The organism is Parafrigoribacterium humi (assembly GCF_040227205.1).
GTDB lineage: Bacteria > Actinomycetota > Actinomycetes > Actinomycetales > Microbacteriaceae > Parafrigoribacterium_A > Parafrigoribacterium_A humi.
The window spans coordinates 57,070-113,164 of the sequence record NZ_JBELOA010000007.1 but is presented as its reverse complement, the minus strand read 5'-3'; the positions used below and the strand labels follow the sequence as shown (position 1 = coordinate 113,164).

Sequence of the window (56,095 nt, the reverse complement as noted above, 5' to 3'; positions counted from 1 at the left end):
CTGTGCGCATGAGATCGCTCGGAATGAAGTCGCCGTTCTGGCGGGCGGTCATGTTCGCTGCTCGTGACGCCCTGCTCGACGCCAGTGCCGTGCTGCTGCCGATCGACTGTGCGGGTTGTGGCGCCGCCGACCGTGCCCTCTGCGCGACCTGTCGCAGCGGGCTCATCGCCCGCATCGAGACCCGCGTGCTCGGAGACGGCACTCGCGTCGTCACCGCACTGGCCTACGACGGGGTCGTGCGCGAGAGCATCCTCGCCTTTAAACATCGCGGTAGAACGGATGTCGCCCGCGCGCTCGCCGTGCCCCTCGCCGCCGCGGTGGAGGCCGCCGTGGCCACCACGGACCGCGACGGCATCGAACTCGCGGCCGTGCCATCCACCCGTGCGGCCTTTCGGCGCCGAGGGTATGCCCCCGTCGCCGTGCTGCTCGGCGCGGCCGGACTGGGTCGTGCATCCGGGCATGGAGTGCTCTCCTTCGCTCGAGACCACGCGCAGCAGAAGCTTCTCGATCGCGGCGCCAGGCAGCGAAACCTGGTCGGAGCCATGCTGGCCGCACCCTCCCTTCACGGTCGAGTCTTCATCCTCGTCGACGACGTCGTCACGACGGGAGCGACGCTCGAGGAGGCCGCGAGGGCGATCCGAGCTGCAGGCGGAGAGGTGCTCTGCGCCGTCGCGTTGGCCGATACGAAGGAACTCGCTGGCGGTTCCGAGAGTTCGCGGCACAAACTCGTGACTTCCCCAGACGACGGGACTACGGTGAGCAAAAGAGGTGCACAGGTCAGCCCTGGTTCCGCTGGGGGTGACGCGCCACGGTAGCTGGGAGGACGCCATGGACATTTCCATCAACGGTCGCAACCTGGGGATCACGGATCGATTCCGCGACTACGCCACCGAAAAAGCGGACAAGATAGCCCACCTCGCAGACAAGGCGCAGGCCTTTGAAGTCAAGGTCTCGCGCCACGCAGAGAAGAACGGCTCAAACGGTGACGACCGCGTCGAACTGACCGTGATCGGGCCGGGACCGCTCGTGCGCGCGGAGTCCACCGGATCAGACAAGTACGTGGCATTCGATCTGGCCCTCGACAAGCTCGTCGAGCGCGTGCGTCGCATGAAGGATCGGCAGAAGGTGCATCGCGGCAAGCGCCGCCCGACCTCGCTCAGGGAGGCGAGCGCCGACGGATTCAGCGTCGTCGACATCCGCCCGGCCACGGCCGAGACGATGGAGAAGGTGCGTACCGGATCCATCGCGGTGATCGATGGCGAGGCCGCGGAACCCGAGGAAGACGACTGGAGTCCTGTCGTCATCCGCAAGAAGGTGTTCGCGGCCACGCCGATGACCGTGGATGACGCGCTCTACCACATGGAGCTCGTCGGCCACGATTTCTACCTGTTCATCGATGCGGAGACCGACCGCCCGAGCGTCGTCTACCGCCGCAAGGGCTGGGACTACGGCGTCATCGGGCTCGACGTCGAGGTCGACGAAGCACCCGGGGTTGCACGCGCGCGCAAGCGGTGACGTGACTCGGGCCGGGCGCATCCGCGTGGCGGGTGCGCCCGGTGCTTCGCCGACTCCGAGAGAGGGCTGGCCCCAGCATTCAGCCGACTAGGCTTGCTAGCATTACGGACTGCTAACGGTCGTGCTCGTGTGGCGTGCCGATTCGGCGATTCGTGCGGGGTCTCCCGTGCCCGGCACGAGGCAGCGCGAGCAGCGGTGCAACCTTGACACAGAGCAAACTTAGACACAGCGCAAACTTAGACACAGTGCAAATTGGAGTAATCGGTGGCCAACGTTCTCGAACGAGTGCTTCGCGTCGGCGAAGGGCGAACCCTGCGCAGGCTGCAGCGCTACGCGGCGGCAGTGAATCATCTCGAAGAAGACTTCAAGGAGCTCAGTGACGAGCAGTTGAAGAGCGAGACCACGGAACTGCGCGAGCGTTATGCCAACGGAGAGTCGCTGGATGACTTGCTTCCTGAGGCGTTCGCCGCTGTACGCGAAGCATCCGTTCGCACCCTGGGCCTGCGGCACTTCGACGTGCAGCTCATGGGCGGCGCGGCACTGCACCTCGGCAACATCGCGGAGATGAAGACCGGTGAGGGCAAGACCCTCGTGGCGACCCTCGCGGCCTACCTCAACGCGATCCCGTCGCGCGGCGTGCACATCATCACCGTCAACGACTATCTCGCGAGCTACCAGTCAGAGCTCATGGGCCGCATCTTCCGTGCCCTCGGGATGTCCGTCGGCTGTATCGTCTCCGGCCAGGACCCGGCAGAGCGCCGCGAGCAGTACGCCGCAGACATCACCTACGGAACGAACAACGAGTTCGGCTTCGACTACCTGCGCGACAACATGGCCTGGCAGGCGAGCGACATGGTGCAGCGCGGCCACAACTACGCGATCGTCGACGAGGTCGACTCGATCCTCATCGACGAGGCCCGCACCCCGCTCATCATCTCCGGCCCGTCCTCAGGTGAGGCCAACCGCTGGTTCAACGAGTTCGCGGCCCTCGCGAAGCGCCTCACGCCGGAGGTCGACTTCGAGGTCGACGAGAAGAAGCGCACCGTCGGTGTGCTCGAGCCCGGCATCGAGAAGGTCGAGGACTACCTCGGCATCGACAACCTCTATGAGTCGGCCAACACCCCTCTCATCTCCTTCCTCAACAACGCCATCAAGGCGACCGCGCTGTTCAAGAAAGACAAGGACTACGTCGTGATGAACGGCGAGGTTCTCATCGTCGATGAGCACACCGGCCGCATCCTCATGGGCCGCCGCTACAACGAGGGCATCCACCAGGCGATCGAGGCGAAGGAGGGGGTGGCGGTCAAGGCCGAGAACCAGACCCTCGCCACGGTCACCCTGCAAAACTACTTCCGCCTCTACAAGAAGCTCTCTGGGATGACCGGAACGGCCGAGACCGAGGCCTCGGAGTTCATGAGCACCTATAAGCTCGGTGTCGTTCCGATCCCCACGAACAAGCCGATGCGTCGCATGGACAAACCGGATCTCGTCTACAAGAACGAGGAGGCCAAGTTCAACCAGGTGGTCGAAGACATCGTGCGTCGCCACGAGAAGGGCCAGCCGGTGCTGGTCGGCACGACGAGCGTCGAGAAGAGCGAATACCTCTCCAAGCTGCTCGCCAAGCGCGGTGTCAAGCACGAGGTGCTGAACGCGAAGAACCACGCTCGCGAGGCCGCAATCGTGGCCCAAGCCGGCCGTCTCGGATCCGTCACGGTCGCCACCAACATGGCCGGTCGTGGAACGGACGTCATGCTCGGCGGCAACGCGGAGTTCCTCGCCGTTGCGGAGCTCAACGCGAAGGGACTCAGCCCGGTCGAGACTCCTGAGGAATACGAGGCCGAGTGGGATCCGGTGTTCGAGCGAGTCAAGGCGACGGTCGCAGAAGAGGCCGCCAAGGTCGTTGAGGTCGGTGGCCTCTACGTGCTCGGCACGGAGCGCCACGAGTCCCGGCGCATCGACAACCAGCTGCGCGGTCGTTCGGGTCGTCAGGGTGACCCCGGCGAGAGTCGGTTCTACCTCTCGCTCGCGGACGACCTCATGCGCCTGTTCAACTCGGCCGCGGCCGAGTCGCTCATGGGCCGAGGCAACGTCCCCGAGGATCTCGCAATCGAGTCGCGTGTCGTGAGCCGCGCCATCCGCAGCGCACAATCCCAGGTCGAGGCGCGCAACGCGGAGATCCGCAAGAACGTGCTCAAGTACGACGACGTGCTCAACCGCCAGCGCGAGGCGATCTACGGAGATCGTCGCCACATCCTCGAGGGCGACGACCTGCAGGATCGCACAGCTAAGTTCCTCGAAGACGTCATCACCGAGGTCATCGACCTGCACAGCGCGGAGGGCCACTCCGACGACTGGGACCTCGAAGGCCTGTGGAACGAGCTCAAGACCCTCTACCCGGTGTCGATCACGATCGACGAGCTCTACACCGAGGCCGGATCGCCCCACAACATCACGCGGGACTTCCTCTTCGATGAGGTGCTGTCGGATGCCAAGCTGCAGTACGAGCGCCGCACCGAGCAACTGGGCGAGCCCGCGATGCGCGAGCTCGAGCGTCGCGTCGTGCTGTCGGTCATCGACCGTCGCTGGCGCGATCATCTCTATGAGATGGACTACCTGAAAGATGGCATCGGCCTGCGGGCGATGGCCCAGCGCGACCCGCTGGTCGAGTACCAGCGCGAGGGTTTTGCGCTGTACCAGTCGATGATGGGCCAGATTCGCGAGGAGTCCGTCGGCTTCCTGTTCAACCTCGAGGTCGAAGTGACCGGCGGCGGTGCCACCGCTGCCGTGCCGACGGTGGCGGCGAAGGGCCTGGACGGTGCCTCGGAGCAGCGCCTCAGCTACTCCGCGCCCACGGTCGACGGCGAGGTCGAGGTGCGCAACCAGCGTGGCCAGCTTGATGCGGCATCCACCGCGAAGGCGCGTCGTGACCAGGCTGCCGCGGCCGCAGGGGCCAACCAGGCGCAGAACCCCGGCCAGCAGCAGGCCGCACCGCCGCAGCGCGGTGCGTTCGGCCAGCCGACCGGTGGTAACGCTCCCGCCCCGATGAACCGCGCGGAGCGTCGTGCCCAGGAGCGTCGCGGGCGCTGAGCGTCGCGGGCGCTGATCTGCGCCTTCAGAGTACGTTGACGGCGGTGGCCCGCCAGCGCCGGTCCATGCCCTCGAGGCGGAGAGCGACGGCGCGCGAACGTGCGCGGCTGTGCACCATGACGACGGCCTCGATGACACCCTCCGACGGTTCCGTCAGCACGGTCGCCCCGATCGTGAAGTGTGGCCGGGAGACCGTGCGCTGGCCCCTGGCCTGACGCGCACGCGTGGAGAGCACGACGCGCTTGAGCAGGTGGCGGTACACCTCGTCGCTCACCCAGCGGGAGATCTGTTCCAGGTCGCGCGCACCCGCGAGGATCTCGATGACGCAGCGCGTGAGGTTCTCCAGGAGTGGGGCGGGGTTGGGCAGTTCCGAGCGCTCGGCGCGTTGGTGCCCGAAGAAGTCGTCCGAATCGAACCGGGTCTTGATGATCTTGCTGGGTAGCGACTGCTCAGGGGAGGAGGAGGTGCTGCTCGCGGCGCTGCTCATCTGGTGGCTCCGAACTGTGGCGGGGGTCTGGAGGGTCTACCCCCAAAGGGGTGTCGTGCCTGCGAAAGAAACTAAAGCAGCAAACAGAGGGTTCTGTCCACGCCCCAACGGTGGGGCTGTGGATAACCTCGCCGCGGGGTCAGTGAGGATCGATACCGTCGCTTCATGCGCTGGGACAACCTCTTCGACGACCTCGAAAGCCAGCTCGAACACGAGTTGACCGCCGATGATATCGACGTGCGCGCAGAAGAGGAGCGGTTGCGGCTCGCGCGGATGTCGCTGCGCGAGCGTCTCGTGTCCATTCACGAACACTCGTCGGATGCCACCGCGTCCGCCGGAATTCGCGTGCGGCTGGCGAACGGCGGCGTTGTCACCGTTCGCCCCCTCGCCTTCGGAAGGGACTGGTTCTCCGCGGCGCTCGTCGACGGCGCCTCGCGACACTCGCAGTGCATTGTGCCCCTCGCCGCCGTCGCAGGTCTGCTCCTGGATCGCGAGCAGGTTCGCACGAGCCTCGTCGCGTCTCCCGACCGGGAACGCTCGCTCTCGGTCCGGCTCGGACTGGCATTCGCGCTGCGGGATCTCTGCCGGCGTAGAACCGCCGTGGAACTCCACCTTCTCGGCGAAACGGTGCAAGGCACAATCGATCGCGTGGGCCGCGACCACCTGGATCTCGCTGTGCACGAGCCCGGGTCACCGAGGCGAGAGGCGGAGGTGAGCCACTACCGGGTGGTGCCGTTCAGCCAGGTGCTTCTGGTGCGGCTGTAACGGCTCGAAGTGTCAGGGCCGCCCGCGGTGTCGGTGGGGTTCGAAATGTCAGTGTCGACCATGATTTCAGTGCCGCCCGTGGCATCAGTGCGCCCGTGGCATCAGTGCTGCCCGTGGTGCTGGGGCGCGGCGAAGAACTCCGGCAGGTCGGTGAACTGGGACTGGTTCCACAGGCTGAGCCGCCTCGACTCCTCGTACTTGGCCTCGATGTACGACTCGAGCACGCTGCGCTCGACGCGCCAGTGGCCGCTGCCGCCCACCTTGATCGCCGGCAGTTCGCCGGTGCGAACGAGAGCGTACGCCTGGCTTGCGGACACGTTGAGGATGTCCGCCGCATCGGCGAGCGTGAGGAAGCGGCCAATGGTTCCCGCGGAATCGTTCTCGTTCATCCCTCGATTATGAGCGAGCAGGCACCCGCCGAACGGGGCTGTGGATAACTTTCTCGCCGATCGCCGCAACTCGTGACTATGGAACGAGCACCCTCACGCAAGAATGGGAGACCCCGGATGAGAACCAGCAGCACCGCTGCACCGAAAGAGCGCAAACCCAGGTCATTCTGGTTCGATCCGCGCTTCGGAATCGGCATAGCGCTCGTCGCGGTCTCGGTTCTCGGAGTACTCGGCATTGTCGCCTCGGCCGACCGCAGCGTGCAGGTGTTCGCGGCGCGCGCCTCCCTGTCGCCAGGCGACCGCATCGTCGCGGCAGACCTCGTCGCCACGAACGTGAGGCTCGGGGATGTCGACGCAAAATACCTCAGGCCATCGCAGCTTCCCTCCGACGGACTCGTCGTCACGCGAACGGTGTCTGCGGGCGAGCTCGTGCCCTCCTCCGCTGTCGGAACTGCCTCGAGCAGCAGGCTGGCCTCCGTCGTGGTCTCTGTGCAGGGGTCGCTCCCGAAGGCGGTCATCGCCGGTGCCGACGTCGACCTGTGGTCGGCGAGCAAGACCGAGGATCACGACTTCGGCCCGCCCGCCGTTCTCGCGTCCTCGGCCACGGTCGTGAGAGTCATCGCGCCAGACGGCATCGTCGCCGGGGCGAGCGGGGGAGCGGTCGAGGTGCTCGTCGACCGGTCGAAACTGGCGAGCGTGCTTGAGGCGATCGCCAACGACGACGCGGTGTCGATCGTGCCCGTCGGTCTGCCCGTGAAGGGCTGACCGTGTCTCGGATCGCACTGGCCATGACGCTCGACACGGAAGACAGGTTTGCGCGCGAGCTGACCGATCACGGCCACGCCATCGTCGCCCGGTGCAGCAGCGCAGACGAGCTGTCGTCCATCCTCGGCCTCGCAGGCGCGGAGTGCGCATTCGTGTGCGCGTCCCCGCGGTATCTCAATGAGAGGCTCCTCGCCGAGACAGATGCCGCGGGCGTGAGGCTCATCGCGATGATCGGGGCGGATGCCGAGCGCCGACACGCGGCATCCCTTGGACTTCACGAGACGGTGGACGCCGAGGCGGCCTGGCCCGAGATTGAGCACGCTCTCCTGAGCAGCCCGGTGACGGACCTCGCGAAGGCCCGCGAGCGACCGGCCGAGCGCGGTAAGGTCATCGCCGTCTGGGGGCCCGCGGGATCTCCCGGACGCACCACGCTGGCCATCAACATCGCGGCGGAGATCGCGGCAGCCGGGTTCACGGTCGCGCTCGCCGATGTTGATACCCACAGTGGTTCGATCGCGCCCGCCCTCGGACTGCTGGATGAGGCCCCGGGGTTCGCGGCGGCCTGCCGTCTCGCCGGTGCCGAGAGCCTCACCCAGCAGGAGTTGGAGCGAATCGGCCAGCGCTATCTCTCCGCGCGCGGAAGCTTCTGGGTGCTCACCGGCATCGGCCGTGCGAACCGGTGGCCCGAGCTGTCATCCGACCGCGTCGTCGGGGCGGTGCGCCAGTGCAGGGACTGGGTCGAGTACACCGTGCTCGACACGGGGTTCAGCCTGGAGAGTGACGAGGAGATCTCGAGCGACCTGTTCGCTCCGAGGCGCAATGCCGCGACGATCGCGGCCCTCCGTGAGGCCGACCAGGTCGTCGCGGTCGGTGCAGCGGATCCGGTCGGGCTGTCCCGATTCCTTCGCGCGCATGTGGACCTGCTCGAGACGATCGAGACGGATGTCGTCACGGCCGTCATGAACCGGGTTCGCGCGAGTGCCATTGGACTCAATCCCGCCGCACAGGTGGCCCAGACCCTGCAGCGCTTCGGTGGCATCTCCGCGCCGGTTCTCGTGCCGCACGACCAACTCGCGCTCGACGCGGCCGTGCTCGGCGGGAAGACACTCGCGGATGTTGCGGCCAGGTCGCCCGCACGCACGGCGATCGCTGAGCTGGTCGGCACTCGGCTGCTGCCGCCGAGGCAGGAAGCGGCGAAAGCGCGATCGCGGCGGGCCAGACGGTCGTCGCGCGCGTCGCGGTGGGGCGCGGACGGAACCGTCGCCTCGCCGTAAGCTTGCAGAATGTCTACGCTCAGTGACCTGGTCCTCGCACAGGGCCGCTCGGACGAGGCGGATGTCGAGTGGCTGCACCTGTTGGTGGGGGACTGGCAACTCCTCGCGGACCTCGCCTTCGCCGACATCGTGCTGTGGGTCCCCACCGATGCAGACAGCTTCGTCGCCGTCGCCCACGCTCGTCCATCGAGCTCGGCCACCCTGTTCTACCGGGACTTCGTGGGACAGGAGATCAAGCCGGAGTGGCGCGGGCAGGTCACCGAGGCGTTCGACACGGGCACGATCGTGGATTCAGCCGCACCGGACTGGTACGAGGAGACCCCGACGCGGGTGCGGGCCGTGCCGGTGCTGCGCAGGCTGCACGCGAGTGAGGCCGAGACCACCGAGTTCCCGATCGCCGTCATCACGAGACACACCAACCTGAGCGAGGCGCGCACGCCGAGTCGGCAGGAGCTCACCTTCAACGAGTGCGCGAACGACCTGTTCGCGATGATCTCCTCCGCGGACTTTCCCGACCTGGGATCTCCGACGGGGCCCCGCCGTGGCGCGCCACGCGCATCCGACGGCCTCATCCGCCTCGACGTGGATGGCACGGTCACCTTCGCGAGCCCGAACGGCCTCTCCGCATTCAACCGCATGGGATTCGCTGGCGAGCTCGAGGGTGAGTCGCTGGCGGAGGTGACGACCGAGCTGCTCAAGGGCAAGGTGAGCGTCGACGAATCGCTGCCGCTCGTGGTCACCGGTCGCGCACCGTGGCGTACCGACATCGAGGCACGCGGCGTGACGGTGTCGCTGCGCGCGATCCCGCTGCGCGATCATGGCGAGCGGATCGGCGCGATCGTGCTGTGTCGGGATGTCACCGAGCTGCGGCACCAGGAGCGCGAACTCATCACCAAGGATGCGACGATCCGCGAGATTCACCACCGAGTGAAGAACAACCTCCAGACGGTGGCATCTCTGCTGCGGATCCAGGCGAGGCGGTCGCACTCCGATGAGGCGCGCGAGTCGCTGAACCAGGCTATGCGGCGAGTGGCCGCCATCGCCGTGGTGCACGACACCCTGAGCGAGGGGCTCACCCAGATCGTCGACTTCGACGTCGTGTTCGATCGCGTGCTCAAGCTCATCGCCGAGGTCGCCTCCACACACAACACGAAGGTGCATCCGAAGTTCTCGGGGAGCTTCGGCGCGCTCCCCAGTGAGTATGCGACTCCGCTGTCGCTCGCGCTCACCGAGCTCGTCACTAATGCGGTGGAGCACGGACTCTCCGGGCGCGAGGGCAACGTGGAGATCACGGCGCTGCGCACGGACGAGACGCTCAGCGTCCGGGTGCGCGACAACGGCAGTGGGCTGCCGGAGGGCAAGGTCGGGTCGGGACTGGGCACTCAGATCGTGCGCACGCTCATCCAGGGGGAGTTGGGCGGCACGATCGACTGGCACACCATGATGGGCAGCGGAACAGAGGTGACGATCGAGATTCCGCTGGCCTGGCTGACGAAGGACTAGCCCGCTGGCCGTCGGGGATTGAGCCGAAGGATCCGCCCATGGAGGCCCACCACGCCCCCGCCTTCGGCTCAACCTTCGAGGGCTAAGTCAGACGGATATGTCGGGAATCTGGCGGGCGTAAAAACTCAGGAAGCGCGGCGCGCGCGAGCGGCGCGGCGCTTGAGTGCGCGGCGCTCGTCTTCGCTCAGTCCACCCCACACGCCAGAGTCCTGGCCGGTCTCGAGGGCATACTGGAGGCACTGCTCCGTGACGGTGCAGCGAGCACAGACCGACTTCGCCTTCTCGATCTGGTCGACCGCCGGGCCGGTGTTCCCCACGGGGAAGAACAGTTCGGGGTCAGCAGTGAGACATGCGGCCTTGTCGCGCCAGTCCATGTATTGGTGCTCCTTCGTGGGTGCGCAGCTGTTTTCCGCGCAGAGATAAACCTGTGAAAACCCGGAGGCTTCGATGGGAGTAGAGGATTCTTGAGGGATTGGCCCACGACCGTGGGGGCGCTAATCAACCTCAATTAGAATCTCATATCGGTTGTAGCAAATCAATACTTTTATGTCGGAAGTCACTGTGAGTGAAGAACAATCTCCCGCGCAGCAGGGCGGGTCAGACGAGGTCGAACGACACCGCAGGCCGCCGCTCCTGGTGCTTCTGGTCGTGATCCTGCTGCTCGAGTGCGCGCTGATGGTGGGCGCCGTGGTCTTCCTGGTGATCGAGCTCCTCGTGGCCCGTCCGGACTCCTACCCGAGTGCGATCGCCATCCTGGTTCTCGCGGCGATCGCGGCGGCGTGGCTTGCCATTACCGCACGCGGAACCCTTCGCGGCAGGCAGTGGACGCGCGGCGCGACCGTCGTCTGGCAACTGCTGCAGATCGCGGTGGCGGCGGGCAGCTTCCAGGGTCTGTTCGCGAGAGCGGATGTCGGCTGGCTACTCCTGGTGCCGGCGCTCGCCGCCCTCGTGCTGCTGTTCACACCCTCGGTCGTCGCCGCGACCACGCACTCCGCTCGCTGACGCGGCGGTCGCACTCCGCCCGGCGACCGAGCGCGACTGCGAGTGCAACCCGCCGAAGCGCGGCAACTCCGTGCGTAACTCAGGCAGAATCGCCCGACCGCCGTTCCGCACCCCCGTATCGCGGGACTGGTGAGCCACGTCGCGCGATTCTGCAGGAGTTATGAAGGCCCGGTTCCTAGACGCGGTACCACGACCGGGCGCGCTATCACGACCGGGCGCGGGGTCAGCTCCGGGGAGTTCGATCTGGTGTGTGCCGTAACTCAGGCAGACCGGGCGCGGTCGCGACCGGTGCCACGGAATTTCGGGGCGGTCGATCGGAGTGCCGCCCGTTCTGCAGGAGTTATGAGAACGGGATGTGGCGATGGGGAGCGACGGATGCCGACGGAAGGCTCAGTCGAGGCCGAGCTTCTTGCGCAGGGATGCGACGTGCCCGGTTGCCTTGACGTTGTAGAGCGGCAGTTCGATCCTGCCGTCTTCGCCGACGACGAAGGTCGACCGCAGGGTGCCGGTGATGAGCTTGCCGTAGAGCGACTTCTCGCCGTAGGCACCGTAGGCGTTGTGCACCGCGAGTTCAGGGTCGCCGAGCAGGGGGAAGTTGAGGCCCTGCTCGTCTCGGAACTTCTGCAGGGCATCCGCCTTGTCTTTGGAGATGCCGAGCACCTGATAGCCGGATGACTTCAGCGAGTTGATGTTGTCGCGGAAGTCGCAGGCCTCGGTTGTGCACCCCGGAGTGGACGCCGCGGGGTAGAAATACACGATCACTTTGCGCCCGGCGTAGTCGGAGAGCGAGACCGGATGACTGTCCTGGTCTGGGAGGGTGAACGCCGGTGCGATGTCGCCGACCTCGAGTCGGATTGCGGTGTCTGCCATGGTTCTCCTCGCGGTCGTGAAGGCGTTTCTCTCATGCTAATCTTGTTCGTCGGCGCCCCGTTGAACAGGGAAGCTGCGCACCTCTAGCTCAATTGGCAGAGCAACTGACTCTTAATCAGTGGGTTCCGGGTTCAAGTCCCGGGGGGTGCACCGATGCGCAACGCTTGAAAACTGTTCGCCGGTGTGCTGACGCGCGAGGTTGGCGCGAACGACCGTAGTCGCCCGCCGTGCACTGACGACGCGAAGGTCTGTCAATATTACTCACCGCCGGGAACGTTTCGGGCGCGAATAACAGTGTCCAGATCGAGGTGGTTGATGTACGCTGCGATGCGCCAGCCCACGGCCGCCCGGTGGAGCAAGAAGCTTGAACGGAGCGTCAGAGGTTCGGCGGCGGTGTCGGCGAAACGGATGGCCCAGGCCGTCCGCACCAGGGTGTGCTGCTCATCGATCGGTTGCTCGGATAGTTCGATGAGGTCGGTCCCCTCGGCACCAATCGAAGAAAACATGCGGGCGCGCATCGGCAACGAAGCCGTGAACTGCGCGCGAGTGACGGTGCCGGCAGAGACGGGATCAAGGTTGAGGAAGGGGTCGCAGAACAGGTCCGCAGAGGCGGCGGGGTCCCCGTCGCCCGCGGCAGCATAGACTGCGAAGAACTCCCGTACGTCCGTGCGGACCTCCTTGAAATTGCGCCAAACATTTGCGTCCACGCGGCCGGCTCCTCATCGTCTGCGCGCCCGGCGAAGGGGCCCGTGCGCTAATATAAGAGGATAGACAGTAACTGTCTAGACAGTCAAATAGGAGAGCCACATGCCCGGTCCAGCGGTGGTAACGGCCGGCGTCATCATGCGCCTCGCGCGAGACGTGCGCACCGCGCTCGATCAGAGATTCGCGGCTTACGATCTGACATCGCAGCAGGCCGCCGTGCTCATCCACGTCTACGCCGGCGAGGTCAGTCCGCGCCGGATCGGCGAGTTGCTGGGGACGGACACGGCCGGGATGAGCCGACTGCTGGACCGACTCGAGTCCAAGGGGTTGATTCGACGCGCGGCGGACCCCGGTGATCGTCGGGCGATTGTGGTGTCGCTGACAGATCGAGGGGCGTCGCTCATCCCACAGTTGCCGCCGTTGTTCGAGGTGGTTGGATCGGAACTCGCCTCTGGCCTCACGGAGGATGAGGTCGAGGCAACGCTGCGAGTCCTCCAGTCGATGCTGCACAACCTGCACGGAGAGGGGGCGTGAGGCCGAGACCTCGTGGAGGCGGTCAGACCGTGAGGTTCGTCCACACCTGCCGGGGGGCGAGTATGTCAATCTCAACAGGCTCCAGCCCTGCGACGATCCGCGTGCTCGCCTTCCCGAAGGTGGGCGGAATCTGAGGCAGCAGCGCCGCGCTTTTCGCGGTCAGCGATATCTCGACCGATCGCCGCGAACGCCTGGTCGAGGCGCGTGCTGCTGTCTCGCACCGCCTGTGCGAGCAGGGTGCCGGCCGTCAAAGCGGACGGCAGTGAGCTGCGGTCGTCCGGTACCATTGACGATCCAGATAACTGTTGCAACAGTTATTGTCGTAGTCAATACTAATCGATGCAGGCGCCAACTCATCCATCCGCACATGAAGGAGCAGCCCATGTTCTGCGCATCAGTCGTCTACTCAGCCGGGGCGGAGAGATTCGACATCGACTACTTCGCTGGCGCCCATGCGCCGCGCTTCGCCGCGATGCTCGGCGACAACTGCGTCAAGTGGGAAGTGCACCGTGCACTCGCGACTCCCGGTGCCCCGCCCCCGCCCTTCGCTGCTGCCGCCTACTTCTGGGTGCTGTCGGCGGAGAGATTCGGCGCCGACCTGGCGACACATGGCTCAGAGATCTACGCCGATATCCCGAATTTTGCATCCGAGCAGCCCGTCCGCGGCTGGTCGGAGGTGATCGGCGCGTCCGCGTGAGAGCGGGACCGACCCAGCCTGCCACGCGAGGAATGTCCGTGCGCCCGGTCCCTCGGGAGTCGCCGATGAACTCCGCCGTCGGACGATGGACGTCAGCTCAGTTCGCGGGAGGCGTGCGTGGCTTGCTCGCGGGCTTCCTCGCCGCGGGCTTGGTCGACGCCGTCGACGCAATCGGGGCGGTCGGCGGGGTCGGCGAGGATGCCTGCGGGGCAGCGGCCTTCGGCGCAGCAGCGGTTGCAGGAGCCGACGTCGTCGACGTCGTGGGAGCTGATGCCGGTGCTGCTGCCGTCGGCGCTGGGGTTGGGGCCGCAGATGGCGCGACAGGCGCGGCGGGTCGCGGCGGCTCGTGCGCCGCGACGTAGAGCTGTGCTGCGTGCGTTCCCACGAGCAGGAAGCGCACGAGCAGGAAGATCAGTCCGACCAGGACGACGAGCAGTATGAGGCCGACGAAGCCAGAAATGATCGTGCCGATGATGGTGGCCACGCTGTGGCCCCAGCCGTATCCGAAACCCATCACTCAGTCCTCCAATTCGTTTGCGTCTTCTGCGTTCTTGATGACGGTCCCGGCGGCGATGGCCACCGTGAGACCCCAACTGATCCACATGAGCGCCAATCGCCAATCGCGTGGCCCCTTGCGCGTGGCCTGAACCGTACTCAGGCCACCGAAAATCGCGCTGAGCATTGTGCCGCTGAAGATGAACTTGCGCATGGCGTCCTCGCTCTCCGTAGATTTAAACCGTACAGTCTGTCCCTGTATGCGGCCACCTAAGCCGTCGATGTCCGTGGCTGCGACGCAATGAGAAAGGATTCGGTGCGCTCAGCAATTCTCGGTGCCGCCCTGCTCGTGATCGGGATGCTGTCCGTTGCCATCGGTGTGCTTCCCGTTGCCGAAGCTGTCGCCGTCGGAGCTCGGGTCTGGCCGATCCTGCTGTTCGTTGTGGCGATCACCGTGGTGACGGAGCTCGCTGCCGAGGCCGGTCTATTCGGCCTGATTGCCGCACGCACGGCATCCTGGGGGCGTGGCAGGGCATGGCTGTTGTGGCTACTCGTGCTTGCCCTGTCGGTACTGAGCACGATCTTTCTCTCGCTCGACACGACGGCGGTACTGCTCACCCCCGTGGTCATCCTGCTGGCCAGGCATGTCGGCCTCTCCCCGTTGCCCTTTGCGCTCACGACCGTGTGGATCGCAAACACTGCTTCGCTCCTGTTGCCGGTGTCGAACCTGACGAACCTCCTGGCCGCACACGAGCTGGCAGGGATGACTCCGCTGGGGTTCGCCTCGTTGATGGCAGCACCTGCGGTGGTCTCGATCGTGGTCCCCGCCGGCCTGCTGTTCGTGATTCATCGAAAGGAACTGCTGCGGCGGTACGAGCCGGCACGGCCGAGCATCGCGGATGACCGGGTCCTTCTGGTCGCGAGCGGCGTCGTTCTCCTCGTGCTGATCCCGCTTCTCGTCTCGGGGCTTCCGGTCTGGATCCCCGCGCTCGTGGCGGCCGTGGTCCTCGCTGGATTCTTCGCGGCCCGACGCGCGAGCGCGTTGCGCTTCGGGCTCGTGCCGTGGCGCCTCATGCTCTTGGCCTCTGGCCTGTTTCTCGTGGTGGAGACCGCTCATTCTGTGGGCCTCGGCGCGGTGCTCTCTGCCGTGTCGGGGCAGGGCGCGGGCCCGCTCGATCTTCTGCGGCTCTCCGCGAGTGGCGCGGCAAGCGCGAATCTCGTCAACAATCTCCCCGCGTATCTTGCGCTTGAGCCGGTCGCGGGCAATCCGCTGCGGATCGCCGCGCTGCTGATCGGTGTCAATGCCGGCCCACTGATCACCCCGTGGGCGTCGCTCGCGACCCTGCTCTGGCACGAGCGGCTGAAGGCGCTCGACGTCGGCCTTTCCTGGCGCAGGTATGTTCTTTTGGGGCTGATCGCCGCCCCGCTCACGGTCGCTGCGGCGACTCTGGGGTTGGCGCTAGTGCCTCCGCTCGGCTGACCTTCGAGGAGCCCGGTCGGCTTGGTTCCCGCCGCCCCCCCCGGCTTTGCTGGCAAATCGCTGCGAAACTGACCGATCGGACAGTTTCTGACCGATCGGTCAGGTACCGTGGAGGTCGTGTCCACAATCGACGATCTACGAGCAATTGCCCTGAGCGAGTTCGCGAGCTCCGGGTATACGGGCACTTCTCTACACCGGGTCGCGGACCTCGCCGGCGTCTCAAAATCGAGCGTGCTGTACCACTTCGCCTCGAAGGAAGCGCTGCTCGAGGCGGCCATCGGGCCCGCGGTCGAGCGGATGGGGGCGATCCTCGAAGCCATGGCCTCGCAGGCCCTCAGCGCCGAGATGCGCGAGACCTTCATTTCCGACTTCGTCGACTTCCTGCTCGCGCACCGGCTCGAGGTGCACATGTTCATCAACCAGGGCAAGTCGCTCGAGGACGTGCCTGTCGTGCAGCGCGCCAACGAGCTCGTGGTGCGCCTGGCCACATACTTCACCTCCACCCTCACCTCGACAGAAGACCGCATGCGCTTCGGCATCGCACTCGGCGGCGCCGCGTACATGCTCGTCACGCAGTCGTCGTTCGAGCTGGATGCGCCTCCGGAAGACGAGACCAGGGCGGCACTCATCACCATCGTGACGGAGCTTCTGGCACCCGTCACTGTTCGTTCAACCCAGAAACAGCAGCAGGAGTAACCGTGGCCACCCTTCTCTACCGGCTCGGCCGGTTCTCCTACCGTCGTGCCTGGACGGTCATCGGCGTGTGGGTCGTGCTCTTCATCGCGATCCTCGGTGGTGGCGTCGCCCTCGGCGGCCAGACGCAGGAGTCCTTCGCGATTCCGGGCACGGAGTCGCAGAACGCCCTCGATCGACTCGACGCCGTGTTCCCGTCTGTCGCGGGGGCCAGCGCGCAGGCCGTCTACGAGGTTCCGGCAGGGGCATCCGTCGAGGACGCACCGTACAAGGCCGCCATCGAGAAGATGGCCACGACGATCGAGAAGATCCCCGGGGTCGACACCGTCGTCTCGCCGTTCAACCAGTACGCGGGCAAGGCGATCACGCCGAACCACGAGATGGCGAGAACGCAGGTGCAGTTCACCGGTGACTCGTCGCACGTGAGCAAGGCGACACTCGAGAAGCTCACGGCCACGGCATCCATTGCGAGGGATGCGGGCATGACGGTCGACTTTGGCGGCCAGGTCTTCCAGGACAACACCTTCGGCATCACCATCACCGAGGTCTTCGGCGTGATCTTCGCAGGCGTCGTGCTGCTCATCACCTTCGGGTCGCTCGTCTCCGCCGGGATGCCGCTGCTGAGCGCGCTTGTCGGCGTCGGTGTCGTGATCGGCGGCATCAGTGTCGTCTCGGCATTCACCTCGGTCTCGAGCACTGCGCCGATGCTCGCCCTCATGATCGGGCTCGCGGTCGGCATCGACTACGCCCTGTTCATCCTGTCGCGGCACCGGACCCAGCTGGCCAGGGGAGAGGACCCGGAGGAGTCCGCCGCGACCGCGGTGGGAACGGCCGGAAGCGCGGTCGTCTTTGCCGGTGTCACGGTCATCATCGCCCTGCTCGGACTGCTCGTCGTGGGCATCCCGTTCCTCAGCGTGATGGGTGTGGGCGCGGCGTTCGCGGTGCTCGTGGCGATCGGTGTGGCCACCACCCTGCTGCCCGCGCTGCTCGGACTCGCGAAGGGCAGGCTCGCGCCGAAGCCCGGATCGCGCGCCGCGCGCAGGGCCACCGCGCACGACGAGGGCGGAAAGCCGACCATGGGCCTGCGCTGGGTGAAGGGCGTCATGCGGCACCCGATTATCGCGACGATCGCCGTGATCGGTGTGCTCGGCACGCTCGCGATTCCCGCGCTCAGCATGGACCTGAACCTCCCAGACGGCGGTTCAGAGCCCGTCGGCTCGACCCAGAGACAGGCCTACGACCAGATCAGCAAGGGGTTCGGTCCCGGCTACAACGGCCCGCTCGTCGTGGCCGTCGACATCACCCAGACCACGGACATCCAGGGTGACCTCGCCGCGATCGGCAAGCGGCTGAACGCGCTCGACGACGTGAGCTACGTCAGCCAGGGGCTCCCGGATGCAGGCCTCGACACCGCGATCATCCAGGTGATCCCGAGCTCCGCGCCGGATGCCCTGGAGACCAAGGCGCTCGTGCAGAACATCCGCGACCTGGCCCCGGCCATCCAGAAGCAGTTCGATACCCCGATCTCCGTCACGGGAGCGACAGCGGTGGGCATCGACATCTCCAACCGGCTGACCGCCGCGCTCATCCCCTTCGGACTCATCGTGGTCGGCCTCTCGGTGCTGCTGCTCATGATGGTGTTCCGCTCGGTGCTCGTGCCGCTCAAGGCGGCCGTCGGCTTCCTGCTCTCCGTCGTCGCCTCCTTCGGCGTGGTCGTCGCGATCTTCCAGTGGGGTTGGCTGGCCGATGTCGTGGGTGTCGCGAACCCCGGCCCCATCCTGAGCTTCATGCCGATCATCCTCATGGCAGTGCTCTTCGGTCTCGCCATGGACTACGAGGTGTTCCTCGTCTCGGGGATGCGCGAGGAGTTCGTGAAGACCGGCAGGGCGAGGCACTCGGTCTCCCGCGGCTTCGCCAACGGCGCGCGGGTGGTCACGGCCGCCGCGCTCATCATGTTCTTCGTCTTCTTCGCCTTCGTTCCCGAGGGCTCGGGCACGATCAAGCCGATCGCGCTCGGCCTCGCCACGGGTATCGCCTTCGACGCCTTCCTCGTGCGCATGACGCTCGTCCCCGCGATCATGACCCTGCTCGGCAGGGCGGCCTGGTGGATGCCCGCATGGCTTGGCCGACTGCTGCCCAACATGGACATCGAGGGCGAGAAGCTGCGCGAGCACCAGGATGCCGTGCTCTGGACGGCGGGCCAGCGTGGCTCCGCGATCAGCGCTGACTCGCTCGTCGTCGGCAGCGCCGAGCATCCGATCGGACCGCTCAGTTTCAGTGTCCCCGCCGGTGCCCTCGTGCTTGCGCGCGGCGGGCTTGCCGAGCGGAGGATGCTGGCCGCGACCCTGGGCGGGCGTCTCGAGCCGGTGTCCGGGCACGCGCAGCTGGGCGGACATCCGCTGCCCTCCGAATCTGCGAACGTCGCCCGGCTCGTCGCGATGGCCGAGGTCGGTGGCTTCGAGCGCACCGACAACCGGGTCACCCTCGGCGAGCTGCTGACCGAGCGGCTCGAACTCACCCAGCCGTGGTACCGGTCCTGGCTCGTGCGTCGCAGGGTGCTGAAGCTCATCGACGGGCTCACGGCGGCCAGCCGTTCGCCCTTCTCCGAGCACTCGCAGCCGCAGCAGCTTCCCCAGTTCGAGCGTGCCCTCGCGCTCTCACTCGTCGCGCTCGCCGAGCGTACCCCCGTGGTCATGCTCGACCAGATCGACCCGTTCGTGACGGCCGACGACGAGAGCGCCTTCGTCACGACGATCTGCGCGCTCGCCGACGCCGGCACGACGATCGTCATCGGAACTCCGGAGCCGCTGCGGTCGGATGCGGCCGAATGCTCCGGCACCCGCGCGGTCGTCGACCTCGACCTCGATTCACCCAGCGCAGACCACGTCACAACTACTTCACACGATCAGGAGTCGCTCCGATGAGCCAGTCCATCGCAACATCTCGTCTCCGTCGCCGCTGGCTGCGCTGGTCCGCACTGGCCGCCGTCGTGCTCGTTCCGCTCGCGTTCGCGGGCCTCTTCGTCGGTGCGCTGTCCAATTCCGGCAGCGCGCTCGACCGCATCCCCGCGGCCATCGTCAACCAGGACACCCTCGTCTACACGACGGCACCGGACGGCACCAAGAGCCCGGTCTTCGCCGGACGCCAGCTCGTCACGGAACTCACCGGGGGAAGCGCGGGCTTCGACTGGAGCATCACCAACGAGAAGGCGGCCAAGAAGGCGCTCGCCAACGGTTCGGTGTACGCGATCCTCACCGTGCCCAAGAACTTCTCCAGTTCCATCCTGTCGCTCAGCTCGAGCTCTCCGCAGCAGGCGAAGCTCGCGATCAAGACGGATGACGCGCACAGCTACCTCACCGGCGCGCTCGCCCAGACGGTCGGCGACAGCATGGCGAACACCTTCGGCAAGGCGGTGACGGCGCAGTACATCTCGGGCCTCTACTCGAGCATGGGCGAGATCGGCGGCGCGTTCTCGAGCGCGGCAGATGGTGCTGCGCAGCTCTCGAGCGGAGTGGGCGCGTACACCTCGGGCGTCGATTCGCTCGCGAGCGGACTCGGCACCCTGAGTTCCGGTGCGTCGAAACTCACCCAGCTCAGCGGGGGAGTGGCGAGCTACACGGATGGCGTGAGCCAGCTCGCGCAGGCCCTCGCCCAGGCAAACGCGGGCCTCCAGGCCGACCCGAGCAACCCGGTCGCGCTCGCAACGGTGAATGCGCTCAGCGCGAAGCTCTCGGAGGCGGCCGCGGGTGGCGCGACGCTCGCCCAGCAGGCGGCATCCGGGATCAGCGGTATCCAGGGTGGCATCGCCAGGAGTGCCTCTGGCGCCCAGCAGCTCGCCGCGGGTTCTGCCGGGCTCAACGACGGCGTGAAATCGCTCGCCTCAGGGCTGCAGAGCGGCGCGAGCCAGATCCCCAGCTCCGATGCGGATACGGCAGCGTCCTCCGCGAAGGTCGCCTCGAACCCGGTGGCCGTCACGGTCAGCCACGACAACCGCATCGCCGACATCGGCCAGGTCATCGCGACCTTCTTCGTGCCCCTCGGCCTCTGGATCGGCGCGCTCGCGGTGTTCCTCGTGCTGCGTCCCGTGACCAGGCGGGCGCTGTCCTCCACGGCCGCGAACGGCCGGCTCGTGTTCGCCTCCCTCGCGAAGGCCGGCGCGATCACCGCGGCGCAGGCGCTGTTGTTGGTCGGTCTGTTGCATCTCGCGCTCGGCGTCTCCTGGAGCTCCCTGCCCGCGACCCTCGGATTCTCGGTGCTCATGGCGCTCGCATTCACCGCGTTCCACTACCTGCTCACGATCGGCCTCGGCAAGGCGGGTCTCGTGGTGTCGCTGTTCGTGCTTGCCGTGCAGGTCACCTCCACCGGCGGCTTGTATCCGATTCAGCTTCTCGCGACTCCGTTCCAGTGGATCAGCCCGCTGCTGCCGCTCACCTATGGTGTGCAGGGGATGCAGGGCATCATCGCGGGAGGCGACATCGGTTCGGTCGTTGCCGCGGCGCTCACCCTGCTCGGCTTCGGGATCGGCAGCGTGCTCGTGGCGCTGGTCGCCATCCGTCGCACGAGGCGCACGCAGGGTCTCCTGCTCGCCGCACCGAGGTTCGTGCAGGCCCAGGCATAACGCAGGAGATTCAGGGACACGTCGTCTGAAACGGCTGGACGCGGATCATGGCGTGTTGCAGAATCTCCTGCATTAGCTACCGGATGGCCGCGATGGGTCCTAGATGTCCACTAGCTTTACCGTCAGCTCAAGGTCGTCTGGAAGCTCGAAGTTGATACCGAGGGTGACTTCGACCTCGCCGACCGCGAGAAGGAGAACGGTCAGCTCGCCGTGCTGAACATATAACGCCGGAACTGATCGACCAGCGACCCTCAGCGATCGGGCTTGTTTGGGCAGTGATTGGACTGCGGCGACGAATCGATCATGATCCGCAGGATCCACGGATGGACGCAGAGACGGGGCGTGATTTGCCAAGAACTCAAGCGAAGCAACATCGAGCGTGTCCAGGCCAGCTGGGTTGTCGACCTTCCAAGGCTCTAGCCAAGTTGTGACTTCCGCGGCGTGAGGCCCCTCATTGGAGCCGTACACGAGGCTAGCCCTAATATCTCGATCGTCCCGACCCTGCCAGGTGAAGCCCGAGAAGGTCAGCCCGCTATGCGGGCTGACCAACTCGAACAATGGTCCTGCGAAGTTGGCGATCCTCTCTTGATCATCATGTAACTGCCTGGTGCTCATTCGTGAGGCAGCACCAAACATCTTCGCGGTTCCCACGTTTACTCCTCGGTGTGAGACTTCATTGAGCGATAATCGAATCGCTTGGGTCGCCGACGACGCAGTCAGCAATCACCGTCGTGAGAGTACCTCCGGCGACAGCGCTTACGAGATTGCCGGCGACCGCATACAGATTGGTCTGAGCATACGCCTGCCAGTAGTACGCAGTCGCGACTCCTGAGAATGGAATGGAGTGCAAATCATAAGGTGAATGCACCGCCACATTCCAAGTGCGATAGATCGGCAGACCCGCTTCAAGCGTCGTCGTAGTTAATGACGCGGCACTTGAGAGACCAAAATCGACCGACCACCGGACGCCCTCGCATTACGCAGCACATCGCGTCCCACCTAACTAAGTACTACTAGATCCAGTCGCGCCTCTTGAAACCGAGGTAGAGCAGGCCGGAGACGGCGACGATGAGCACCACCGACATCCACAGGCCCCAGACCGTGCCGAAGCCGGCGAAGGCGAGGTTCTGGCCGAAGAATCCGGTGATCGCGGTGGGCACGGCGATGATCGCGGCCCAGCTCGTGACCTTCTTCATGATCATGTTCATCCGGTTGCCCTGGATGCTGATGTTGGTCTCCAGGATCGTCGTCACGAGATCCCGAAGCGACTCCGTCCATTCTGTGGCGCGCAGCACGTGGTCGTACACGTCCTGGAAGTAGGGCATCATCGCCGGGTCGATGGACTGCAGATCGCGGCGCAGGACGGTGTTGACGACCTCCCGCATGGGCAGCACGACACGGCGCAGCAGCACGAGCGACTTGCGCAGCTGGAACGACCGCTTCTGCACCTCCTTGTCTCGCGGCACGTCGTCGAAGAGGGCGTCTTCCAGCGACTCGATCTCGGCATCCAGGGACTGGACGGCGTCGAAGTGCCCGTCGACGATCACGTCGAGCAGGCCCCAGAGCAGGAAGCCGATGCCGCGATCCGCGAGGTCGGTGTCGTTGTCCCAGCGGGCGACCACGGAGCGGATGTCGAAGTCCGGTTCGTGCACGGTGACGAGCGCGTGCGGCGTGATGAACGCCTTCACCTCGCTCGTGCGCAGCTCGCCCGTGACGGTGTCGAGCGTCACCGCGTAGGCCGCGAGAAAGAGGTGGGTGTCGTAGCGGTCGAGTTTGGGCCGTTGGAAGTCGTGCAGGGCGTCTTCGACGGCGAGGCGGTGCAGGCCGAGCTCCTCCTCGATCGACGAGAGCTCGTCCTCGGTGGGCGACACGAAGTCGGCCCAGACCGTGCAGCCCTCCTCGCCCGTGTGATCGGAGATGTCCGCCACCGGAAAGTCCTTCGCGACGATTGTGCCTGCGCGATAGAGCCGCGTGGTTGCCATGTTCGCCATGGTAGCCGGGACGGGGCTGGTAACGTGGAGGCGGCTTCGCACCGCCTTGGCGCGGTACCAGCGAAACACGGCACCGTCGCGATCCAGGTGCCGGCGAGACGACAGTGAGCAAGCGGGATGACCGGTAAACCACACGCAGGCGCCAGTACCTATTCCTTCGTCGTCGTCGCCAACCGGCTGCCGGTCGACCGCGTGATCGATCCCGCGGGCAACGCGGAATGGCAGCATTCTCCCGGCGGGCTCGTGACCGCGCTCGAGCCGGTCATGCGCTCCAAGGGCGGCGCCTGGGTCGGCTGGGGCGGTCAGCCCGACCTCGACTTCGATCCATTCGACAGCGAGGGCATCCGGGTGATCCCGGTCGTGCTCAGTCAGGACGAGGTGGAGAAGTACTACGAGGGCTTCTCCAACGACACCCTGTGGCCGCTGTACCACGACGTGATCGCACCACCGACCTACCAGCGGGACTGGTGGGAGGCCTACCTCAGGGTCAACCGGCGGTTCGCGGAGGCCACGGCGGCAATCAGCGCGCGGGATGCCGTGGTGTGGGTGCAGGACTATCAGCTGCAGCTGGTGCCGAAGTTGTTGCGCGAACTGCGGCCGGATCTCACGATCGGCTTCTTCAACCACATCCCGTTCCCGCCGTACGGCATCTACTCCCAGCTCCCGTGGCGCACGCCGATTATCGAGGGTCTGCTCGGAGCCGACGTGATCGGCTTCCAGCGCACGGCAGACGCCAACAATTTCTCGCTCGCGGTCAGGCGGCTCAAGGGGTTCGCGACCAAGGGGCCGCTCATCGACGTTCCGCTCGTCGATCCGTCGCCGGGGGTCAGGGCCAACGGTCCGGTGCACAGCGCTGGTCCCCACCGCAGCGTCACAGCGAAGGCGTTCCCGATCTCGATCGACTCGCAGAGCTTCGAGACGCTTGCGCGGGATCCGAAGATCCAGGCGCGTGCGAAACAGATCCGCGAGGATCTCGGTAACCCGACGACGATCATGCTCGGCGTCGACCGACTGGACTACACCAAGGGCATCACCCACAGGCTGCAGGCCTATGGCGAACTGCTCGCTGAGGGCAAGCTCGACGTCGAGAACGTCACGCTCGTGCAGGTGGCCAACCCGAGCCGCGAACGGGTCAAGGCATACATGGCGCTCCGCGACGACATCGAGCTCACGGTTGGGCGCATCAACGGCGATTTCGCCACGATCAGCCACACCGCGATCAGCTATCACCACCACGGGTACCCGCGGGAGGAGATGGTCGCGCTGTACCTCGCGGCAGACGTCATGCTCGTCACGGCGTTGCGCGACGGGATGAACCTCGTGGCCAAGGAGTACGTGGCGTGCCGCTTCGACGAGGACGGCGTGCTCATCCTGAGCGAGTTCGCGGGAGCATCCGACGAACTGACCAGGGCGCTGCGCATCAACCCGCACGACATCGACGGACTCAAGGACACCGTCCTGCGCGCGGTCGAGATGCCCAAGAGAGACAGGCGAGCCAGGATGCGTGCCATGCGCAGGAAGGTCATGGTGAACGACGTCGCGAAGTGGTCGTCGGCGTTCCTGCACGAGCTCATCGAGAACCAGCACAGCCCATCCGAGTCATGACCAGTTCACGGGCATCGGACACGTCAGGGCTGCTCGAGGAATCGCTACGGGAACTGGCTGGCACCGGGCGCCTGCTCGTCGCGCTCGACTTCGATGGCACCCTCGCGCCCGAGGTCGATGAGCCCGAGAAGGCTCGGGCTCTGCCCGAGGCCCGCGCGGCGATGCTGAGACTCGTCGCAGCGCCGGACACGAGGGTCGCCCTCGTCTCCGGCCGCGCCCTGGCGAGTCTCGAGAGGGTCTCCGAGAACCCCGACCGGGTTCTGCTGATCGGCTCGCACGGCATCGAAGTGAAGCTCGACACGCCTGACGCCAGACTGTCACTCGATGACGCTGAGCACGCGCGAGTGGCGGAGCTCGGCGCGCTGCTCCGCAACGTCGCTGCGGGCTTCGATGAGGTGTGGGTCGAGTCGAAACCTGCGGGGTTCGCGCTGCACACGAGGCTCGCGACGGATGCCGATGGCCGGGCGGCGCAGCTCCTCGCCCTGCAGCGCACCGAGGCGGAGCTCCCGCCGCTCACCGTGCGCCACGGAAAGAACGTGCTCGAGTTCTCGGTCCGCAGCACCACCAAGGGGGAGGCGATCGAGCTGCTGCGCGAACACACGCGGGCGACGGCGACCTTCTTTGCGGGGGACGACGTGACCGACGAGGACGCCTTTGCCGCGCTCCGCGACGGCGACTTCGGGCTGAAGGTCGGCCACGGTGACACCTCGGCGGAATTCCGGGTGGAGTCGCCGCAGGACGTCGCGCCGGTGCTCGACGAGCTCGCGCGGTTGCGGGAGGCGAGCTCTCGGCCGTAGCCGGGCATCCGCTTCTCAGTCGCCGGAAGGCTCAGCTACTCGGCCGTGGGGTACTCGTCGCATGGCGCCCGCGGCCTTGGCGAGCTCGCGGGTCGCGGTGCCTCGGGCCGCCGCACCCCACCGCGGCAAGGTCATACACTCGATACATGCCAGATCACGACGTGAAACCCCGAAGCCGCACCGTCACTGACGGAATCGAAGCCATGACCTCTCGCGGAATGCTGCGTGCGGTCGGCATGGGAGACGCTGACTGGGACAAGCCGCAGATCGGGATCGCGAGCTCGTGGAACGAGATCACCCCGTGCAACCTGTCCCTCGACCGCCTCGCGCAAGCGTCGAAGGAGGGTGTGCACTCCGGCGGAGGCTACCCCCTGCAGTTCGGCACGATCTCGGTCTCCGACGGAATCTCCATGGGGCACGAGGGCATGCACTTCTCGCTCGTGTCGCGCGAGGTCATCGCCGACTCCGTCGAGACCGTGATGATGGCCGAGCGCCTCGACGGCTCCGTGCTGCTGGCCGGGTGTGACAAGTCGCTCCCCGGAATGCTGATGTCGGCCGCTCGGCTCGACCTGGCATCCGTCTTCCTCTACGCCGGCTCGATCGCGCCGGGCTGGGTCAAGCTCAGCGACGGCACGGAGAAGGAGATCACGATCATCGACTCCTTCGAGGCCGTCGGCGCGGTGCAGGCCGGGCGGATGTCCGAAGAAGACGCAAAGATCATCGAGTGTGCCTTCGCCCCGGGCGAGGGTGCCTGCGGCGGAATGTACACCGCGAACACCATGGCGAGCGTTGCCGAGGCGCTCGGGATGAGTCTCCCCGGCTCCGCGTCCCCGGCTGCGGCAGACCGTCGTCGCGACTACTACGCGCACCGCAGTGGCGAGGCCGTTGTCAACCTGCTGCGCCAGGGCATCACGACCAGGGACATCCTCACCCGCGAGGCGTTCGAGAACGCGATCGCCGTGGTCATGGCCTTCGGCGGTTCCACCAACTCCGTCCTGCACCTGCTCGCGATCGCCAACGAGGCGGAGGTCGAACTCAGCCTGCACGACTTCAACCGCATCGGTGACAAGGTGCCGCACATCGGCGATCTCAAGCCCTTCGGGCAGTTCGTCATGCACGACGTCGACAAGCACGGCGGCGTTCCCGTCGTCATGCGCGCGCTGCTCGAGGCCGGACTCATGCACGGCGACGCGCTCACCGTCACAGGCAAGACCCTCGCCGAGAACCTCGAGGAGCTCAAGCCCCGCGACCTCGACGGCACGGTTCTGCGCAAGCTCGACAATCCCATCCACAAGACCGGAGGCCTGACCATTCTGCACGGATCGTTCGCGCCGGAGGGCGCCGTCGTGAAGACGGCTGGATTCGACACCGACGTGTTCGAGGGCCCCGCACGGGTCTTCGAGCGCGAGCGTGAGGCGCTCGATGCGCTCGCCGCGGGCACGATCAACAAGGGCGAGGTTCTCGTCATCCGCTACGAGGGCCCGAAGGGCGGGCCGGGCATGCGCGAGATGCTCGCCATCACGGCGGCCATCAAGGGTGCAGGCCTCGGCAAGGATGTACTACTCTTGACAGACGGCAGGTTCTCAGGCGGCACAACCGGACTGTGTATCGGCCACATAGCACCCGAAGCGGTGGACGCAGGTCCAATCGCCTTCGTGCGCGATGGTGATCTAATACGGGTCGATATCGCAGCTCGCTCGCTCGATCTACTGGTCGAGCCTTCAGAGCTGGCAGCTCGCCAGGATGGCTGGGCTCCACTTCCTCCGCGCTATACCCGTGGCGTTCTCGCAAAATATTCGAAGCTCGTGCACTCCGCAGCCGTGGGCGCGATCACTGGGTAGTTTGCGCTCACTATTCGCGTCTCATAATTCAAGGATCTGACAGATGTCCACGGAATCCATTCCCGTGCCCCACGCTTCACCAACGACGAGTAAGAGCAAGGCGCAGGCTCCCGAAGTACTGACCGGCTCCGGCGCGATTCTGCGCTCGCTCGAGCACCTCGGCATCAAGGATGTGTTCGGTCTGCCCGGCGGTGCCATCATGCCGTTCTATGACGAGCTCATGTCGTCGACCACCATCCGCCACATCCTGGTTCGTCATGAGCAGGGTGCCGGCCACGCTGCTGAGGGCTATGCGTCCTCGAGCGGCAGGATCGGCGTCTGCATTGCCACCTCCGGCCCCGGCGCGACCAACCTCGTCACGGCCATCGCGGATGCGCACATGGACTCCGTGCCGCTGCTCGCGATCACCGGTCAGGTGTTCTCCACATCGATGGGCACGGACGCGTTCCAGGAGGTCGATATCGTCGGCATCACGATGCCGGTGACCAAACACTCCTTCCTCGTCACGCGCCCGGAAGACGTGCCTGCAACCATCGCGGCGGCGTACCTCATCGCGACAACGGGTCGCCCTGGACCGGTGCTCGTGGACGTGACCAAGGACGCACAGCAGAACAGCGCACCCTTCATCTGGCCGCCCAAGGTCGACCTGCCCGGATACCACCCCGTGACCAAGGCCCATGGCAAGCAGATCCAGGCCGCGGCGCACCTGCTGGCCGAGGCGAAGCGACCCGTGTTCTACGTCGGCGGCGGCGTCATCCGCTCCGGAGCATCCGCAGAGTTGCTCGCACTCGCCGAAGCGACGGGAGCCCCGGTCGTCACGACGCTCATGGCGCGCGGCGCTTTTCCAGACTCGCATAAGCAGCACCTGGGTATGCCCGGTATGCACGGCACTGTCCCAGCGGTGCTCGCCATCCAGGAGTCCGATCTGCTGATCTCGCTCGGCGCTCGCTTCGATGACCGCGTGACGGGCAAGGCGAGTGAGTTCGCCCCCGGCGCGAAAGTGGTTCACGTCGACATCGACCCCGCGGAGATCTCCAAGATCCGCGTCGCCGATGTTCCCATCGTCGGCGATGCCAAAGATGTCATCGCCGATCTGACGCTCGCCTATGCGGAGGCGATCAAGAAGCACAAGCCGGACATCACCGAGTGGTGGACGAGGCTCGAATACCTCCTGAACGAGTTCCCGCTCGGCTTCGAGGAGCCGGAGGACGGGCTGTTGTCTCCGCAGGGGGTCATCCAGCGCATCGGCGAACTCACGGGACCGGAGGGCGTCTACGCGGCCGGCGTCGGCCAGCACCAGATGTGGGCCGCGCAGTTCATCAAGTACGAGCGGCCAAACGCCTTCCTCAACTCCGGCGGAGCGGGAACCATGGGTTACGGCGTGCCGGCCGCCATGGGCGCGAAGGTGGCCCAGCCCGACCGCACAGTGTGGGCGATCGACGGTGACGGATGCTTCCAGATGACCAATCAGGAGCTTGCGACCTGCGCCATCAACAAGATCCCGATCAAGGTCGCGATCATCAACAACTCCTCGCTCGGCATGGTCCGCCAGTGGCAGACGCTGTTCTACGACGGCAGGCATGCCTTCACCGACCTCAACACGGGTGCTGACACGGTCATGATCCCCGACTTCGTGAAGCTGGCCGAGGCGTACGGCTGCCTCGCGATCCGTGTCACCAAGAAGGAAGAGGTGGATGCCGCGATCATGCTGGCGAACGAGACCAACGATCGCCCCGTGGTCATCGACTTCATCGTGAGCCGCGACGCCATGGTGTGGCCGATGGTGCCGCAGGGTGTCGGCAACTCCTCGGTGCAGTACGCCCGAGATAATGCGCCCAAGTGGGAGGAGGAGTAGACGATGAGCCACGTACTGTCACTTCTCGTCGAAGACAAGCCAGGGCTCCTCACGCGCGTTGCCGGGCTGTTCGCCCGTCGCGGGTTCAACATCGAGTCCCTCGCCGTGGGCAAGAGCGAGATCCACGGACTCTCGCGCATCACGGTCGTCGTGGATGTCGAGGAGCTGCCGCTCGAGCAGGTCACCAAGCAGCTCAACAAGCTCGTCAACGTGATCAAGGTGGTCGAGCTGGACCAGGCCCAGACCGTGCAGCGCGAGCACATGCTGATCAAGGTGCGCGCCGACAACACGACTCGCAGCCAGATCCTCGAGGCCACCAACCTGTTCCGCGCCAGGATCGTCGACGTGACCGCGGATGCCCTGGTGATCGAGGTCACCGGTGACACCGCCAAGACGCAGGCCCTGCTGCGAGTGATCGAGCCGTACGGCATCAAGGAGATCGCGCAGTCCGGACTTCTCGCGATCGGTCGCGGTTCCAAGTCCATCACCGAACGGATCTTCAAGAACTAGTCCAATCGCTGGTCGAGTAGGTCGCTCAGCGACCGTAGCGAGACCCGCACACAACCAGAACAGCAGGTCTCGATACACTCGCTTCGCGAGCTACTCGACCGGCGGTAATCAACAAACAAGGAGCAAGAACGTGACCGAAATCTTTTACGACAAAGATGCCGATCTGTCCATCGTCCAGAGCAAGAAGGTCGCCGTCATCGGTTACGGTTCGCAGGGTCACGCGCACGCGCAGAACCTGCGCGACTCGGGTGTCGAGGTCGTCGTCGCGCTGAAGGCGGACTCGAAGTCGAAGCCGAAGGCGGAGGAGGCCGGATTCACGGTCCTCTCCGTCGCTGACGCGTCCGAGTGGGCAGACCTCATCGTCATCCTCGCGCCAGACCAGTACCAGCGTCACATCTACCGCGACGACATCCAGCCGCACCTCGCTGCGGGCAAGGCCATTCTCTTCGGCCACGGCTTCAACATCCGTTACGGCTACATCGAGGCACCGGAGGGTGTCGACGTCATCATGGTCGCCCCCAAGGGTCCGGGCCACACCGTGCGTCGCGAGTACGAGGCCGGCCGTGGCGTTCCCGTGATCGTTGCCGTCGAGAAGGACGCCTCCGGTCATGCCTGGGATCTCGCCTGGTCCTACGCGAAGGGCATCGGCGGCCTGCGTGCAGGCGGCATCAAGACCACCTTCACCGAGGAGACCGAGACCGACCTGTTCGGCGAGCAGAGCGTGCTCTGCGGCGGTGTCTCGCAGCTCATCCAGTACGGCTTCGAGACCCTGACTGAGGCCGGTTACCAGCCGCAGATCGCCTACTTCGAGGTGCTGCACGAGCTCAAGCTCATCGTCGACCTGATCAACGAGGGCGGCATCGCCAAGCAGCGCTGGAGCGTGTCGGACACGGCCGAGTACGGCGACTACGTCTCCGGCCCGCGCGTCATCGACCCGCACGTCAAGGAGAACATGAAGTCGGTGCTGAACGACATCCAGGACGGCACCTTCGCCAAGCGCTTCATCGCGGACCAGGACGCCGGTGCTCCGGAGTTCCTCGCACTGCGCAAGAAGGGCGAGCAGCACCCGATCGAGGAGACCGGTCGCGAGCTGCGCAAGCTCTTCGCCTGGAAGCAGCAGGACGCCGACTACGTCGACGGCGAGGTCGCTCGCTAAACGGCACGTCAGCCGCCGCGGCAGCACTCGCGGCTTCGGGAACTCAGGAAAGGTGGGGCTTCGGCCCCACCTTTCCGTCGTTTCAGGCCCGTCGCCTACGGTTCGTAACTCCTGCAGAATGCTGCGTGCGGCATCCGCTGCCCCGGAGCTGCGCGGGCTGCTCGCGCCTGCGCCGCCTTCTGCAGGAGTTACGAATAGCGGGTCGCCGGCCGAGGCCGCGATAGGGTTTTGAGATGGTGGACGAGAACGACGAGGCACTGAGCTGGGGCGGCGAGGCCGACTCGACCCACGTCGATTCGGCTGAACCGGATGTCCCGGCCGACGACGAGGCCACCCTCGCTCCAGGCATCAGTTCGACCATGCTCGTGGTCTACGGAATCTTCGGCGGCATTTACCTGCTCTACACGGTCGGCTGGCTCATCATCGCCATCCGTGGCAACCAGGAGACCGGGGTGCCGCTCAACGACATCATGCAACACATCAGTACTTTGCTGGCCATCCTTGCGGCCCCGGCCTGGTTCATTGCGACACTCGCCCTCACCGCGGGGCGCAGGAACTGGGTGCGCATCGTCTCGTTCCTCATCGGTATGCTCCTGCTCATCCCCTGGGGCTTCGTGATCGGGGTGAGCGCATGAGCGCCGTGTCGTCAGTGCGCGCCTCGAAGACGCGCGCCGCCTGGCCGGTGTGGGCGGTCGCGATCTTCTTCGCGATTCTCTACAGCTACGCCTTCTGGGCGGGGATCGGCAACGCCATCGGTGTTCCGCAGAGCGTGTGGGCGAGCTACCACCTCGGCATCTCGGTCACTGGCTGGATCCTGCTCGTGTTCGGCGTCATCCTCTCGCCCGCCGTTTTCGTGGTGGGCCTGCTGCTCGGCCGGGGGCGCGGCATTCTCGCGCGCGCGCTCATCTTCGCCGCGGGTCTCTGCGTCGTGAGCGCGGTGCTCGGATCGCTTCTCATCGCGCCGATTCTCGTCAACTTCATCGCCTGAGGCGCGCGCGGCCAACGGCTCCGCACACCCCCGGCGGCGTAACGCACTCCGGGCACCCAGTAAAGTGTGAGTGTCCGCGCCCCAATGACCGTGGCGCTCGCGTAGTGCTGTATGCCCAGTCCGCCTGCCCAGTCAAAGGAACCCTTTCGTGTCAAAACCGATCGTGTTGATCGCAGAAGTTCTCTCGCCCGCCACAGTCGATGCCCTCGGTCCCGACTTCGATGTCCGCTCCGTCGACGGCACCGACCGCCCCGCACTGCTGGCCGCCCTTGCGGACGCGGATGCCATCCTCGTGCGCTCCGCGACCAAGGTGGACGCAGAGGCGATCGCGGCGGCGAAGTCCCTGAAGGTCATCGCGCGGGCCGGTGTCGGGCTCGACAACGTGGACATCAAGGCGGCGACGAACGCCGGAGTCATGGTCGTGAACGCGCCGACCTCTAACATCATCTCTGCTGCTGAGCTCACCATCGGTCACATCCTGAGCCTCGCCAGGCACATCCCCGCAGGTCACGATTCGCTCGCCCACGATCAGTGGAAGCGCTCGAAGTACACGGGCGTCGAGATCTACGAGAAGACCATCGGCATCATCGGCCTCGGCCGGATCGGCGCGCTCATCACGGCTCGCATGCAGGCCTTCGGAACGAACGTGATCGCCTACGACCCCTACGTCACGAGCGCGCGCGCCCAGCAGCTCGGCGTCACCCTGGTGAGCCTCGAGGAACTGCTCTCCACGAGCGACTTCGTCACGATCCACATGCCGAAGACACCCGAGACCACCGGGATGATCGGCGACGCCCAGCTCGCGCTCATGAAGCCGTCCGCGTTCATCGTCAACGTCGCCCGCGGCGGGCTCATCGACGAAGACGCTCTGCATCGCGCGCTCAGCGAGCACAAGATTGCCGGCGCCGGACTCGACGTGTTCGTCAGCGAGCCCCCCACCGGGTCCCCGCTGCTCAGCCTCGACAACGTCGTGGTCACCCCTCACCTCGGCGCATCGACAGACGAGGCGCAGGAGAAGGCGGGTGTCTCCGTCGCGAAGTCGGTTCGACTCGCGCTCTCCGGCGAGCTCGTGCCGGATGCCGTCAACGTCGCCGGGGGAGTCATCGACCCGACGGTGCGGCCCGGCATCCCGCTCATGGAGAAGCTCGGGCAGGTCTTCAGCGGCCTCGCCCACACCTCGCCGCTCACGACCGTCGATGTCGAGGTGCGCGGCGAGATCGTCGAGTTCGACGTGAGCGTCCTGAAGCTCGCGGCTCTCAAGGGAATCTTCACCAACATCGTGAGCGAGTCGGTGTCGTACGTGAACGCGCCGCTTCTCGCGGAGCAGCGCGGCATCCAGGTGCGACTCGTGACGGATGCCGTGAGCGACGAGTACCGCAACCTTCTCACCATCAGCGGTGCACTCAGCGACGGCACGCAGATCTCCGTCTCCGGCACGCTCACCGGAACAAAGCAGACCGAGAAGATCGTCGAGATCAACGGTTACGACGTCGAGGTGCCGGTCACCGATCACCTCATCGTGATGATCTACGCCGACCGCCCCGGCATCGTCGCCATCTACGGCAAGGAGTTCGGTGATGCCGGAATCAACATCGCCGGCATGCAGATCAGCCGCAAGGAAGCGGGCGGCCAGGCGCTCAGTGTTCTCACCGTCGACTCGCCGGTGCCAGACGGCCTGCTCGAGACCGTGCGGGTGGCGATCAACGCCGAGCTGCTGCGGGAGATCGACATCACGGAGTAGTTCTTCAGTGTGAACTGAGTGACGCGCCTCGCCCCGACCCGAACGGGGGAGGCGCGTCGGTCTTTAAGAACTCATTCAGAGCGTGTCGCTCTTGGTCTCGTTCTGCACCACTCGCTCGCCGCTGGCCGCGTCGACACCGGTGCGGGTGGTGACGACCGAGGAGCGCCGCCTCAGTACGAGGATGAGGGAGATGATGAAGACGACGACTCCGGCGCCCATCAGCAGGTACCCGATGAGGTCGAGGTTGACCCACGCGACCTGAATGTTGATAGCGAACGCCACGATCGCGCCCACGACGAAAAGGAAGATACCGGTTCCTATACCCATGGTGTGTCCTTTCACCTGTCGTTCTTGCGCCGGACCGGCCGGGTGGCCAGGGGATCGGCGCAGGATCAAGGGTAGCAAAGAACCCCCCAAACGAGGGTAGAACTGGGAGATCACTGGGAGACAGCTGGGTATGTTCTCCCGATAGGCTCGTGCGCATGACCCGATCCCCTCGAAGAATCGTGGCCATCACGGCCCTCTTGGCGGCAGCGCTGATGTCGTCAGTCCTGGCCGTTTCCGCCCCGCAGGCCGCGTCCGCTCAGGTGCTCACGGGAGTACAGGACTTCTCGTTCACCTCGTACAGCGCCGACTACTACCTGGCCAGGGATGCAGAGGGCCATTCGACCCTGCGCACCGTGGAGACCTTCGTGGCGAAGTTCCCGAACGTCGACCAGAACCGGGGCATCATCCGCGCGATTCCGAACGACTACGACGGCGTCCCGCTGCACACCACCGTCGCCTCCGTCACCGACGAGCACGGGGCTCCGGTGCACTTTGAGACCACGGACTCGGGCGGATTCACCGAACTCGCCCTCGGCACGGACGACTACGTTCACGGTAGCCAGAGCTACGTCGTCACCTACACGCAGCAGAACGTCGTGCGTGCCTTCGCCGACACCGGCGACGACGAGCTCTATTGGGACACCAACGGAACCGGATTCTCCCAGCCGTTCGGCAGTGTGACCGCGCGGGTGCACGTCGACCCGGCCATCGTGCCGGCGCTCACCGGCAACAATGCGTGCTACCAGGGTGCGCAGGGATTGACCGACCGGTGTGAGATCACGGGACCGGTGGATGATCCGGCCGGGCCCGCGGGCACCCGCCTGTTCACGGCGACGGCCGGCCCGCTCGCCGCCCACGAGAACCTCACCGTGGTGATCGGTTTCACCGCGGGAACCTTCGTGCAGGTGCCTCCCGAGCAGCAGTCGGAGCCCGCGCCCTCGATCTTCCCGCAGCGAGGACCGACGCCATGGTGGGGTATTGCCGGCCCGATCGTCGTCCTGGTTCTGGCTGTCGGCGGCCTGGTCACCACCATCCTGCGCCGCGTTCTCGGCCCCAAGGATGCGAAGGGCAGCGGGATCATCGTTCCGCAGTACACCGCGCCGAAGAACCTCAACCTGCTGGAGGCGGCGCACCTCATCGGACGGACGGGGTACGGGCTCGCCGCGCAGATCGTGAGCTTCGCGGTGCGACACAAGATCCGCATCCTCGACTATCCGGTGACCGCGGGCAAAGCGAAGTACACCCTGCAGTTCCTCGACCAGAGCGGGCTCGACGACGAGGAGTTGGAACTCATGCACGCGCTGTTCGGCAGTGCGGGCGTGCCGGCATCCGTGGTCCAGCAGCTCGAGAAGAGCGGTCTCGACGCGCAGCTTCTCGGCACCATCAAATCGGCGCTCGAGGTCGACCGCGACGGTGTGCTCACGCCGGGTGCGGTGCAGGAGATCGGGGTCACGAACGATCGTCTCGCGCGGGCGATCGGCGAGGTTCGCTCCGACGCGGCACAGCGGGTGATCGCACGGGGGTTCAAGGCCAAGCGTTCCTCGCTCGTCGGGCTGCTCACGGCCGGAGGCATGTTCCTGCTGATCCTCGTTGCGGTCGGCCTGGCGATCGCTTCGGCGTTCTTCGGCGCCTTCAACCCGCTCGGGGTCGTTGCGGTGATCGTGACCTTCCTGTGCGTCTTCGGCACCATCGCGTTCGCGATTCGGCCGGCCGTGCTCACGGAGGCGGGCGCGGAGCAGCGCGATTACCTTCTCGGGATGCGCGACTACCTGCGCCTCGCCGAGGCCGATCGCCTGACAATGCTGCAGAGCCCGGAGGGTGCCGAGCGGGTGAAGGCGGAGGGTTTCGACGTGAGCGACGGTGCGCAGCTCGTGAAGCTCTACGAGAAGCTGCTGCCCTTCGCGGTGCTGTGGGGCGTCGAGCGCGACTGGAGCAAGGAACTCGCGGTGTACTACGAGCAGCAGACGAGTTCCCCCGACTGGTACGTCTCCAGCTCCGCGTTCAACGCGGCCATGTTCACGCAGTCGCTCGGCGGGCTCGGCTCCGCCATGACGACGAGCAGCACGGTCACGCCGACGCAGTCATCGTGGTCGGGCAGCGGAGGGGGCAGCTTCGGGGGTGGATCCTTCGGCGGCGGGTTCTCCGGCGGTGGAGGTGGAGGCGGTGGCGGCGGAGGCCGCTGACCCCGCGACGGAACGGCTTCGTGCAGGCGGTATTCTGGCTCCACACCAGTTTTCGCCGCAGGAGGCCCCATGTCGCGCACCATCAACCTCGCCGTCATTGCCGGGGATGGTATCGGCCCCGAGGTCACCGCGGAGGCCGTGAAGGTGCTGCGCGCGGCGGTTCCGGATGACGTGGTCGTGACGACCACGGACTACCCGTTCAGCGCGACCCACTTTCTCGCGACAGGCGACATCCTCTCCGACGCCGACCTGGAGACGCTCAAGCAGCACGACGCCATCCTGCTCGGCGCGGTCGGCGGAGACCCGCGCGACCCCAGGCTGGCCGGCGGCATCATCGAGCGCGGCCTCCTGCTCAAGCTTCGTTTCGCCTTCGACCACTATGTCAACCTGCGTCCGACCATGATCTTCCCGTCCGTGGAGTCGCCGCTGGCCGACCCGGGCGCGGTGGACTTCGTCGTGGTGCGGGAGGGCACGGAGGGGCCGTACGTCGGCAACGGTGGCGGCATCCGCGTCGGCACTCCGCAGGAGATCGCCACCGAGGTGTCGATCAACACGGCATTCGGGGTCGAGCGCGTGGTGCGTTTCGCCTTCGAGACCGCGAACAGTCGCCCGGCCAAGAAGCTCACCCTCGTGCACAAGACGAACGTGCTCGTGAATGCGGGGTCTCTCTGGCAGCGCACGGTCGATGCGGTCTCGGCCGAGTATCCGCAGATCGCTGTCGACTACCTGCACGTCGACGCCGCAACTATCTTCATGGTGACCAAACCGAGTAGATTTGACGTGATCGTCACGGACAATCTCTTTGGCGACATCATCACCGATCTTGCCGCCGCGATCAGCGGGGGAATAGGACTGGCAGCCTCGGGCAACATCAATCCCGACGGAGCCTTCCCCAGCATGTTCGAGCCGGTTCACGGTTCCGCTCCAGACATTGCAGGCCAGCAACTGGCCGACCCGACCGCGGCCATTCTCTCCGTGGCACTCCTGCTCGATTTCCTCGGGTTTGCGGATGCCGCGGCCGGAGTGACAGCGGCCGTCAAGGCAGACCTTGCCTCGCGTGGCGCCACCGCCGCCGGGTCGACCAGGTCAACCAGCCAGATCGGCGACGCGATCGCCGAAGCCCTCGCCGGGTGACGGGCGAGGATTGACCAGACGTACCAGAAAAGGACCATCATGAAGAACCTGCTCGCCCCCACCGGTTTCGAATTCGCCGTGACCGTGAACGAGGCCGCTCGCTCCGAGGCGGAGCGCGAAGACGTGATGGCCAACCCCGGGTTCGGCAAGCACTTCACCGACCACATGGTCGACATCTGCTGGTCGGCGAAGGGCGGATGGCACCGCCCGCGCGTGCAGCCGTACGGCCCGATCGCGCTCGACCCGGCCGCGGCCGTGCTGCACTACGGCCAGGAGATCTTCGAGGGGCTCAAGGCCTACCGTCACGCGGACGGGTCGATCTGGTCGTTCCGCCCGGAGGCGAACGCCGCCAGGATGCAGCGCTCGGCAACGAGGCTTGCCCTTCCGCAGCTGCCGACCGAGTACTTCATCGAGTCGCTCAAGCAGCTCATCGCCGTGGACGGCAACTGGGTTCCGAACGCTGAGGAGACGAGCCTGTACCTGCGCCCGTTCATGTTCGCCAAGGAGGCGTTCCTCGGCGTGCGTCCGGCGGAGAAGGTCAACTACTACGTGATCGCCAGCCCGGCGGGTGCATACTTCAGCGGCGGCGTCGCGCCCGTGTCGATCTGGCTGTCGACCAATTACGCGCGGGCGGGCAAGGGCGGCACGGGGGCGGCCAAGACCGGCGGCAACTACGCGTCGTCGCTCGTCGCCCAGGCCGAGGCCTACGACCACGGATGCGCTCAGGTGCTCTTCCTGGACGCCGCGGAGGGCAAGTACATCGAAGAGCTCGGCGGCATGAACATCGTCTTCGTCTACAAGGACGGCACGATCGTCACGCCGGACTCCGACAGCATCCTCGAGGGGATCACGCGTGACTCGATCCTGGAGCTCGCGAAGGATCGCGGACACAAGGTCGAGCGCCGCCATATCACGATCGACGAGTGGCGCGAGGGTGTGGCATCCGGAGACATCGTCGAGGTGTTCGCCTGCGGAACCGCCGCCGTGGTCACCCCGATCGCCCAGCTCAAGGCCGCCGACTTCACCATAGGCTCAGAGGATGCTCCGGCTGGCGAGCTCACGATGTCGCTTCGGCAGGAGCTCACCGACATCCAGTACGGTCGCGGCGAAGACCGCCACGGCTGGATGATGCGCCTCGACTCCTGAGCGCACGCTCCTTCTCCACACAGTTCCAACAAGATCGGTTGACCACGTGAAGATCGCACGATTCAGCGGCAGCGGCAGCGATCCCCGGTTCGGGATCGTGGACGACGACGAACTGGTGGTGCTCGCGGGCGACCCCATGTTCGGCGGCTTCGACACGACGGGGGAGCGGGTGCCGCGTTCGGCGGTCAAGCTGCTCGCGCCGGTCATCCCTCGCTCCAAGGTGGTCGCCGTCGGCAAGAACTATCGTGAGCACGCGGCCGAGATGGGCGGAGAGGCTCCGAGCGAGCCGCTGCTGTTCCTCAAGCCGAACACCTCGGTGATCGGCACGGGCGACACGATCGTGCTTCCCCCTCAGTCGCAGCACGTGGAGCACGAGGTGGAGCTCGCGGTCGTCATCGGCAGCATCGCGAAGAACGTTCCCGCGAAGGATGCCGACAGTGTGATCTTCGGGTACACGGTCGCGAACGACGTCACGGCCCGCGATCTGCAGAAGTCGGACGGCCAGTGGGCCAGGGCCAAGGGCTTCGACACCTTCTGCCCGCTGGGGCCGCTCGTCGAGACCGAGTTCGACCTCTCGTCGGCGACCCTCGAGGCCCGCGTGAACGGCGAGCTGCGCCAGCAGGGCAGGGTCAGCGATCTCGTGCACTCTGTGGCGACACTCGTGGAGCACGCATCGAGCGTGTGGACACTGCTGCCGGGTGACGTCATCCTCACGGGAACGCCCGCCGGCGTCGGCCCGATCGTCGATGGAGACACCGTCGAGGTGACCGTCTCGGGCATCGGCACCCTCAGCAACCCCGTGCGTCGCCGCTAGTGGGTGCGCTCGACCCTCGTGCGGCGATCCCGCCGGTAACGATCCTGTCGGCGATGACGCGCCGTTCTGTCAACGATGCGCCAGTTATGGACGCAGCATCGTTGACAGAACGGCGCACCGTTGCGGCGAACGTTGCGGCGAACGTTGCGGCGAACGTCGGCGGCCACGCATGGTGACGGTGGTGCGGATGCCGTGGCTGCCCGGGATTCTCGCGGCGCTGGTCGCGACGGGCGTGGCCTTCATCATTCACCTGCTGTTTCCCGGCGTGCCGCTGCTTACCGCATCCGTCGCCCTGGGCATTCTCGTCGGGCAGATTCCCGCAGCCCGTCGCAGGATCGACGGGGTGCTGAAGTCGGGTCTCACCTTCTCGGCCAAGCGGCTCATGCGCGTGGGCATCGTGCTGCTCGGCCTCAAGCTCAGCCTCGTCGACATCGCGCATCTCGGCTGGGTCGCGATCGTGCTCACCGTGCTCATCGTGCTCTGCACCTTCGGAATCACCTGGGCCCTCGGCCGGCTGTTCCGCCTGCCCGGCGACGAACCGATCCTGATCGCGACCGGCTTCTCGATCTGCGGTGTCTCGGCCATCGGCGCGATGAGCGCAGTGACCAAAACGAAGACCGAGGAGCAGGCAACGCCCGCGGCGCTCGTGACCCTCTTCGGCACCCTCGCGATTGCCGTGCTCCCGTTGCTGCAGGGGCCGCTCGGCCTGAACGCGCACGAGTTCGGGCAGTGGGTCGGTGCGAGCGTGCACGACGTCGGACAGGTCGTCGCCACGGCGCAGACCGCGGGGTCCGCCGCGCTCGCGATCGCGGTGGTCGTGAAGCTCACCCGCGTGCTCATGCTCGCGCCGATGGTGGCCACGGCATCCGTGGTCGTGCGGCGCACGCGGGGTGTGGTCGAGGGGGAGAAGCTGCCTCCGATCATTCCGCTGTTCGTTGCGGGGTTCATCGTCGCGGTGTTGCTGCGCACCTTCGTGCCGCTGCCCGCCGTGTTACTGAACGGTGCGGATATGGTGCAGACCATCGTGCTCGCCATGGCGCTCTTCGGGCTCGGCGTCGCCATCCGCCTGGAGAAGCTGGTCGGCTCTGGCCTGCGCTCGATGGTCGTCGGCGTGCTCTCCTGGGCGGCGATCGCCGGGATGGCGCTCGTGGCGGTGCATCTCTCCTAGCCTGGGCGTGGCGGAAAAGGAGGAGAAATGCGAGTGTCCCGCCACGAATCTCCTCCTTTTCGCGCTGATCGGGTGAAATCTCCGTCATTTCGGCGGTGGTCGGCCTCGATGGTGCTACCGGCACCCGCGCCGGACCAGGGAGACGGCCCATAGAATTGAACCAATGTCTGCCTCCTTCACCACCGCATCCGGCTCCGACGTTCGCGTGCGGTTCTGCCCATCGCCGACCGGCACACCGCACGTCGGCCTCATCCGCACCGCACTGTTCAACTGGGCATACGCCAAGCACACCGGCGGCAAGCTGATCTTCCGTATCGAAGACACGGATGCCGCCCGCGACAGCGAAGAGAGCTATCTGCAGTTGCTCGACGGCCTTGACTGGCTCGGCATCACCTGGGACGAGGGCGAGGGTGTCGGCGGGCCGGATGCCCCCTACCGGCAGTCCCAGCGCCACGACATCTACGCGGAGCTCATCGAGAAGCTCAAAGCCACTGGTCACCTCTACGAGAGCTTCGCCACCGGCGAGGAGATCGAGGCGCGCAACGTCGCCAACGGGCGCGATCCGAAGCAGGGCTACGACAATTTCGAGCGCGACCTCAGCGAGGAGCAGAAGGCTGCATATCGCGCGGAGGGCCGCGAGCCCGCCCTGCGCCTGCGGGTGCCGGACACCGAACTGAGCTTCGACGACCTCGTGCGCGGCGAGATCACCTTCCCGGCCGGCTCATTCACCGACTTCGTCGTCGTGCGTCCGAACGGCATCCCGCTCTACACCTTTGTGAACCCGGTCGACGACGCGATCATGGGCATCACCCACGTGCTGCGCGGCGAAGATCTGCTCTCGTCCACCCCGCGGCAGATCGCGCTGTATCACGCGCTCATCGAGATCGGCGTGGCCAAGGCCATCCCGCGCTTCGGCCACCTGCCCTACGTGATGGGCGAGGGCAACAAGAAGCTCTCCAAGCGCGACCCCTCCTCGAGCCTGTTCCACCACAGGGAGCGCGGTTTCATCCGTGAGGGGCTCATCAACTACCTCGCGCTGCTCGGATGGTCGCTCTCCCACGATCGCGACGTGTTCACGATCGACGAGATGGTCGCGGCCTTCGACGTCGCAGATGTGAACCCCAACCCGGCCCGCTTCGACCTGAAGAAGGCGGAGTCGATCAATGGGGACCACATCCGGATGCTCGAGCCGGAAGATTTCGAGGCACGGCTCGTTCCATACCTCTCCGAGTATGTGTCCGATCCGCCAACGCCCGCGCAGAAGGCGATACTGCGCGAGGCCGGGCCGCTCGTGCAGGAGCGCATGCAGCTGCTGGGCGATGCGCCCGACCTGCTCGGCTTCCTGTTCACCCCGGATGACGAGATCACCTACGACGCGGATGCCCTCCCCGGCGCGGACGCGGCGATCGTTCTCGATGCGGCCATCGCGACACTCGAGCAGCTGAACGCCTGGTCGCACGAGGAGCTCGAGCGGGTGCTGCGGGCATCCCTCGTGGATGGCGCGGGCCTCAAGCCGCGCGTCGCGTTCGGGCCTCTGCGCACGGCGATCAGCGGCAAGCGCATCAGCCCGCCGCTGTTCGAGTCGATGGTCATCCTCGGCAAGGAATCCACCCTCGCGCGGCTGGAGAGGCTCAGGAAAAGCCTGTGAACGGCACGGACGCCGATGTCGTGATCATCGGTGCCGGGCCGGCCGGTCTCTCCGCAGCGCTCAACCTCGCCCGCGCACGCAGGCGGGTCGTGCTGCTCGACAGCAACCGCCCGCGCAACTCGGTGACCCTCGTCGCGCACGGCTTCCTCACCAGAGACGGCATCACGCCGCACGCGCTACGCAAACTGGGCCTCGCGGAGCTCGCCGCGTATCCTGAGGTTCACCATCACCTCGGTCACGTCGAGGCGGTCACGCGCGTCGACGGCGGCTTCGAGATCCGCACGAGTCGGGTCAACGCCTCGCCCGCGCGCACGGTGACGGCACCCGTCGTGCTGATCGCGAGCGGGCTTCGAGAGAGGCTGCCCGTCCTGCCGAGCATGGCGTCGTACTACGGAATCGGCCTGTTCAGCTGCGTCGAGTGCGACGGCTACGAGCAGTCGGACAAGCCGCTCGCCCTCATCGGCGAGACGGACGATCTCGTGCATCGCGCGCTGCTCATCCGGCAGTGGAGCAGCGATCTCACGGTGTTCACGAACGGTATCGGCATCGTGACCGAGAGTGAAGAGGCACTGCTGGCCGAGCGCGGCGTGCGCGTGGAGCGGCGGGGGATCATCGACATCCTCGGCACGGACGGGATCGTCGCCTCCCTGCTGCTCGAGGACGGCGAGCGGGTGCGCGTGGAGGGTGGATTCGTGCGTCCGCGCTGGGATGCCGCACTCGACTACGCGGCCGCCCTCGGGATTGAAACGGATGACGACGGCTTCGTGACGACGGACGGCGCGGGTCGCACGAGCATCCACGGTGTGTATGCTGCGGGGGACTCCACCGCCCCCGGACCGCAGCAGCTCATCGTCGCGGCCGGGGCCGGGGCTCGCGCGGCGGCCACGATCAACCGCGACCTCCTGGGCATCCCTCGTCCCTGACGGTACCGCTGGCCGAGTAGCGAGGGGCGAGGGTATCGAGCGCCGTACTGAGCCTGCCGAAGTGACCTCCCCGCCGAGCAGAAACTCGCCGCCACCCCTACTGCCCCCGCGCCCGCAGGTGCGCCTGCGTGAGCGCCTCCATCTCCTCGTCGCTCAGCTCGTCGAGCTTCTTCGCCTCGGCGCGGTCGGTGCGCTGCCAGCGCATGAACAACACGATGAGCACGGGCAGGTCGGCGATCTCGGCGATGAACCAGAGCAGGTCGCCGGAGAGATGCTGGTCGTGGTAGCTGGAGGGGAACCACGCGGGCAGCGAGCCGAGCACCGGCCCCACCTGGTCGAGGATGTGCCCGTTGAGGCGCAGCAGGATGCCCGGTATCGCGTCGATCACGAGCTCGACGAACACGAGCATGAACTCGATGGTGATGACGAAGCTCGTGCTCTGGGTGGTGTGCTCGATGATCGGCAGCACCATGAGCAGGCCGACGATGGGAACGAGCACGGTGATGATCGTTTCGCCGGGTGAACTCAGCCTGATGGTTCCTGCGAGCGGGGTGAGGAACACCATGAATGCGGCGAGGGCGAACAGGGGCGCGAAGACGGCGTTGCCGAACAGGCGCACGATCCAGGAGCCGAGCACGGCATCCATGACCTTCAGTGACATCCCGCTCAGCACCTTCTTGGCGAGCGTCACCGGCATTCCGATGGCGACGAGCCCTGGCACGGCGAAGAGGAGGAGCGCGATTCTCGTGGTGAATGCCCAGCGCAGTTCTGCGTCGTACACGCCGAGGAACCCGAGGTTCACCACCGCGAAGCTGCCGAGTCCGAGACCGTAGAATCCAAGCGTGGGCAGGAGCGGCCAGCGTTCGCCGCGGGCGGCGAGGGCGATGATTCCGGATGCGTAGAGCGCCCCGGCGGTGACGATTGCGATCACCGCGACCGGGTCGAATTGCCAGGTCGTGAGGAATGTCGGGATGGGTGGCGTCGGCGTCTCCGTTCGTGTGGGTGCAGGAAGATTCTCGCACTGCAGCCTGGTCCTGCACCCCACAATGCCCATTTGGCCGGGTCTCGTGCGGTAGGTTAGAGTGTCTAGTCGGTCAGGCTTCGGCCCGAACCGGTGGGGTATGGTGTAATTGGCAACACGGAAGATTCTGATTCTTTTGTTCTTGGTTCGAGTCCAGGTACCCCAGCACTAAAGTTGCTCGCTTCGCGGCTTGAGCATCTGCTCGGCCGGGCTTCTATTGTGGATTCATGAGTATTGTCGCTGAGACCCTGGCCCCTGAACTCGACGTGTCCGCGTGGATCGGCACGCCATCCCCGCTCGAATCGTTGCGCGGACGAGTGGTGCTGGTCGAGGCGTTCCAGATGCTCTGCCCGGGCTGCATCCGCTACGGTCTGCCCCAGGCGCAGCGCGTGCAGCAGGCGTTCCCCGAGGTGGCCGTCGTCGGCATCCACACCGTCTTCGAACACCACGAGGTGACAGGGCCGGACGCGCTCGCTGTTTTCCTCTCGGAGTTCAGGATCGACTTTCCGGTCGGCATCGACCGGCACGACGGCGAGGCGGTGCCCGTCACCATGCGGCGCTACGAACTCAGGGGAACCCCATCGACACTCGTGATCGACAAGGCGGGTCGGCTGCGCTTTTCCCACTTCGGCACCCTCGACGACCTCAACCTCGGGGTGGTCCTGGGGCGCCTGCTCAGCGAGTAAGGGCGCTGCTGTTCGGCACGAGTTCTCTCGGCGCCGAAGGTAGACGGCTAACCGTCGATGTGCGCGCGCAGCGCCGTTGCGAGTTCTGGCAAGTAGTTTCGAACCACGTCACGAACTGTGTCCAGGTCGACGCCGAAATATTGGTGTACCAGGATGTTTCGGAATCCACGAATTTGCGGCCAGATGATTTCCGGATGCGCGTCGGTGATTTCCGTTGGAAGGTTATTTGTTGCTTCGCCGATGATCTGCAGATTCCGCTCAATGGCATCCTCGGCCATGTCGGCCAGAACCTGATCGTCACTGGCGAGTGCGTCGACGTACCGACTGCACCGGTCGATTGCCTGCAGGATGTCAGCGATGCGCTGTTGGCTGCTCCGACTCACAACGCGACTGCGTCAGCAAGTGCTGACTCTGAGATGGGCCGTTTGAGCAACTGCACGGGAAAGATGTCGACGTCATCCCGCTTGAAGAGCGTGCGACTCTCTTCCATGAGGCCGGAGGCTCGCATGAGGAGGTTCCCGTCCGCGGGATCCATCTCGACGAGAATGTCGATGTCGCTACCCTTGCGCGCGGTGCCGCGAGCGATCGAGCCGAAGAGCCGCGGGTTCGTTGCCGCGTACTTCGCCAGGAGCGCGTGGAATTCGTCGCGGCGCGCCTCGATGACCTCGCGAAGAGCGAGCGTCTCGGGCGTGGCAACGTTCGTGGACATATCTCAAGGGTACCGGCGAGTTCGATCGGGAGCGAGGAATCCAGAGCATGTGAGATTCGGTTGAATCCGTATCTCTAGTGCGTTACGCGGAAAAGCCCGGAATGATTCGGCGTGGCGACGGCTCAGGCCGCGCGGCCGAAGAAGCCGCGCACCGCACCCAGGAGCTGTTCGACGCGGGAGGGCACCTCGGGGGCGACGGGCTCGGGGATGAACGCGACCCGGTGGCATCCGGTGCACAGGGCGACGTAGCGGTGGATGGCGAGGCCGGTTCCGAAGTACGGGTTCGGCTTGGCCTCCATCATGGAGCCGCACGCGACACACTCTGCCGCTGGCGACGATGACCAGTCCACAGAGAGCCGCTGCGCGGGGGTGCGCTGAAGTGCAAGAGACATCGGGGGTATCACTTTCGGGTAAGTGCACTGCTCCCGACGTGGGCGATGGTGGCGACGGGGGAGTCGCGGCGAACTGCCGTAGGTCGGGCCTGGAGGCCGGGGGTGCCTCTGTCTCTATGCTCCCCCCATTCGGGGGTATGACGTAGTCCCCGAACGGGGGGTCACGGCTACAGGTCGAGCGTGTCGTTCGGCTCGAGCGGGAAGAACTCGCCGCCGCCGGCCTCGGTCGAACTCTGGATGCGCGCGTTCGACATCGTCTTGCCCGCGACCGAGAGCACCATCTCGTGCGTTGGGAAGCTCCTGCGCGGCTTCACGGCCTCGACGTAGTCCATCGTCTCGGAGATCTTGAGCCACGGCGCGCCCGCCGGGACGGCAAGCGTATCGACTGTCACGTCGGGCACGGTGAAGGAGTCCCCGGCGTAGTACAGCACGTCGTTGACAAGCACGCCGACGTTGTCCACGATCGGCAGCGAGCGATGGATCACGGCGTGCTTCTCGCCGAAGAACTTGAGCGTGAACGGCTCGACCTCGATCTCGTCGCCGCCACGCACCACCGTGATGTCGAAGTCGGATGCTGCCGCAGCGACGCCCGCCGGGCCGAAGATGCGCACATCCGGATTTCGCTCGATGACGCGGGTGAGCTGATCGCCGGTCCAATGATCCGCGTGCTCGTGCGTGATCACGATCGCCACGACGTTCGAGGTGCCCACGAGCGGAGTGGTGAAGGATCCCGGATCGATGATGAGGGTCTTGCCCGCTTCTTCGAGCAGGAGGCAGGCGTGTTCGAGCTTCGTCAATCGCATCCGTCGATATTACGCCGCCTCCCACCTCGTTCCGTGTGTCCCAAGTGAAGGCATTGACGAACAGCGGTCACCGTCAACCGCGTGATTTCGGCTCCGACATTCCTAAGTGCCTTCATTTGGGATGACGACGGATGCTCGAGCGGTTCGGTTGGTGCGTAGATACCCCTGGGGGGTATGGTGGAGGGATGATCGCAGATATCAAGAAGCGCGCCCTGCATCGCAGTCGCATCCTCGAGGGGCAGATGCGCGGCCTGCAGAAGATGATCGACAACGAGGACTACTGCATGGACATCATCACGCAGTCGCTTGCCATCCAGAAGTCGCTCGGCAGCCTCAACAAGCTCATCGTCGAGAACCACCTGCGCACCCACGTCACGGACATGTTCGAGGCCGGAGGCGGAGAAAAGGACCGCGCGATCGACGAGCTGCTCAAGGTGTTCGAACTCAGCAACAACAGGGGAGACAAGTCATGACCGACCACGAGCCTGACGCACGACTGCACGATATTCATAACTCCGGCAGTTCGCCGGAGAACGAGCGGAGCACGGCGGATGTCGTGGTCGCCGAGAGCGATCTGCCTGGGTTGCGCACGGAGCACGCCGGTCACCACGAGCACGCCGAGCACGAGCCCGCCGAGCACGAAGGCCACGAACTGCACGAGGGTCACGAGCACGACGGCCACGACGCACACGCGGGCCACGACATGCACGGCCACGACGCACACGCGGGCCACGACATGCACGGCCACGACGCACACGCGGGTCACGACCACTCGGCGCATGACCCCGCCATGTTCAAGCGCAAGTTCTGGCTGAGCCTCGTGCTCACCATCCCGACTCTCGTGTTCTCGAGGGGCCTGCAGGACATCCTGGGCCTTAGCGGCCCGCGCTTCCCTGGCAGCGACTACATCCCCGCGGCATTCGGCGTCGTGCTCATGGTCTACGGCGGCTGGGTGTTCATCAAGGGCGGCATCTCCGAGGTGCGCGCGAAGCAGCCGGGCATGATGACCCTGATCTCCCTGGCGATCATCGTCGCCTTCGGCTACAGCGCGGCGGTCACGCTCGGCGTTCACGGCATGGACTTCTGGTGGGAGCTCTCCACCCTCATCACGATCATGCTGCTCGGCCACTGGATCGAGATGTCCGCGATCATGGGCGCCCAGAACGCGCTCGGCGAGCTCGCCAAGCTGCTGCCGGATGAGGCCGAGCTCGTCGAGGGCGACCACAGCTCGGTCGTGCCGGTGTCGCAGCTCGCCGTGGGGGACCTGGTGCTCGTGCGGCCGGGAGCCGCGGTCCCCGCCGATGGCGAGATCACCGACGGCGAGTCCGACCTCAACGAGGCGCTGCTCACCGGTGAGTCCGCGGCGGTCACGAAGAGTGTGGGCGCGCAGGTGATCGCGGGGAGCATCAACGGCTCCGGCGCCATCACCGTGCGCGTCACGAAGACCGGCGGCGACACCGCGCTCGCCGGCATCATGAAGCTCGTCTCCGAGGCGCAGCAGAGCAAGTCCGGCAGCCAGGTGCTCGCCGATCGCGCGGCGGCACTCCTGTTCTACGTCGCGCTCGCGGCGGCCGTGATCACCCTGCTGGTGTGGTTCCTGATCACGCCGGATGACCCCGGTTTCGTTCTCGAGCGCGTCGTCGCCGTGCTCGTGATCGCCTGCCCGCACGCGCTCGGCCTCGCCATCCCGCTCGTCGCCCTCATCTCCACGACCAAGGGCGCGCGCGCGGGGATCCTCGTGCGCAGCCGCCTCGCGCTCGAGTCGGCGCGTGGCGTGGATGTCGTGCTCTTCGACAAGACCGGAACGCTGACCGAGGGGCGGCAGGGTGTCTCCGACGTGCGGCGTGCGGCGGACGATGGTGCCGCGGGAAACATGAGCGAGACGGAGAGCGCCGAGGCGGATGACGTTGCCGTCATGCTTGCACTTGCGGCCGCCGTGGAGAAGCGGGCCGAGCATCCGATCGGCCGTGCCATCGTGGCCGAGGCGAAGGAGCGCGGCCTCACGCTTCCGAAGTCGACGAAGTTCGTCTCGCTGCCTGGCCGAGGCGCAGAGGCGCGCGTCGACGACCGCACCATCACGGTGACGAGTGCGCGGCTGCTCACCGAGCGCGGAATCATCATGCACCCGTCGCTCGTGCACGCCAACCGCGGACTCAGCGCCGAGGGCAAGACCGTCGTCTTCGTCGTCGACGGCGAGGAGGTGCTGGGCCTCATCGCGCTCGCCGACGTGGTGCGGTCGGAGTCCGCAGAGGCGGTCTCGCTGCTCAAGAAGCGGGGCGTGCGCGTCGCCATGCTCACCGGTGATTCGCGCCCGGTCGGCGACTGGGTGGCGAAGCAGTTGGGAATCGACGAGGTCTTCGCCGAGGTGCTGCCCGGGCAGAAGGCGGATGTCGTGGCCGGCCTGCAGAAAGACGGAAGCACCGTGGCGATGGTCGGCGATGGCGTGAACGACGCTCCCGCTCTCGCTCGTGCTGACATCGGCGTCGCCATCGGTGCGGGTTCGGATGTCGCGATCGAGTCTGCGGGGATCGTGCTGGCCGCGAGCGACCCGCGTGCCGTCGCGGACATCCTGACCCTCAGCCGCGCCACCTACCGCAAGGAACTGCAGAACCTGTGGTGGGCGGCCGGGTACAACATCGTCGGCATCCCGCTCGCCGCGGGCGTGCTCGTGGGTGTCGGCTTCACGATGCCTCCCGCCGTCGCCGCTGTGCTGATGTCGGTCTCCACGATCATCGTCGCCGCGAACGCCCAGCTGCTGAGGTTCCTGAAGCTCGGGCGGTAGGCGAGCGCTGCACTGTCGTGGCGGGAGAAATCTCGTCCCGTCGGGAGTAGGGTCCCTCGCGGCGGGAGAAACTGTCTGGTGGCGGGGGTCATAACTCCCGCCACCAGACAGTTTCTCCCGCCACAGTTTCTCCCGCCGCGACAGTGCGAACGAGCCCAGGTTCAGCCCCATCGACATATGCCCTATGCGCCATACTGGGTCCATGACGACGCCGAAGCCGCTGCGGATCGTCGTCGCCATCAATCCTTCCGCGTCGTTCGGCAAGAGCCGCGCCGTGGGTCCGGCCGTCGTGCTTACTCTCCGCGCGGCGGGTCACGAGGTCACCGCACTCACCGAACCCGACTTCGAGCAGCTGCGGGATGCCGCCCGGGCCGCGCTGAAGAGCAAGCCGGATGCGCTGGTCGTCGTGGGTGGCGACGGCATGGTGAGCCTCGGCGTGAACCTGCTCGCGGGCACGAATATCCCCCTCGGCATCGTGCCCTCGGGCACCGGCAACGACATGGCGCGCGGGCTCGGCATCCCGGTGGGCAACACCGAGGCTGCGATCGAGATGCTTCTCGCCACACTGCACCAGCCGCCGCGGGTGATCGATGCCGGCCGCATCACGGAGGCCGATGGTCGCACCACCTGGTTCGCCTGCGTGCTCTCCGCCGGCTTCGACGCGGTCGTCAACGAGCGCGCCAATCTGATGCGCTGGCCCCGCGGTCGCAGCCGCTACAACCTGGCTCTGCTGCGCGAGCTCGCGGTGCTGAAGCCGATCGCCTACCGGCTCACCCTCGACGGTGTCGTCTCCGAGACGCGGGCCGTGCTCGTCTCAGTCGGCAACAACGTCTCACTCGGCGGCGGGATGCGCGTGGTGCCCGATGCCCAGCTCGACGACGGCCTGCTCGACGTGCTCGTGGTGCAGCCGCTGTCGCGCGCCGCGTTCCTGCGGATCTTCCCCCGCGTATTCAAGGGCACCCACGTCAGCGACCCGCGGGTGTCGATCGTGCGGGTGCGCAGCATCCGGATCGAAGCGGATGCCGTGGCCGCCTATGCGGACGGCGAGCGCATCGGCCCGCTCCCGATCGACATCGAGGTCGTGCCTGCCGCGCTGCGCGTGCTCGCCCCGACCCCGTAACTCCGCGCAGCCCGGCGGCGGGAGAAACTGTCTCGCGGCGGGAGGTGCGACTCCCTCCGCGAGACAGTTTCTCCCGCCACTTGGTGTGGTTTCTCCTGCCACGAGCTGACTTCTCCCGCCATGGCGGCGGCGCGGGTCAGCCCTTCGCGGCGCTGACCGTCGGGTCGGTGGAGATGCAGGAGAAGTGCTGTTTCGTATCCTTCTTCGCCTTCGAGTCCTTCGACTCGCTCGTGTTCGGCGCGTAGACGAGGAACTGCAGCTCGGGCGCGGTCTCCGCCTTCGAGGTGGAGGCGAACGCGGTGAAAGCCTTCTTACAGGTGACCGACATCAGGTTCTGCAGCGAGCCATCCTTGGTTATCTGCGCCTGGGTCGCCGCACCGAGTTGGATGACGCGGAAGTCGTGCGGTTTCGCGCACGGCGTCGCGGTAACCGGCTTTGCCCCGCGATCACTGCCCTGGAAGCTGAAGCAGTCCCCGGCGACGAGCTCGGTCACTCCGACCTTCACGGTGTCGGTGATATGGCCGCCAGCGTCGCGGCTGGGGCCCGAGTCATGGGGGAGCAGCGCGCATCCGCTGAGGAGAAGTGCGGTAGCAACGACCGCAGCCATTCGTATCGTGTGTGTGAACGTCGTTGTCGTGCTCTGCCCCTGTGCGTGCTGTGTTTCTCGTGCGTTCGCATACCCCGCCCGGTTCGCACGCCGCTGCTTTTGGCGAGCGCTCCGGTGTGTGGCATACTCGTTGAGTTGTCCACTAACGGCCCCATCGTATAGTGGCCTAGTACGCCGCCCTCTCACGGCGGTAACACCGGTTCGAATCCGGTTGGGGTCACCAAATAAGTTATAGTCAAATCTCCCGTTTGTCGGTCATCTCGGCAGGCGGGTTTTTGCTGCCTGGTGCACAGTGGGTGTGTGGGCGGTGTCGACTAGGCTGTGACGCGCGAAGGGGAGTATTCCACCTCGCCGTCTCCGTCAACACAGGCCCCGATGATGCGGCCTCGGAGACGGCGGCGTCGCTTACAGGCAGCGCGGAAGAGACTTTCGGGCCCTGACGACCCACTCTTCGCAAAGGACTCCCATGGAGCTCGCCCTTCCCCTCTGGTTCGAGATCAGTACCTTCGTGGTGCTCACCGGCATCATCGTGTTCGACCTCGTCCACGCCTACCGCAGACCGCACATCCCCTCGACGAAGGAATCGGCGCTCTGGGTCGGGTTCTATGTGCTGCTCGCGCTCGTCTTTGCCGTGCTCATGCTGGTGCTGGGGGATGTCGAGCACGCGGGGCAGTTCGTGGCCGGCTGGCTCACGGAATACAGCCTCAGCATCGACAACCTGTTCGTCTTCGTGATCATCATGGGGCGCTTTGCGGTGCCGCGGCACCTGCAGCAGGAGGTGCTCATGGTGGGCATCCTGATCGCGCTCGTGCTGCGCGGCATCTTCATCCTGCTCGGAGCGACCCTGATCGAGAACTTCAGCTGGATCTTCTATATCTTCGGTGCTTTCCTGCTCTACACAGCGATCCAGCAGGCCTTCACGAGCAGCGAGGAGATGGACGAGAAAGAGAACGGCGTCATCCGGATGCTGCGCAGGCGCGTGCCGATAACGGATGCCTTCGACGGCACCAAACTGCGCGTCACAGAGGGCGGCAGGAAGGTATTCACGCCGCTGCTCGCCGTCTTCATCGCGCTCGGCACAACAGATCTGGTCTTCGCCCTCGACTCGATCCCGGCAATCTTCGGCATCACTCAGAGCGCGTTCATCGTGTTCACGGCGAACGTGTTCGCGCTCATGGGGCTGCGGCAGCTCTACTTCCTGCTCGGCGACCTGATCGACCGGCTCGTGTACCTCAAGTACGGAATCGCGTTCATCCTCGCGTTCATCGCGGTGAAGCTCGTGTTCCACGCGCTGCACGAGAACGAGGTGCCGTTCATCAACGGCGGCCAGGGCGTCGCGTGGGCGCCGGAGATCACCACCTGGGTCTCCCTCGGCGTGATCGTCGCGTCGATGGCGGTGGCCACCGTCGCGAGCCTCGTGAAGCTGCGGATCGACCGCCGCTCTGTCGGCGGTGCGCAACGCTGAATCCCGCGCTTGTGGCGGGAGAACATGCCTCGTGGCGGGAGTCGTAAACCCGTCCGCGAGATCGTTTCCCCGCCACCGGGTCTCCAGCGGAGAAGGCGCAGCCAGCGAATGCTCAGGCGGCGTCGAGCCTCGCCATAGCGAGCTGCTCCGCGGCGTCGAGCGTCGTGATGCCCTTGGCGCGGGCATCCGCGAAGATCGTCGTGATGGTGTCGCCGATGGTCGAGACGCGGGCCTCGATCGCGGCGAAGTCGGCGTTCGGCTGCGTCGCCATGTCGAGGTAGATCACGCCGCCCGCGTTCACGACGAAGTCCGGGGCCCAGAGGATGCCGCGCTCGGCCAGCTGCGCCGCGCCGTCGTGGCGGGCGAGCTGGTTGTTCGCAGCTCCCACGACCGCGCTGACCCGCAGCTCGTCGATGACGGAGGCGCTCAGCACTCCGCCGAGGCCGCAGGGCACGAAGAGGTCCGCCTCGAGCCGGTGGGCGTCGGCGACGTCGACCCAAGTCGCGCCGAGCGAGGCGGCGAAGTCCTTCTTGGCCAGGTTGACATCCGTGACGCTGAGGCGAGCACCGGCCGCGGCGAGCTTTGTTGCGAGGCGCCCGCCGACCTGTCCGAGGCCGGAGATGACGATGTGCCGTCCGGTGACCTCGCGGCTGCCGAACGCGGCCTCGAGGGTGGAGAGCAGGCTCGCGTAGACGCCGGCGGCAGTGGCATCCGCCGGCTCGCCGACGCCGCCCTTGTCGGCGGGCAGGCCGCACACGTGGTCTGTGCGCTCGGCGACGATCGCCATGAGTTCCGCGCTCGTGCCGACATCTTCCGCGGTCATGTATGCGCCGCCGAGGCTCTCGATGGCGTCGCCGAGGTCGAGCATGGCGTCGCGCTTCTGTGCGTCGCTGAGCACGGTGCCCACGGGCAGGTAGATGACGGACTTGCCGCCGCCTCGGCCCAGCCCGGCCGCGGCGTTCTTGAGCGTCATGGCGGCGGAGAGGCGAAGGGAGTCTGCGACGGCCTCGGTCCAGTCGGAGTACTGCCACACGCGTGCTCCGCCGAGGGCCTGGCCGAGCCTCGTGGAGTGAACGGCGACGCTCATCGTGAGGCCCGATCGCGGCCCCGTGCTGATGAGCACTCGCTCGTGGGTGAAGTCGATGGCGGCAAGGCCATCCGTGGTTGCTGCGGCTTCCGAAACGGAGGGCTGCGTGATGGTCATGTCTGTTCTCCTATGAACCGGCCTTGTGGGCAGTGAGTGGCCGCACGGGTGTGGTGTGCGAACGCGTCCAGCCTATTCCGGCGGCCGGGCGGATGCACGGTCTCGCAAAGTACACTGGGTGGGTTGGGCGCAGGGTCGATCGCGCGCTCGAGATGAGAGGGGTTGTGTCGTGGGACTGACGTTGGCCGAAAAGGTATGGAACGACCATCTGGTCGCCAAGGGTGAAGATGGCAGCCCTGACCTTCTCTACATCGACCTCCACCTCATCCACGAGGTCACGAGCCCCCAGGCCTTCGACGGGCTGCGGATGGCCGGTCGGCCCGTTCGCCGCCCCGACCTCACGATCGCCACGGAAGACCACAACACCCCGACCCTCGCCATCGATCGGCCGATCGCAGACAAGACCAGCCGCATCCAGATCGAGACGCTGCGCAAGAACTGCGAGGAGTTCGGGGTTCGGCTGCACTCGCTCGGCGACAAGAACCAGGGCATCGTGCACATCATCGGCCCGCAGCTCGGACTGACCATGCCCGGCATCACCGTGGTCTGCGGCGACTCGCACACCTCAACGCACGGGGCCTTCGGCGCGATGGCGTTCGGCATCGGCACGAGCGAGGTCGAGCACGTGCTCGCCACGCAGACCCTGCCGCTCAAGTCGTTCAAGACGATGGCGATCACGGTGGAGGGCGAGCTGCGACCCGGCGTCACGGCCAAGGACATCATCCTCGCCGTGATCGCGAAGATCGGCACGGGCGGTGGACAGGGCTACGTGCTCGAATACCGCGGCAGCGCCATCCGGGCTCTCTCGATGGAGGGCCGCATGACCATCTGCAACATGTCGATCGAGGCCGGCGCCCGCGCGGGCATGGTCGCGCCGGACCAGACGACCTTCGACTACCTCAAGGGCCGCGACCACGCCCCGTCGGGAGCCGACTGGGATGCCGCCGTCGAGTACTGGAAGACGCTTCCGACCGATGACGACGCCGTGTTCGACGCCGAGGTGTTCCTCGACGCGAACGAGCTCGAGCCCTTCGTCACCTGGGGCACGAACCCCGGGCAGGGCGTCTCGCTGAGCAGCTCCGTGCCCGACCCGGCCAGCTACTCCGACGCCAACGACCGCGCCGCCGCCGAGCGCGCCCTGGCCTACATGGACATCGAGGCGGGCACCCGCATGAAAGACATCGCGGTCGACGCCGTGTTCATGGGATCCTGCACCAACTCGCGCATCGAAGACCTGCGCGCCTTCGCCTCGATCATCAAGGGGCAGAAGAAGGCGGATGGCGTGCGCGTCATGGTCGTGCCGGGCTCGGCCCGCGTACGCATCGAGGCCGAGGCCGAGGGACTCGACAAGATCATCGAGGACTTCGGTGCGGAGTGGCGTTTCGCCGGCTGCTCGATGTGCCTCGGAATGAACCCCGACCAGCTCGCACCGGGGGAGCGCTGCGCGTCCACCTCCAACCGCAACTTCGAGGGTCGGCAGGGCAAGGGAGGGCGCACCCACCTGGTGTCTCCTCTCGTCGCGGCGGCCACGGCCATCCGCGGCACGCTGAGTTCCCCCTGGGATCTCGGTCTCGAATCGGCCTACGAGCTCGGAGACGCGAACTTCCCGACGGCGAGCCCCGGGGCCGGATCCAACGGACGGAACGGAGCACTCTGATGGAGAAGATCTCAGTCGTATCCGGCATCGCGGTGCCGCTCGAGCGCTCGAACGTCGACACCGACCAGATCATCCCTGCCGTCTTCCTCAAGCGGGTGACCAAGACCGGCTTCGACGACGCGCTGTTCTTCGCCTGGCGGCAGGACCCGACCTTCGTGCTCAACCGCCCGGAGTTCCAGAACCCGCGCGTGCTCATCGCCGGCCCCGACTTCGGCACGGGCTCGAGCCGCGAGCACGCGGTCTGGGCGCTGCGCGACTACGGCTTTCGCGCTGTGCTGAGCCCCCGATTCGGCGATATCTTTCGGGGCAACTCGGGCAAGCAGGGTCTGCTCACCGGGCAGATCACCGAGGCGGATGCCGAAGCGATCTGGGCAAAGATCGACGCAGAGCCCGGCATCGAGGCCTCGGTCGACCTCGTGGCGAAGACCGCATCTATCGGCGATCTGACCGTGCCGTTCGAGATCGACGACTACACCCGATGGCGGCTGCTCGAGGGGCTCGACGACATCGCACTGACGCTGCGCGACGAGGAAAAAATCACGGCATTCGAGGGTCGTCGCGAGTCCTGGAGACCACGTACACTTCCTGTACGACAGGCCGCGGAACACTGATGGCGACACTGCTGACCGATGCCCAGAAGGCAGGCGAACACGTGGGATTGAGCCCAGACGACATCCTCATCACGGGTGGAAATCCCCTTCGTGGACGCATTGGTGTGCGCGGTGCCAAGAATCTCGCGACCAAGGCGATGGTTGCGGCTCTTCTCGGTGATACCCCGAGCGTGCTGCGCAATGTTCCCGAGATCAGTGACGTCGACGTGGTCCGCGGACTGCTCGAGGTCTACGGCGTCCGCGTCACGAGTGACGCGCCGGGTGAGCTGTGCTTCGACACGAGCAACGTGGAGAAGGCGCACTTCGCCGAGATCGACGCGCACGCCGGCTCC

Annotated in this window: 55 protein-coding genes and 3 tRNA genes (1 of these 58 cut by a window edge); 41 read left to right on the top strand and 17 right to left on the bottom strand. The window is 66.2% G+C overall.

Annotated features, from left to right (window positions below; translation table 11 throughout):
• The first annotated feature begins 8 nt into the window (after positions 1-8).
• The 3 genes from ABUA28_RS11580 (at position 9) to secA (ending at position 4,602) form a co-directional block, all read left to right on the top strand.
• Positions 9-815, top strand: coding sequence for a ComF family protein (locus tag ABUA28_RS11580; RefSeq protein WP_349904332.1), 807 nt, complete (start codon positions 9-11; stop codon positions 813-815).
• A gap of 13 nt (positions 816-828) precedes the next feature.
• Complete coding sequence (gene hpf, locus ABUA28_RS11575) at positions 829-1,515, top strand: ribosome hibernation-promoting factor, HPF/YfiA family (RefSeq protein ID WP_349904331.1); 687 nt, start codon at positions 829-831, stop codon at positions 1,513-1,515.
• A 264-nt stretch (positions 1,516-1,779) separates the two neighbouring features.
• Entirely contained in the window at positions 1,780-4,602 is a 2,823-nt protein-coding gene (secA, locus tag ABUA28_RS11570) for a preprotein translocase subunit SecA (protein WP_349904330.1), read from the top strand.
• Between the two features lie 25 nt (positions 4,603-4,627).
• On the opposite strand, the gene ABUA28_RS11565 is transcribed toward secA, so the two are convergent.
• Entirely contained in the window at positions 4,628-5,089 is a 462-nt protein-coding gene (locus tag ABUA28_RS11565; protein WP_349904329.1) for an Rv3235 family protein, read from the bottom strand.
• 165 nt (positions 5,090-5,254) lie between these two features.
• On the opposite strand from ABUA28_RS11565, the gene ABUA28_RS11560 reads away from it, so the two are divergent.
• Positions 5,255-5,854, top strand: a complete 600-nt coding sequence (locus ABUA28_RS11560; protein ID WP_349904328.1) for a hypothetical protein — start codon at positions 5,255-5,257, stop codon at positions 5,852-5,854.
• Positions 5,855-5,955: 101 nt separating this feature from the next.
• Here the strand turns inward: ABUA28_RS11560 and ABUA28_RS11555 are convergent, their stop codons facing one another.
• Positions 5,956-6,243 carry a helix-turn-helix domain-containing protein gene (locus ABUA28_RS11555; RefSeq protein WP_349904327.1) on the bottom strand — a complete coding sequence of 96 codons (288 nt, stop codon included), beginning with the start codon at positions 6,241-6,243 and terminating at the stop codon, positions 5,956-5,958.
• A gap of 117 nt (positions 6,244-6,360) precedes the next feature.
• Between ABUA28_RS11555 and ABUA28_RS11550 the strand changes: the two genes are divergently transcribed.
• The 3 genes from ABUA28_RS11550 to ABUA28_RS11540 are packed head-to-tail and all read left to right on the top strand — an operon-like array spanning position 6,361 to position 9,785.
• Positions 6,361-7,008, top strand: a complete 648-nt coding sequence (locus tag ABUA28_RS11550) for a hypothetical protein (protein WP_349904326.1) — start codon at positions 6,361-6,363, stop codon at positions 7,006-7,008.
• A 2-nt stretch (positions 7,009-7,010) separates the two neighbouring features.
• On the top strand, positions 7,011-8,282 hold the full coding sequence (locus tag ABUA28_RS11545) for an AAA family ATPase (RefSeq protein ID WP_349904325.1): 1,272 nt from the start codon (positions 7,011-7,013) through the stop codon (positions 8,280-8,282).
• Between the two features lie 9 nt (positions 8,283-8,291).
• The gene (locus ABUA28_RS11540; protein ID WP_349904324.1) at positions 8,292-9,785 is read left to right on the top strand and encodes a sensor histidine kinase; all 1,494 of its coding nucleotides are present in this window, start codon (positions 8,292-8,294) and stop codon (positions 9,783-9,785) included.
• Between the two features lie 125 nt (positions 9,786-9,910).
• Here the strand turns inward: ABUA28_RS11540 and ABUA28_RS11535 are convergent, their stop codons facing one another.
• Positions 9,911-10,159, bottom strand: coding sequence for a WhiB family transcriptional regulator (locus tag ABUA28_RS11535; protein ID WP_349904323.1), 249 nt, complete (start codon positions 10,157-10,159; stop codon positions 9,911-9,913).
• A gap of 187 nt (positions 10,160-10,346) precedes the next feature.
• Between ABUA28_RS11535 and ABUA28_RS11530 the strand changes: the two genes are divergently transcribed.
• On the top strand, positions 10,347-10,787 hold the full coding sequence (locus tag ABUA28_RS11530; RefSeq protein WP_349904322.1) for a hypothetical protein: 441 nt from the start codon (positions 10,347-10,349) through the stop codon (positions 10,785-10,787).
• A gap of 390 nt (positions 10,788-11,177) precedes the next feature.
• On the opposite strand, the gene bcp is transcribed toward ABUA28_RS11530, so the two are convergent.
• On the bottom strand, positions 11,178-11,657 hold the full coding sequence (gene bcp / locus ABUA28_RS11525; protein WP_349904321.1) for a thioredoxin-dependent thiol peroxidase: 480 nt from the start codon (positions 11,655-11,657) through the stop codon (positions 11,178-11,180).
• 77 nt (positions 11,658-11,734) lie between these two features.
• Between bcp and ABUA28_RS11520 the strand changes: the two genes are divergently transcribed.
• Positions 11,735-11,807: transfer RNA gene (locus ABUA28_RS11520), tRNA-Lys, on the top strand.
• 107 nt (positions 11,808-11,914) lie between these two features.
• Here the strand turns inward: ABUA28_RS11520 and ABUA28_RS11515 are convergent.
• Positions 11,915-12,364: a hypothetical protein gene (locus ABUA28_RS11515; RefSeq protein WP_349904320.1), complete on the bottom strand. Its 450-nt coding sequence runs from the start codon at positions 12,362-12,364 to the stop codon at positions 11,915-11,917.
• Positions 12,365-12,464: 100 nt separating this feature from the next.
• Between ABUA28_RS11515 and ABUA28_RS11510 the strand changes: the two genes are divergently transcribed.
• Positions 12,465-12,896, top strand: coding sequence for a MarR family winged helix-turn-helix transcriptional regulator (locus ABUA28_RS11510; protein WP_349904319.1), 432 nt, complete (start codon positions 12,465-12,467; stop codon positions 12,894-12,896).
• A gap of 382 nt (positions 12,897-13,278) precedes the next feature.
• Positions 13,279-13,593 carry an EthD family reductase gene (locus ABUA28_RS11505; protein WP_349904318.1) on the top strand — a complete coding sequence of 105 codons (315 nt, stop codon included), beginning with the start codon at positions 13,279-13,281 and terminating at the stop codon, positions 13,591-13,593.
• Between the two features lie 97 nt (positions 13,594-13,690).
• On the opposite strand, the gene ABUA28_RS11500 is transcribed toward ABUA28_RS11505, so the two are convergent.
• Positions 13,691-14,107, bottom strand: coding sequence for a hypothetical protein (locus ABUA28_RS11500; RefSeq protein ID WP_349904317.1), 417 nt, complete (start codon positions 14,105-14,107; stop codon positions 13,691-13,693).
• Between the two features lie 3 nt (positions 14,108-14,110).
• Positions 14,111-14,302: a hypothetical protein gene (locus ABUA28_RS11495; RefSeq protein WP_349904316.1), complete on the bottom strand. Its 192-nt coding sequence runs from the start codon at positions 14,300-14,302 to the stop codon at positions 14,111-14,113.
• 102 nt (positions 14,303-14,404) lie between these two features.
• Between ABUA28_RS11495 and ABUA28_RS11490 the strand changes: the two genes are divergently transcribed.
• The 4 genes from ABUA28_RS11490 (at position 14,405) to ABUA28_RS11475 (ending at position 20,879) form a co-directional block, all read left to right on the top strand.
• On the top strand, positions 14,405-15,568 hold the full coding sequence (locus ABUA28_RS11490; RefSeq protein WP_349904315.1) for an SLC13 family permease: 1,164 nt from the start codon (positions 14,405-14,407) through the stop codon (positions 15,566-15,568).
• Positions 15,569-15,685: 117 nt separating this feature from the next.
• A complete protein-coding gene (locus ABUA28_RS11485; protein WP_349904314.1) occupies positions 15,686-16,264 on the top strand; it encodes a TetR/AcrR family transcriptional regulator in 579 nt (192 codons plus the stop codon).
• Positions 16,265-16,266: 2 nt separating this feature from the next.
• Positions 16,267-19,185: an MMPL family transporter gene (locus tag ABUA28_RS11480; protein WP_349904313.1), complete on the top strand. Its 2,919-nt coding sequence runs from the start codon at positions 16,267-16,269 to the stop codon at positions 19,183-19,185.
• Positions 19,182-20,879: a YhgE/Pip family protein gene (locus tag ABUA28_RS11475; protein ID WP_349904312.1), complete on the top strand. Its 1,698-nt coding sequence runs from the start codon at positions 19,182-19,184 to the stop codon at positions 20,877-20,879. The genes ABUA28_RS11480 and ABUA28_RS11475 overlap by 4 nt, the downstream gene beginning before the upstream one ends.
• Before the next feature lie 99 nt (positions 20,880-20,978).
• On the opposite strand, the gene ABUA28_RS11470 is transcribed toward ABUA28_RS11475, so the two are convergent.
• Positions 20,979-21,530, bottom strand: coding sequence for a hypothetical protein (locus ABUA28_RS11470; protein WP_349904311.1), 552 nt, complete (start codon positions 21,528-21,530; stop codon positions 20,979-20,981).
• 362 nt (positions 21,531-21,892) lie between these two features.
• Complete coding sequence (locus ABUA28_RS11465) at positions 21,893-22,861, bottom strand: magnesium transporter CorA family protein (RefSeq protein ID WP_349904310.1); 969 nt, start codon at positions 22,859-22,861, stop codon at positions 21,893-21,895.
• Positions 22,862-22,987: 126 nt separating this feature from the next.
• On the opposite strand from ABUA28_RS11465, the gene ABUA28_RS11460 reads away from it, so the two are divergent.
• The 9 genes from ABUA28_RS11460 to serA all read left to right on the top strand — a co-directional run bounded on the left by ABUA28_RS11460 (position 22,988) and on the right by serA (position 33,363).
• A complete protein-coding gene (locus tag ABUA28_RS11460; RefSeq protein ID WP_349904309.1) occupies positions 22,988-24,475 on the top strand; it encodes an alpha,alpha-trehalose-phosphate synthase (UDP-forming) in 1,488 nt (495 codons plus the stop codon).
• Positions 24,472-25,272, top strand: a complete 801-nt coding sequence (gene otsB, locus ABUA28_RS11455; RefSeq protein WP_349904308.1) for a trehalose-phosphatase — start codon at positions 24,472-24,474, stop codon at positions 25,270-25,272. The genes ABUA28_RS11460 and otsB overlap by 4 nt, the downstream gene beginning before the upstream one ends.
• A 146-nt stretch (positions 25,273-25,418) precedes the next feature.
• Positions 25,419-27,113, top strand: a complete 1,695-nt coding sequence (gene ilvD / locus ABUA28_RS11450) for a dihydroxy-acid dehydratase (protein ID WP_349904307.1) — start codon at positions 25,419-25,421, stop codon at positions 27,111-27,113.
• Between the two features lie 43 nt (positions 27,114-27,156).
• Positions 27,157-28,968 carry an acetolactate synthase large subunit gene (locus ABUA28_RS11445; RefSeq protein WP_349904306.1) on the top strand — a complete coding sequence of 604 codons (1,812 nt, stop codon included), beginning with the start codon at positions 27,157-27,159 and terminating at the stop codon, positions 28,966-28,968.
• Positions 28,969-28,971: 3 nt separating this feature from the next.
• Positions 28,972-29,478, top strand: a complete 507-nt coding sequence (ilvN, locus tag ABUA28_RS11440) for an acetolactate synthase small subunit (protein WP_349904305.1) — start codon at positions 28,972-28,974, stop codon at positions 29,476-29,478.
• Positions 29,479-29,482: 4 nt separating this feature from the next.
• Positions 29,483-30,634 (top strand): ketol-acid reductoisomerase, encoded by a 1,152-nt coding sequence (gene ilvC / locus ABUA28_RS11435; protein ID WP_349904360.1) that lies wholly within the window; start codon positions 29,483-29,485, stop codon positions 30,632-30,634.
• 233 nt (positions 30,635-30,867) lie between these two features.
• Positions 30,868-31,269: a hypothetical protein gene (locus ABUA28_RS11430; RefSeq protein ID WP_349904304.1), complete on the top strand. Its 402-nt coding sequence runs from the start codon at positions 30,868-30,870 to the stop codon at positions 31,267-31,269.
• Positions 31,266-31,622, top strand: coding sequence for a hypothetical protein (locus tag ABUA28_RS11425; protein ID WP_349904303.1), 357 nt, complete (start codon positions 31,266-31,268; stop codon positions 31,620-31,622). Before ABUA28_RS11430 ends, ABUA28_RS11425 begins: the two co-directional genes overlap by 4 nt.
• A gap of 148 nt (positions 31,623-31,770) precedes the next feature.
• Entirely contained in the window at positions 31,771-33,363 is a 1,593-nt protein-coding gene (gene serA / locus ABUA28_RS11420; protein ID WP_349904302.1) for a phosphoglycerate dehydrogenase, read from the top strand.
• A gap of 75 nt (positions 33,364-33,438) precedes the next feature.
• On the opposite strand, the gene ABUA28_RS11415 is transcribed toward serA, so the two are convergent.
• Positions 33,439-33,690 carry a DUF6458 family protein gene (locus tag ABUA28_RS11415; RefSeq protein ID WP_349904301.1) on the bottom strand — a complete coding sequence of 84 codons (252 nt, stop codon included), beginning with the start codon at positions 33,688-33,690 and terminating at the stop codon, positions 33,439-33,441.
• 155 nt (positions 33,691-33,845) lie between these two features.
• Between ABUA28_RS11415 and ABUA28_RS11410 the strand changes: the two genes are divergently transcribed.
• The 7 genes from ABUA28_RS11410 to ABUA28_RS11380 all read left to right on the top strand — a co-directional run bounded on the left by ABUA28_RS11410 (position 33,846) and on the right by ABUA28_RS11380 (position 42,706).
• Entirely contained in the window at positions 33,846-35,873 is a 2,028-nt protein-coding gene (locus tag ABUA28_RS11410) for a DUF2207 family protein (protein WP_349904300.1), read from the top strand.
• 69 nt (positions 35,874-35,942) lie between these two features.
• Positions 35,943-37,007, top strand: a complete 1,065-nt coding sequence (locus tag ABUA28_RS11405; RefSeq protein WP_349904299.1) for a 3-isopropylmalate dehydrogenase — start codon at positions 35,943-35,945, stop codon at positions 37,005-37,007.
• 39 nt (positions 37,008-37,046) lie between these two features.
• Positions 37,047-38,153: a branched-chain amino acid aminotransferase gene (locus tag ABUA28_RS11400; protein ID WP_349904298.1), complete on the top strand. Its 1,107-nt coding sequence runs from the start codon at positions 37,047-37,049 to the stop codon at positions 38,151-38,153.
• A gap of 46 nt (positions 38,154-38,199) precedes the next feature.
• Positions 38,200-38,967, top strand: coding sequence for a fumarylacetoacetate hydrolase family protein (locus tag ABUA28_RS11395; RefSeq protein WP_349904297.1), 768 nt, complete (start codon positions 38,200-38,202; stop codon positions 38,965-38,967).
• Between the two features lie 169 nt (positions 38,968-39,136).
• Positions 39,137-40,135: a YeiH family protein gene (locus tag ABUA28_RS11390; protein ID WP_349904296.1), complete on the top strand. Its 999-nt coding sequence runs from the start codon at positions 39,137-39,139 to the stop codon at positions 40,133-40,135.
• Positions 40,136-40,298: 163 nt separating this feature from the next.
• Positions 40,299-41,783: a glutamate--tRNA ligase gene (gltX, locus tag ABUA28_RS11385; RefSeq protein ID WP_349904295.1), complete on the top strand. Its 1,485-nt coding sequence runs from the start codon at positions 40,299-40,301 to the stop codon at positions 41,781-41,783.
• Positions 41,780-42,706 (top strand): NAD(P)/FAD-dependent oxidoreductase, encoded by a 927-nt coding sequence (locus ABUA28_RS11380; protein ID WP_349904294.1) that lies wholly within the window; start codon positions 41,780-41,782, stop codon positions 42,704-42,706. Before gltX ends, ABUA28_RS11380 begins: the two co-directional genes overlap by 4 nt.
• A gap of 97 nt (positions 42,707-42,803) precedes the next feature.
• Here the strand turns inward: ABUA28_RS11380 and ABUA28_RS11375 are convergent, their stop codons facing one another.
• Positions 42,804-43,760 (bottom strand): cytochrome c oxidase assembly protein, encoded by a 957-nt coding sequence (locus ABUA28_RS11375; protein ID WP_349904293.1) that lies wholly within the window; start codon positions 43,758-43,760, stop codon positions 42,804-42,806.
• Between the two features lie 61 nt (positions 43,761-43,821).
• Here ABUA28_RS11375 and ABUA28_RS11370 point away from each other — a divergent pair.
• Both ABUA28_RS11370 and ABUA28_RS11365 read left to right on the top strand, forming a co-directional pair.
• Positions 43,822-43,893: transfer RNA gene (locus ABUA28_RS11370), tRNA-Gln, on the top strand.
• 61 nt (positions 43,894-43,954) lie between these two features.
• Entirely contained in the window at positions 43,955-44,413 is a 459-nt protein-coding gene (locus ABUA28_RS11365; RefSeq protein ID WP_349904292.1) for a TlpA family protein disulfide reductase, read from the top strand.
• A gap of 47 nt (positions 44,414-44,460) precedes the next feature.
• Here ABUA28_RS11365 and ABUA28_RS11360 read toward each other — a convergent pair whose 3' ends face one another.
• The 4 genes from ABUA28_RS11360 to ABUA28_RS11345 form a co-directional block, all read right to left on the bottom strand.
• Complete coding sequence (locus ABUA28_RS11360) at positions 44,461-44,796, bottom strand: HepT-like ribonuclease domain-containing protein (RefSeq protein ID WP_349904291.1); 336 nt, start codon at positions 44,794-44,796, stop codon at positions 44,461-44,463.
• Entirely contained in the window at positions 44,793-45,122 is a 330-nt protein-coding gene (locus ABUA28_RS11355; RefSeq protein WP_349904290.1) for a nucleotidyltransferase family protein, read from the bottom strand. The genes ABUA28_RS11360 and ABUA28_RS11355 overlap by 4 nt, the downstream gene beginning before the upstream one ends.
• A gap of 122 nt (positions 45,123-45,244) precedes the next feature.
• On the bottom strand, positions 45,245-45,514 hold the full coding sequence (locus ABUA28_RS11350; RefSeq protein ID WP_349904289.1) for a hypothetical protein: 270 nt from the start codon (positions 45,512-45,514) through the stop codon (positions 45,245-45,247).
• 167 nt (positions 45,515-45,681) lie between these two features.
• A complete protein-coding gene (locus tag ABUA28_RS11345) occupies positions 45,682-46,317 on the bottom strand; it encodes an MBL fold metallo-hydrolase (RefSeq protein ID WP_349904288.1) in 636 nt (211 codons plus the stop codon).
• A 185-nt stretch (positions 46,318-46,502) separates the two neighbouring features.
• On the opposite strand from ABUA28_RS11345, the gene ABUA28_RS11340 reads away from it, so the two are divergent.
• The 3 genes from ABUA28_RS11340 (at position 46,503) to ABUA28_RS11330 (ending at position 50,219) form a co-directional block, all read left to right on the top strand.
• Positions 46,503-46,790: a metal-sensitive transcriptional regulator gene (locus ABUA28_RS11340; RefSeq protein ID WP_349904287.1), complete on the top strand. Its 288-nt coding sequence runs from the start codon at positions 46,503-46,505 to the stop codon at positions 46,788-46,790.
• Positions 46,787-49,099, top strand: coding sequence for a heavy metal translocating P-type ATPase (locus tag ABUA28_RS11335; protein ID WP_349904286.1), 2,313 nt, complete (start codon positions 46,787-46,789; stop codon positions 49,097-49,099). The genes ABUA28_RS11340 and ABUA28_RS11335 overlap by 4 nt, the downstream gene beginning before the upstream one ends.
• A gap of 202 nt (positions 49,100-49,301) precedes the next feature.
• Positions 49,302-50,219: a diacylglycerol kinase gene (locus ABUA28_RS11330; RefSeq protein WP_349904285.1), complete on the top strand. Its 918-nt coding sequence runs from the start codon at positions 49,302-49,304 to the stop codon at positions 50,217-50,219.
• A gap of 136 nt (positions 50,220-50,355) precedes the next feature.
• Here ABUA28_RS11330 and ABUA28_RS11325 read toward each other — a convergent pair whose 3' ends face one another.
• Positions 50,356-50,826 (bottom strand): hypothetical protein, encoded by a 471-nt coding sequence (locus tag ABUA28_RS11325; RefSeq protein ID WP_349904284.1) that lies wholly within the window; start codon positions 50,824-50,826, stop codon positions 50,356-50,358.
• 147 nt (positions 50,827-50,973) lie between these two features.
• On the opposite strand from ABUA28_RS11325, the gene ABUA28_RS11320 reads away from it, so the two are divergent.
• Together ABUA28_RS11320 and ABUA28_RS11315 are read left to right on the top strand one after the other, a co-directional pair.
• Positions 50,974-51,049, top strand: a tRNA-Glu gene (locus tag ABUA28_RS11320).
• A gap of 243 nt (positions 51,050-51,292) precedes the next feature.
• Positions 51,293-52,291: a TerC family protein gene (locus ABUA28_RS11315; protein WP_349904283.1), complete on the top strand. Its 999-nt coding sequence runs from the start codon at positions 51,293-51,295 to the stop codon at positions 52,289-52,291.
• 112 nt (positions 52,292-52,403) lie between these two features.
• On the opposite strand, the gene ABUA28_RS11310 is transcribed toward ABUA28_RS11315, so the two are convergent.
• Entirely contained in the window at positions 52,404-53,495 is a 1,092-nt protein-coding gene (locus tag ABUA28_RS11310; protein ID WP_349904282.1) for a Glu/Leu/Phe/Val dehydrogenase family protein, read from the bottom strand.
• 169 nt (positions 53,496-53,664) lie between these two features.
• Between ABUA28_RS11310 and leuC the strand changes: the two genes are divergently transcribed.
• The 3 genes in view from leuC to murA are tightly spaced (each overlapping or abutting the next) and all read left to right on the top strand, a layout consistent with a single transcriptional unit that may run on beyond the window.
• Positions 53,665-55,152, top strand: a complete 1,488-nt coding sequence (gene leuC, locus ABUA28_RS11305) for a 3-isopropylmalate dehydratase large subunit (protein WP_349904281.1) — start codon at positions 53,665-53,667, stop codon at positions 55,150-55,152.
• Entirely contained in the window at positions 55,152-55,763 is a 612-nt protein-coding gene (gene leuD, locus ABUA28_RS11300) for a 3-isopropylmalate dehydratase small subunit (protein ID WP_349904280.1), read from the top strand. The genes leuC and leuD overlap by 1 nt, the downstream gene beginning before the upstream one ends.
• Positions 55,763-56,095 carry the 5' portion of a UDP-N-acetylglucosamine 1-carboxyvinyltransferase gene (gene murA / locus ABUA28_RS11295; protein WP_349904279.1) on the top strand. The gene runs 1,035 nt beyond the window's last position, so 333 of the gene's 1,368 nt are visible here — the first part of the coding sequence; its start codon is at positions 55,763-55,765; its stop codon lies beyond the right edge, outside the window. The genes leuD and murA overlap by 1 nt, the downstream gene beginning before the upstream one ends.

Coding starts and splice junctions, on each gene's coding strand:
- ABUA28_RS11580 (WP_349904332.1), top strand. CDS start 9: ATGAGATCGCTCGGAATGAAGTCGCCGTTCTGGCGGGCGGTCATGTTC.
- hpf (WP_349904331.1), top strand. CDS start 829: ATGGACATTTCCATCAACGGTCGCAACCTGGGGATCACGGATCGATTC.
- ABUA28_RS11565 (WP_349904329.1), bottom strand. CDS start 5,089: ATGAGCAGCGCCGCGAGCAGCACCTCCTCCTCCCCTGAGCAGTCGCTA.
- ABUA28_RS11560 (WP_349904328.1), top strand. CDS start 5,255: ATGCGCTGGGACAACCTCTTCGACGACCTCGAAAGCCAGCTCGAACAC.
- ABUA28_RS11555 (WP_349904327.1), bottom strand. CDS start 6,243: ATGAACGAGAACGATTCCGCGGGAACCATTGGCCGCTTCCTCACGCTC.
- ABUA28_RS11550 (WP_349904326.1), top strand. CDS start 6,361: ATGAGAACCAGCAGCACCGCTGCACCGAAAGAGCGCAAACCCAGGTCA.
- ABUA28_RS11540 (WP_349904324.1), top strand. CDS start 8,292: ATGTCTACGCTCAGTGACCTGGTCCTCGCACAGGGCCGCTCGGACGAG.
- ABUA28_RS11535 (WP_349904323.1), bottom strand. CDS start 10,159: ATGGACTGGCGCGACAAGGCCGCATGTCTCACTGCTGACCCCGAACTG.
- bcp (WP_349904321.1), bottom strand. CDS start 11,657: ATGGCAGACACCGCAATCCGACTCGAGGTCGGCGACATCGCACCGGCG.
- ABUA28_RS11510 (WP_349904319.1), top strand. CDS start 12,465: ATGCCCGGTCCAGCGGTGGTAACGGCCGGCGTCATCATGCGCCTCGCG.
- ABUA28_RS11505 (WP_349904318.1), top strand. CDS start 13,279: ATGTTCTGCGCATCAGTCGTCTACTCAGCCGGGGCGGAGAGATTCGAC.
- ABUA28_RS11500 (WP_349904317.1), bottom strand. CDS start 14,107: ATGGGTTTCGGATACGGCTGGGGCCACAGCGTGGCCACCATCATCGGC.
- ABUA28_RS11495 (WP_349904316.1), bottom strand. CDS start 14,302: ATGCGCAAGTTCATCTTCAGCGGCACAATGCTCAGCGCGATTTTCGGT.
- ABUA28_RS11475 (WP_349904312.1), top strand. CDS start 19,182: ATGAGCCAGTCCATCGCAACATCTCGTCTCCGTCGCCGCTGGCTGCGC.
- ABUA28_RS11465 (WP_349904310.1), bottom strand. CDS start 22,861: ATGGCAACCACGCGGCTCTATCGCGCAGGCACAATCGTCGCGAAGGAC.
- ABUA28_RS11460 (WP_349904309.1), top strand. CDS start 22,988: ATGACCGGTAAACCACACGCAGGCGCCAGTACCTATTCCTTCGTCGTC.
- otsB (WP_349904308.1), top strand. CDS start 24,472: ATGACCAGTTCACGGGCATCGGACACGTCAGGGCTGCTCGAGGAATCG.
- ilvD (WP_349904307.1), top strand. CDS start 25,419: ATGCCAGATCACGACGTGAAACCCCGAAGCCGCACCGTCACTGACGGA.
- ABUA28_RS11445 (WP_349904306.1), top strand. CDS start 27,157: ATGTCCACGGAATCCATTCCCGTGCCCCACGCTTCACCAACGACGAGT.
- ilvN (WP_349904305.1), top strand. CDS start 28,972: ATGAGCCACGTACTGTCACTTCTCGTCGAAGACAAGCCAGGGCTCCTC.
- ABUA28_RS11430 (WP_349904304.1), top strand. CDS start 30,868: ATGGTGGACGAGAACGACGAGGCACTGAGCTGGGGCGGCGAGGCCGAC.
- ABUA28_RS11425 (WP_349904303.1), top strand. CDS start 31,266: ATGAGCGCCGTGTCGTCAGTGCGCGCCTCGAAGACGCGCGCCGCCTGG.
- ABUA28_RS11415 (WP_349904301.1), bottom strand. CDS start 33,690: ATGGGTATAGGAACCGGTATCTTCCTTTTCGTCGTGGGCGCGATCGTG.
- ABUA28_RS11410 (WP_349904300.1), top strand. CDS start 33,846: ATGACCCGATCCCCTCGAAGAATCGTGGCCATCACGGCCCTCTTGGCG.
- ABUA28_RS11405 (WP_349904299.1), top strand. CDS start 35,943: ATGTCGCGCACCATCAACCTCGCCGTCATTGCCGGGGATGGTATCGGC.
- ABUA28_RS11400 (WP_349904298.1), top strand. CDS start 37,047: ATGAAGAACCTGCTCGCCCCCACCGGTTTCGAATTCGCCGTGACCGTG.
- ABUA28_RS11390 (WP_349904296.1), top strand. CDS start 39,137: ATGGTGACGGTGGTGCGGATGCCGTGGCTGCCCGGGATTCTCGCGGCG.
- gltX (WP_349904295.1), top strand. CDS start 40,299: ATGTCTGCCTCCTTCACCACCGCATCCGGCTCCGACGTTCGCGTGCGG.
- ABUA28_RS11375 (WP_349904293.1), bottom strand. CDS start 43,760: ATGGGCATTGTGGGGTGCAGGACCAGGCTGCAGTGCGAGAATCTTCCT.
- ABUA28_RS11365 (WP_349904292.1), top strand. CDS start 43,955: ATGAGTATTGTCGCTGAGACCCTGGCCCCTGAACTCGACGTGTCCGCG.
- ABUA28_RS11355 (WP_349904290.1), bottom strand. CDS start 45,122: ATGTCCACGAACGTTGCCACGCCCGAGACGCTCGCTCTTCGCGAGGTC.
- ABUA28_RS11350 (WP_349904289.1), bottom strand. CDS start 45,514: ATGTCTCTTGCACTTCAGCGCACCCCCGCGCAGCGGCTCTCTGTGGAC.
- ABUA28_RS11345 (WP_349904288.1), bottom strand. CDS start 46,317: ATGCGATTGACGAAGCTCGAACACGCCTGCCTCCTGCTCGAAGAAGCG.
- ABUA28_RS11340 (WP_349904287.1), top strand. CDS start 46,503: ATGATCGCAGATATCAAGAAGCGCGCCCTGCATCGCAGTCGCATCCTC.
- ABUA28_RS11335 (WP_349904286.1), top strand. CDS start 46,787: ATGACCGACCACGAGCCTGACGCACGACTGCACGATATTCATAACTCC.
- ABUA28_RS11330 (WP_349904285.1), top strand. CDS start 49,302: ATGACGACGCCGAAGCCGCTGCGGATCGTCGTCGCCATCAATCCTTCC.
- ABUA28_RS11325 (WP_349904284.1), bottom strand. CDS start 50,826: ATGGCTGCGGTCGTTGCTACCGCACTTCTCCTCAGCGGATGCGCGCTG.
- ABUA28_RS11315 (WP_349904283.1), top strand. CDS start 51,293: ATGGAGCTCGCCCTTCCCCTCTGGTTCGAGATCAGTACCTTCGTGGTG.
- ABUA28_RS11310 (WP_349904282.1), bottom strand. CDS start 53,495: ATGACCATCACGCAGCCCTCCGTTTCGGAAGCCGCAGCAACCACGGAT.
- leuD (WP_349904280.1), top strand. CDS start 55,152: ATGGAGAAGATCTCAGTCGTATCCGGCATCGCGGTGCCGCTCGAGCGC.